The organism is Micromonospora sp. CA-111912 (genome assembly GCF_050948415.1).
Taxonomy (GTDB): domain Bacteria; phylum Actinomycetota; class Actinomycetes; order Mycobacteriales; family Micromonosporaceae; genus Micromonospora.
Map to the genome: position 1 here is coordinate 5389120 of NZ_CP192007.1, position 56232 is coordinate 5445351.

At 73.5% G+C, this 56232-nt stretch carries 55 protein-coding genes and 1 pseudogene (2 of these 56 cut by a window edge); 32 read left to right on the forward strand and 24 right to left on the reverse strand.

All coding sequences use genetic code 11. The features are described from left to right. Positions 1 to 62, forward strand: partial view of an Lrp/AsnC family transcriptional regulator gene (locus tag ACQPZO_RS22200; RefSeq protein ID WP_396670999.1) — the 3' end only. The gene continues 226 nt to the left of window position 1, outside the view; only the last 62 of its 288 coding nucleotides appear in the window; its start codon lies beyond the left edge, outside the window; the stop codon is at positions 60 to 62. Positions 63 to 129: 67 nt separating this feature from the next. Here the strand turns inward: ACQPZO_RS22200 and ACQPZO_RS22205 are convergent, their stop codons facing one another. The 5 genes from ACQPZO_RS22205 to ctaE form a co-directional block, all read right to left on the reverse strand. After that, the gene (locus tag ACQPZO_RS22205; RefSeq protein WP_433343641.1) at positions 130 to 810 is read right to left on the reverse strand and encodes a DUF4142 domain-containing protein; all 681 of its coding nucleotides are present in this window, start codon (positions 808 to 810) and stop codon (positions 130 to 132) included. A 192-nt stretch (positions 811 to 1002) separates the two neighbouring features. Then, the gene (gene qcrB / locus ACQPZO_RS22210; protein ID WP_433343642.1) at positions 1003 to 2628 is read right to left on the reverse strand and encodes a cytochrome bc1 complex cytochrome b subunit; all 1626 of its coding nucleotides are present in this window, start codon (positions 2626 to 2628) and stop codon (positions 1003 to 1005) included. After that, on the reverse strand, positions 2625 to 3719 hold the full coding sequence (qcrA, locus tag ACQPZO_RS22215; RefSeq protein ID WP_433343644.1) for a cytochrome bc1 complex Rieske iron-sulfur subunit: 1095 nt from the start codon (positions 3717 to 3719) through the stop codon (positions 2625 to 2627). Before qcrA ends, qcrB begins: the two co-directional genes overlap by 4 nt. A 67-nt stretch (positions 3720 to 3786) precedes the next feature. After that, the gene (gene qcrC, locus ACQPZO_RS22220; protein WP_433343646.1) at positions 3787 to 4623 is read right to left on the reverse strand and encodes a cytochrome bc1 complex diheme cytochrome c subunit; all 837 of its coding nucleotides are present in this window, start codon (positions 4621 to 4623) and stop codon (positions 3787 to 3789) included. A gap of 72 nt (positions 4624 to 4695) precedes the next feature. After that, complete coding sequence (ctaE, locus tag ACQPZO_RS22225) at positions 4696 to 5295, reverse strand: aa3-type cytochrome oxidase subunit III (RefSeq protein ID WP_387023613.1); 600 nt, start codon at positions 5293 to 5295, stop codon at positions 4696 to 4698. A gap of 108 nt (positions 5296 to 5403) precedes the next feature. Between ctaE and ACQPZO_RS22230 the strand changes: the two genes are divergently transcribed. The 4 genes from ACQPZO_RS22230 (at position 5404) to ACQPZO_RS22245 (ending at position 8428) form a co-directional block, all read left to right on the forward strand. After that, on the forward strand, positions 5404 to 6372 hold the full coding sequence (locus ACQPZO_RS22230) for a cytochrome c oxidase assembly protein (protein WP_433343648.1): 969 nt from the start codon (positions 5404 to 5406) through the stop codon (positions 6370 to 6372). A 105-nt stretch (positions 6373 to 6477) separates the two neighbouring features. Next, a complete protein-coding gene (locus tag ACQPZO_RS22235) occupies positions 6478 to 6873 on the forward strand; it encodes a hypothetical protein (protein ID WP_350882819.1) in 396 nt (131 codons plus the stop codon). Between the two features lie 91 nt (positions 6874 to 6964). After that, the gene (gene trpD, locus ACQPZO_RS22240) at positions 6965 to 8011 is read left to right on the forward strand and encodes an anthranilate phosphoribosyltransferase (protein ID WP_433343650.1); all 1047 of its coding nucleotides are present in this window, start codon (positions 6965 to 6967) and stop codon (positions 8009 to 8011) included. A 213-nt stretch (positions 8012 to 8224) separates the two neighbouring features. Further along, positions 8225 to 8428: a hypothetical protein gene (locus tag ACQPZO_RS22245; RefSeq protein ID WP_433343652.1), complete on the forward strand. Its 204-nt coding sequence runs from the start codon at positions 8225 to 8227 to the stop codon at positions 8426 to 8428. Positions 8429 to 8695: 267 nt separating this feature from the next. Here ACQPZO_RS22245 and ACQPZO_RS22250 read toward each other — a convergent pair whose 3' ends face one another. Further along, positions 8696 to 9124: a cytochrome c oxidase subunit 4 gene (locus ACQPZO_RS22250; RefSeq protein WP_433343654.1), complete on the reverse strand. Its 429-nt coding sequence runs from the start codon at positions 9122 to 9124 to the stop codon at positions 8696 to 8698. Positions 9125 to 9134: 10 nt separating this feature from the next. Then, positions 9135 to 10106, reverse strand: coding sequence for an aa3-type cytochrome oxidase subunit II (ctaC, locus tag ACQPZO_RS22255; RefSeq protein ID WP_433343656.1), 972 nt, complete (start codon positions 10104 to 10106; stop codon positions 9135 to 9137). 169 nt (positions 10107 to 10275) lie between these two features. Here ctaC and ACQPZO_RS22260 point away from each other — a divergent pair, with 169 nt between their 5' ends. Both ACQPZO_RS22260 and ACQPZO_RS22265 read left to right on the forward strand, forming a co-directional pair. Continuing rightward, the gene (locus tag ACQPZO_RS22260) at positions 10276 to 11427 is read left to right on the forward strand and encodes a cysteine desulfurase family protein (RefSeq protein WP_433343658.1); all 1152 of its coding nucleotides are present in this window, start codon (positions 10276 to 10278) and stop codon (positions 11425 to 11427) included. Further along, entirely contained in the window at positions 11424 to 11687 is a 264-nt protein-coding gene (locus tag ACQPZO_RS22265; RefSeq protein WP_433343659.1) for a sulfurtransferase TusA family protein, read from the forward strand. Before ACQPZO_RS22260 ends, ACQPZO_RS22265 begins: the two co-directional genes overlap by 4 nt. 19 nt (positions 11688 to 11706) lie before the next feature. Here ACQPZO_RS22265 and ACQPZO_RS22270 read toward each other — a convergent pair whose 3' ends face one another. Then, positions 11707 to 12009, reverse strand: coding sequence for a hypothetical protein (locus tag ACQPZO_RS22270; RefSeq protein WP_433343661.1), 303 nt, complete (start codon positions 12007 to 12009; stop codon positions 11707 to 11709). Positions 12010 to 12116: 107 nt separating this feature from the next. Between ACQPZO_RS22270 and ACQPZO_RS22275 the strand changes: the two genes are divergently transcribed. From ACQPZO_RS22275 to ACQPZO_RS22290, 4 genes are all read left to right on the forward strand, one after another. After that, a complete protein-coding gene (locus ACQPZO_RS22275; RefSeq protein WP_433343662.1) occupies positions 12117 to 12965 on the forward strand; it encodes a helix-turn-helix domain-containing protein in 849 nt (282 codons plus the stop codon). Between the two features lie 15 nt (positions 12966 to 12980). Further along, positions 12981 to 13193 carry a DUF397 domain-containing protein gene (locus tag ACQPZO_RS22280; protein WP_433343664.1) on the forward strand — a complete coding sequence of 71 codons (213 nt, stop codon included), beginning with the start codon at positions 12981 to 12983 and terminating at the stop codon, positions 13191 to 13193. Between the two features lie 127 nt (positions 13194 to 13320). Then, positions 13321 to 13617: a hypothetical protein gene (locus ACQPZO_RS22285; protein ID WP_433343665.1), complete on the forward strand. Its 297-nt coding sequence runs from the start codon at positions 13321 to 13323 to the stop codon at positions 13615 to 13617. A gap of 12 nt (positions 13618 to 13629) precedes the next feature. Then, the gene (locus ACQPZO_RS22290; protein WP_433343667.1) at positions 13630 to 13845 is read left to right on the forward strand and encodes a hypothetical protein; all 216 of its coding nucleotides are present in this window, start codon (positions 13630 to 13632) and stop codon (positions 13843 to 13845) included. Positions 13846 to 13994: 149 nt separating this feature from the next. On the opposite strand, the gene ACQPZO_RS22295 is transcribed toward ACQPZO_RS22290, so the two are convergent. The 3 genes from ACQPZO_RS22295 to ACQPZO_RS22305 form a co-directional block, all read right to left on the reverse strand. Further along, positions 13995 to 14972, reverse strand: a complete 978-nt coding sequence (locus ACQPZO_RS22295; protein WP_433343669.1) for a carbohydrate kinase family protein — start codon at positions 14970 to 14972, stop codon at positions 13995 to 13997. Positions 14973 to 15243: 271 nt separating this feature from the next. Beyond that, positions 15244 to 15615: an iron-sulfur cluster insertion protein ErpA gene (gene erpA, locus ACQPZO_RS22300; RefSeq protein ID WP_161690397.1), complete on the reverse strand. Its 372-nt coding sequence runs from the start codon at positions 15613 to 15615 to the stop codon at positions 15244 to 15246. A gap of 216 nt (positions 15616 to 15831) precedes the next feature. Beyond that, positions 15832 to 16968, reverse strand: coding sequence for a glycerate kinase family protein (locus ACQPZO_RS22305; RefSeq protein WP_433343671.1), 1137 nt, complete (start codon positions 16966 to 16968; stop codon positions 15832 to 15834). A 91-nt stretch (positions 16969 to 17059) separates the two neighbouring features. Here ACQPZO_RS22305 and nadA point away from each other — a divergent pair, with 91 nt between their 5' ends. From nadA to ACQPZO_RS22320, 3 genes are all read left to right on the forward strand, one after another. After that, positions 17060 to 18256 (forward strand): quinolinate synthase NadA, encoded by a 1197-nt coding sequence (gene nadA, locus ACQPZO_RS22310; RefSeq protein ID WP_433343673.1) that lies wholly within the window; start codon positions 17060 to 17062, stop codon positions 18254 to 18256. Positions 18257 to 18469: 213 nt separating this feature from the next. Next, positions 18470 to 19825, forward strand: a complete 1356-nt coding sequence (gene murA / locus ACQPZO_RS22315; protein WP_433343675.1) for a UDP-N-acetylglucosamine 1-carboxyvinyltransferase — start codon at positions 18470 to 18472, stop codon at positions 19823 to 19825. 101 nt (positions 19826 to 19926) lie between these two features. After that, a complete protein-coding gene (locus ACQPZO_RS22320; RefSeq protein WP_433343677.1) occupies positions 19927 to 20532 on the forward strand; it encodes a DUF3043 domain-containing protein in 606 nt (201 codons plus the stop codon). A 22-nt stretch (positions 20533 to 20554) separates the two neighbouring features. Here the strand turns inward: ACQPZO_RS22320 and ACQPZO_RS22325 are convergent, their stop codons facing one another. The 5 genes from ACQPZO_RS22325 to ACQPZO_RS22345 all read right to left on the reverse strand — a co-directional run bounded on the left by ACQPZO_RS22325 (position 20555) and on the right by ACQPZO_RS22345 (position 27009). After that, complete coding sequence (locus ACQPZO_RS22325) at positions 20555 to 21547, reverse strand: ABC transporter ATP-binding protein (RefSeq protein ID WP_433343679.1); 993 nt, start codon at positions 21545 to 21547, stop codon at positions 20555 to 20557. Beyond that, entirely contained in the window at positions 21544 to 22401 is an 858-nt protein-coding gene (locus tag ACQPZO_RS22330) for an ABC transporter permease (protein WP_433343681.1), read from the reverse strand. Before ACQPZO_RS22330 ends, ACQPZO_RS22325 begins: the two co-directional genes overlap by 4 nt. After that, positions 22394 to 23245, reverse strand: a complete 852-nt coding sequence (locus tag ACQPZO_RS22335; protein ID WP_433343683.1) for an ABC transporter permease — start codon at positions 23243 to 23245, stop codon at positions 22394 to 22396. The genes ACQPZO_RS22330 and ACQPZO_RS22335 overlap by 8 nt, the downstream gene beginning before the upstream one ends. Before the next feature lie 1592 nt (positions 23246 to 24837). Beyond that, on the reverse strand, positions 24838 to 25518 hold the full coding sequence (locus ACQPZO_RS22340) for a hypothetical protein (RefSeq protein WP_433351398.1): 681 nt from the start codon (positions 25516 to 25518) through the stop codon (positions 24838 to 24840). Positions 25519 to 26229: 711 nt separating this feature from the next. Next, positions 26230 to 27009: a hypothetical protein gene (locus ACQPZO_RS22345; RefSeq protein WP_433351400.1), complete on the reverse strand. Its 780-nt coding sequence runs from the start codon at positions 27007 to 27009 to the stop codon at positions 26230 to 26232. 516 nt (positions 27010 to 27525) lie between these two features. Between ACQPZO_RS22345 and ACQPZO_RS22350 the strand changes: the two genes are divergently transcribed. Then, on the forward strand, positions 27526 to 29115 hold the full coding sequence (locus tag ACQPZO_RS22350; RefSeq protein WP_433351159.1) for a WG repeat-containing protein: 1590 nt from the start codon (positions 27526 to 27528) through the stop codon (positions 29113 to 29115). A gap of 61 nt (positions 29116 to 29176) precedes the next feature. Then, positions 29177 to 30175, forward strand: a complete 999-nt coding sequence (locus ACQPZO_RS22355; protein ID WP_433343685.1) for an aldo/keto reductase family protein — start codon at positions 29177 to 29179, stop codon at positions 30173 to 30175. Positions 30176 to 30238: 63 nt separating this feature from the next. On the opposite strand, the gene ACQPZO_RS22360 is transcribed toward ACQPZO_RS22355, so the two are convergent. Both ACQPZO_RS22360 and ACQPZO_RS22365 read right to left on the reverse strand, forming a co-directional pair. Further along, positions 30239 to 31039, reverse strand: a complete 801-nt coding sequence (locus ACQPZO_RS22360) for a site-2 protease family protein (protein WP_433343687.1) — start codon at positions 31037 to 31039, stop codon at positions 30239 to 30241. Further along, entirely contained in the window at positions 31039 to 31239 is a 201-nt protein-coding gene (locus ACQPZO_RS22365; RefSeq protein ID WP_396671022.1) for a hypothetical protein, read from the reverse strand. The genes ACQPZO_RS22360 and ACQPZO_RS22365 overlap by 1 nt, the downstream gene beginning before the upstream one ends. A gap of 341 nt (positions 31240 to 31580) precedes the next feature. Between ACQPZO_RS22365 and ACQPZO_RS22370 the strand changes: the two genes are divergently transcribed. The 3 genes from ACQPZO_RS22370 (at position 31581) to ACQPZO_RS22380 (ending at position 35785) form a co-directional block, all read left to right on the forward strand. Next, entirely contained in the window at positions 31581 to 33632 is a 2052-nt protein-coding gene (locus ACQPZO_RS22370) for a bifunctional adenosylcobinamide kinase/adenosylcobinamide-phosphate guanylyltransferase (RefSeq protein WP_433343689.1), read from the forward strand. Next, positions 33622 to 34431, forward strand: coding sequence for an adenosylcobinamide-GDP ribazoletransferase (locus ACQPZO_RS22375; RefSeq protein ID WP_433343691.1), 810 nt, complete (start codon positions 33622 to 33624; stop codon positions 34429 to 34431). Before ACQPZO_RS22370 ends, ACQPZO_RS22375 begins: the two co-directional genes overlap by 11 nt. A 64-nt stretch (positions 34432 to 34495) precedes the next feature. Beyond that, positions 34496 to 35785, forward strand: a complete 1290-nt coding sequence (locus ACQPZO_RS22380; RefSeq protein ID WP_433343693.1) for a DUF2314 domain-containing protein — start codon at positions 34496 to 34498, stop codon at positions 35783 to 35785. 63 nt (positions 35786 to 35848) lie between these two features. Here the strand turns inward: ACQPZO_RS22380 and gcvT are convergent, their stop codons facing one another. After that, complete coding sequence (gene gcvT / locus ACQPZO_RS22385) at positions 35849 to 36979, reverse strand: glycine cleavage system aminomethyltransferase GcvT (RefSeq protein ID WP_433343694.1); 1131 nt, start codon at positions 36977 to 36979, stop codon at positions 35849 to 35851. 164 nt (positions 36980 to 37143) lie between these two features. Here gcvT and ACQPZO_RS22390 point away from each other — a divergent pair, with 164 nt between their 5' ends. Further along, positions 37144 to 38712, forward strand: coding sequence for a leucyl aminopeptidase (locus ACQPZO_RS22390; protein ID WP_433343696.1), 1569 nt, complete (start codon positions 37144 to 37146; stop codon positions 38710 to 38712). Positions 38713 to 38808: 96 nt separating this feature from the next. On the opposite strand, the gene ACQPZO_RS22395 is transcribed toward ACQPZO_RS22390, so the two are convergent. Next, entirely contained in the window at positions 38809 to 39138 is a 330-nt protein-coding gene (locus ACQPZO_RS22395) for a hypothetical protein (protein ID WP_433343697.1), read from the reverse strand. Positions 39139 to 39315: 177 nt separating this feature from the next. Here ACQPZO_RS22395 and lpdA point away from each other — a divergent pair, with 177 nt between their 5' ends. The 6 genes from lpdA to ACQPZO_RS22425 all read left to right on the forward strand — a co-directional run bounded on the left by lpdA (position 39316) and on the right by ACQPZO_RS22425 (position 46310). Continuing rightward, positions 39316 to 40707, forward strand: a complete 1392-nt coding sequence (gene lpdA, locus ACQPZO_RS22400; protein WP_433343699.1) for a dihydrolipoyl dehydrogenase — start codon at positions 39316 to 39318, stop codon at positions 40705 to 40707. A 73-nt stretch (positions 40708 to 40780) separates the two neighbouring features. Further along, on the forward strand, positions 40781 to 42679 hold the full coding sequence (gene sucB / locus ACQPZO_RS22405) for a 2-oxoglutarate dehydrogenase, E2 component, dihydrolipoamide succinyltransferase (RefSeq protein ID WP_433343700.1): 1899 nt from the start codon (positions 40781 to 40783) through the stop codon (positions 42677 to 42679). Positions 42680 to 42802: 123 nt separating this feature from the next. Further along, positions 42803 to 44140, forward strand: a complete 1338-nt coding sequence (locus ACQPZO_RS22410) for a low temperature requirement protein A (protein WP_433343702.1) — start codon at positions 42803 to 42805, stop codon at positions 44138 to 44140. A 183-nt stretch (positions 44141 to 44323) separates the two neighbouring features. Then, the gene (locus ACQPZO_RS22415; RefSeq protein ID WP_433343704.1) at positions 44324 to 44839 is read left to right on the forward strand and encodes a hemerythrin domain-containing protein; all 516 of its coding nucleotides are present in this window, start codon (positions 44324 to 44326) and stop codon (positions 44837 to 44839) included. A gap of 192 nt (positions 44840 to 45031) precedes the next feature. Continuing rightward, the gene (locus tag ACQPZO_RS22420) at positions 45032 to 45973 is read left to right on the forward strand and encodes an LLM class flavin-dependent oxidoreductase (RefSeq protein ID WP_433343706.1); all 942 of its coding nucleotides are present in this window, start codon (positions 45032 to 45034) and stop codon (positions 45971 to 45973) included. Between the two features lie 91 nt (positions 45974 to 46064). Beyond that, on the forward strand, positions 46065 to 46310 hold the full coding sequence (locus ACQPZO_RS22425) for a type II toxin-antitoxin system Phd/YefM family antitoxin (protein ID WP_433343708.1): 246 nt from the start codon (positions 46065 to 46067) through the stop codon (positions 46308 to 46310). Here ACQPZO_RS22425 and ACQPZO_RS22430 read toward each other — a convergent pair. The 3 genes and pseudogenes from ACQPZO_RS22430 to ACQPZO_RS22440 all read right to left on the reverse strand — a co-directional run bounded on the left by ACQPZO_RS22430 (position 46243) and on the right by ACQPZO_RS22440 (position 48512). Continuing rightward, complete coding sequence (locus ACQPZO_RS22430) at positions 46243 to 46836, reverse strand: RloB family protein (protein WP_433343710.1); 594 nt, start codon at positions 46834 to 46836, stop codon at positions 46243 to 46245. The genes ACQPZO_RS22425 and ACQPZO_RS22430 overlap by 68 nt on opposite strands. A gap of 89 nt (positions 46837 to 46925) precedes the next feature. Further along, complete coding sequence (locus ACQPZO_RS22435) at positions 46926 to 48176, reverse strand: AAA family ATPase (RefSeq protein ID WP_433343712.1); 1251 nt, start codon at positions 48174 to 48176, stop codon at positions 46926 to 46928. Positions 48177 to 48258: 82 nt separating this feature from the next. After that, positions 48259 to 48512: pseudogene (locus ACQPZO_RS22440) on the reverse strand (winged helix-turn-helix domain-containing protein). 326 nt (positions 48513 to 48838) lie between these two features. On the opposite strand from ACQPZO_RS22440, the gene ACQPZO_RS22445 reads away from it, so the two are divergent. The 5 genes from ACQPZO_RS22445 to ACQPZO_RS22465 all read left to right on the forward strand — a co-directional run bounded on the left by ACQPZO_RS22445 (position 48839) and on the right by ACQPZO_RS22465 (position 53639). Next, entirely contained in the window at positions 48839 to 49264 is a 426-nt protein-coding gene (locus ACQPZO_RS22445; RefSeq protein ID WP_433343713.1) for a hypothetical protein, read from the forward strand. 339 nt (positions 49265 to 49603) lie between these two features. Continuing rightward, positions 49604 to 50503, forward strand: a complete 900-nt coding sequence (locus ACQPZO_RS22450; RefSeq protein WP_433343715.1) for a TIGR01777 family oxidoreductase — start codon at positions 49604 to 49606, stop codon at positions 50501 to 50503. A 154-nt stretch (positions 50504 to 50657) separates the two neighbouring features. Beyond that, complete coding sequence (locus ACQPZO_RS22455) at positions 50658 to 52487, forward strand: DUF2079 domain-containing protein (protein WP_433343717.1); 1830 nt, start codon at positions 50658 to 50660, stop codon at positions 52485 to 52487. 69 nt (positions 52488 to 52556) lie between these two features. Next, a complete protein-coding gene (lipB, locus tag ACQPZO_RS22460) occupies positions 52557 to 53195 on the forward strand; it encodes a lipoyl(octanoyl) transferase LipB (RefSeq protein WP_433343719.1) in 639 nt (212 codons plus the stop codon). Between the two features lie 51 nt (positions 53196 to 53246). Continuing rightward, positions 53247 to 53639, forward strand: coding sequence for a VOC family protein (locus ACQPZO_RS22465; RefSeq protein ID WP_433343720.1), 393 nt, complete (start codon positions 53247 to 53249; stop codon positions 53637 to 53639). Positions 53640 to 54087: 448 nt separating this feature from the next. Here the strand turns inward: ACQPZO_RS22465 and aspS are convergent, their stop codons facing one another. Continuing rightward, on the reverse strand, positions 54088 to 55374 hold the full coding sequence (gene aspS / locus ACQPZO_RS22470; RefSeq protein WP_433351161.1) for an aspartate--tRNA(Asn) ligase: 1287 nt from the start codon (positions 55372 to 55374) through the stop codon (positions 54088 to 54090). 461 nt (positions 55375 to 55835) lie between these two features. On the opposite strand from aspS, the gene lipA reads away from it, so the two are divergent. Continuing rightward, on the forward strand, positions 55836 to 56232 hold the 5' portion of the coding sequence (gene lipA / locus ACQPZO_RS22475) for a lipoyl synthase (protein ID WP_396671048.1). The gene runs 611 nt beyond the window's last position; the window shows 397 of its 1008 coding nt (coding positions 1-397); its start codon is at positions 55836 to 55838; its stop codon lies off the right edge, out of view.

Here is a 56232-nt window from a genome sequence, read left to right on the forward strand (position 1 = left end):
GGGCGTACTCCCGGCACGACCTGGAGGAGGCGTTCGCCATCGGCCTGGCCAGCGCGGACTGACCCGCCCCCACGCACGGCGGTGGCCAGCCCACCGGTCGGTGGGCTGGCTACCGGCGGTGCTACGACGTCAGCTCACGCTCGGAACCGGCGTCTCGGTGTTCTCCGGGGCCGGCGACTCGGTGGTGGTGCCGCCCGGGGCCGGGGCCTCGGTGGTGCCGCCCGGGGCCGGCGTCGTGGCGCTGCCACCCGGGCTGGGCGTGCCGCTGGCGCTGGTCTGCGGGACCGGGACGCCCAGGGTCTGGGCCAGGGCCACCAGCGCGTCGTAGTGCGCCTGGAGCACCGGCAGGGCGTTCTGGGCCAGCTGGACCACCGACTGCTCGGAGCCCTGCGAGATCTCGGTCTGGGTGGCCTGGATGGCCTGGACGTGGCCGGCCAGCTCGGCGGTCACCCACGCCTTGTCGAACTCGGCGCCGCTGAGGTTCTTCAGCCTGTCGATGACCTCCTGCTGGTCGGCGGTCGGTGCGTCCGGCAACTGGACGTTGAGCTGCTGCGCGGTGCTCTGCACCGTCTGGTCCAGCTGGGTGTGGTCCGTGACGAACTGCGCACCAAGGTCCTTGACCTGCTGGTTCTGGCCCTTGTCCTGCGCCAGCTTCCCGGTTTCCATCTCCGCCAGGTTCACCTGGTGCAGCGCCTGCAGGTACTGGGTGTCCTGCGTCGACGGCTGCGCCGCGGCCTGCGCCGCCGCCGCGGGTACCAGCCCGGCCACCACCAGGGCGGCGAGCAGTCCGAGGCGTTTGAGACCCAACATGTTTCCCCCCCTTTTTCGTTGGACCGCACGGATACCCGGCTGACCCGGATTAACCCTGCCGGTTCCGCAGCCACCGCTCGTGCGGCGCCGGGGGCACCTCCGGTGGTCGGCGGCCACCCGGAGGGCGAAAAACGGACGTGGCGCCCGCCGGAGGGATCCGGCGGGCGCCACGCTTGCGTTGTCTCGGGCGGGTCAGCGGCGGCTCTCGCCGCTGCCGACCTCCTCCCGCTCCGGCCGGGGCTCGACCGGCGGGTGCCCCGGCGAGACCGGCGCCTCGGCCAGCTTCTCGATCGGGTAAAAGAAGCCCCGGATGGCCGGGCCGAGGGCACCGAGCCGGTTCATCTTCTTGGGCACCACCCAGCCGACGTAGTCCAGTTCGCCGTGGCCGTCGTGGCCCGCCGCGGTGAGCGGCTGGTGGACCTCCTCGAACCGGCCGTCCGGCAGCCGCCGGATGATGCCGGTCTCCACGCCGTGGGCCAGCACCTCCCGGTCGTGCTGCTGCAGGCCCAGGCAGAGCCGGTACGTCACGTAGTACGCCAGCGGCGGGAGGAGCAGCAGGCCGATCCGGCCCGCCCAGGTCATCGCGTTCAGGCTGATCTGGAACTTGTCCGCGATCACGTCGTTGGCACCCGAGAGGGTGAGCACGACGTAGAACGCCACCGCCATCGCGCCGATCGCGGTCCGCTCCGGGGCATCCCGGGGGCGCTGGAGCAGGTTGTGGATGCGGGTGTCCTTGAGCCGGCGGGCCTCCACGAACGGATAGAGCGTGGAGAGGCCGACCAGGATGCCCGGAAGCACGACCGTGGGCCAGAACAGCGGCGGGATGACGTACCCGTCGCCGATCGGGATGTTGATCTCCCACGCCGGCATGAGGCGGGTGGAGCCGTCGAGGAACATGACGTACCAGTCGGGCTGGCTGGCGGCCGAGACCACCCACGCCTCGTACGGACCGAAGTACCAGATCGGGTTGATCTGGAACAGACCACCCATCAGGGCGATCACGCCGAAGACGACCATGAAGAAGCCGCCCTGCTTCAGCGCGTACCGCGGGAACATCCGCTCGCCGACCACGTTGTCGTTGGTCCGGCCGGGGCCGGGCCACTGGGTGTGCTTCTGCTTGAAGACCAGGCCGAGGTGGGCGCTGATCAGCGCCACCAGCAGACCCGGGACGAGCAGCACGTGGGCGATGAAGAACCGGCTCATGATGATCTCGCCCGGGAACTCCCCGCCGAAGACCGACGAGGTGACCCAGGAGCCGATCACCGGGATCGACAACATGATCGCGGAGGCGATCCGCAGGCCGGTGCCGGACAGGCCGTCGTCCGGCAGCGAGTAGCCGGTGAAGCCGGCCAGGAAGCCGACCCAGAACAGCAGCGAGCCGATGATCCAGTTGGTCTCCCGCGGCTTGCGGAACGCGCCGGTGAAGAAGACCCGCAGCATGTGCACGACGATCGCGGCCATGAACAGCAGCGCCGACCAGTGGTGCATCTGCCGCATGATCAGGCCACCGCGGACGTCGAACGAGATGTCCAGGCTGGAGGCGTACGCGGCCGACATCGGCGTGCCCCGCAGGGGGGCGTAGCTGCCGTTGTAGACCACCTCGGTCATCGCCGGCTCGTAGAAGAAGGTGAGGAAGACACCGGTCAGCAGCAGCACGACGAACGAGAACAGCGCGATCTCGCCGAGCAGGAACGACCAGTGGTCCGGGAAGACCTTGTTCAGCAGCTTGCGCAGCGGAGTGGAGACCTGGAGCCGCTCGTCGGCCCCCACCGCAGCCTTGCCCGGCATGGACGCCATGTCCAATTTACGACGCTTCACGGCCGCTCCCAGAAGTCAGGCCCGACGGTCTCGGTGTAGTCCGACCGCGCCACGAAGAAGCCCTCTTCGTCGACCTCGATCGGCAGTTGCGGCAGCCGCCGGCTGGCCGGGCCGAAGATCGGCCGCGCGTTGTCGGTGATCAGGAACTGGGACTGGTGGCACGGGCAGAGCAGGCGGTTGGTCTGCTGCTCGTACAGGCTCGCCGGGCAGCCCGCGTGCGTGCAGATCTTGGAGTACGCCGTGTAGTTGCCCCACATGTAGTCGCTGTGGCTGGGCTTCGTCCGCGCGTTGGCCGCCCGGGACTGCTGGGCGTCCTCCTCGCGCAGGTGGATCAGCAACGTCGGCGAGTCGGCGTGCTTGTTGCTCACCCCGTGCTCGATGCCGGGGAAGACCGTGATCTGGCCACCGACGCTGACGTCGGCCGGGCGGATCGGCCGGCCGTCCTCGCGGACCAGCCGGATCTTCTTGCCCCCGGCCGGCGCGAAGCCGGTGGTGAACATCTGGTTGTTCTTGTGCGGGTTGGAGATCAGGCCACCGACCAGCGGCGCCGCGGCGACCGCGGCGACCGGAGCCAGGCCGGCCAACAGCGAGATGCCCAGCAGCGGGCGGCGCTTCACACCCAACTCGTCGGCGAGGAAGAGCATCGTCTCGCCGGTGATCTTCCGGCTCTCCGGCGCGTCGGGGTCCACCACGTGCCGGTCCTGGATCGACACCTCCTTGGGCAGCAACTTCTTGCCCCAGGTCAGGATGCCGAAGCCGACGGCCAGCAGGGCCACGCCGAGGGTGACGCCGAGCAGCGGGGTGTAGTACTTGTCCCCGCCCGAGCCCGGCTCGTACTTCCAGGGCCACCAGATGTAGATGATCAGGAAGGCGGTCGCGGCCAGGCCGGTCAGCAGGAACATCGAGGCGACCGTGCGGGTCAGCCGCCGCTCCGCCCGGCTGCCGGGGACGACCTGCTCCTCGTAGTGGACGATCTCGATGTCGTCCCGACGCGCGCCCTCCCGGACGATGTCGAACCGGCTCAGCCGCGGATCGTGGACGTCGAGCGGCTCCGGGCCCTGGTGGGCCTGGTGCTCGGTCTTGGTGCTCATGCCGTCACCTCGCTACGGGCGGTGCCGGGCTGCGGCACCACAGCGCTGAATCGAATGATCCGCTCGGTCACGACTTGCCCGCGATCCACAGGCTGGCGAAGACGAGCGCGACGATGCCGACCAGGAAGATCGCCAGGCCCTCGGTGGACGGCCCGTACCGACCGAGGTTGAAGCCACCCTGATCCTGGTCGGACTTCAGGGTGTCCTGGATGTAGGCGATGATGTCCGCCTTCTGCTCCGGGGTGATCTGGTTGTCCCCGAAGACCGGCATGTTCTGCGGGCCGCTCAGCATGGCGGCGTAGATCTGCCGGTCGGTGGCCGGGCTCAGGCTCGGCGCGTACTTGCCGGAGGACAGCGCACCGCCGCCGCCGCCGAAGGCGTGGCACTGCGAGCAGTTGATCCGGAACAACTCACCGCCGGTCGCCAGGTTGGCGCCCTCGCGCAGGTCACCCTCGGGCACCTGCGGGCCGCCGCCGAGCTCCTGGACGAACTGGCCGAGCTGGCGGACCTCCTCGTCGGTGAACACCGGCGGCTTGCGCATGGCCTGCGCCTCCTGGCGGGCCATCGGCATGCGGCCGGAGCTGACCTGGAACTCGACCGAGGCCGCACCGACCCCGACCAGGCTCGGGCCACGACCCTCGACGCCCTGCGCGTTGCGACCGTGGCAGGACACGCAGCTCACGTCGAACAGCGCCTTGCCCTCGGCGGCGGCGCCGGTGATCGGCGGATTTTCCTGCGCCTGCACGCCGGGGGCGAAGACGGTGTAGGCGCCGCCGGCCAGCGTCAGCGCGGCGATCAGCCGGACCGCGGCGCCCAGCCGGCGGCGGCCCCTGCTGCGCCCCGCGGACCGCTCGCCGCGCAACCGCGCGAGCAGACCGCGTCGGCGGTCGTTGTCAGAAGTCATGACCTGTGTCCTTAACCGGTGGGACCTTGTCTCAGGGGACGGGGCAGCGGCGCGGTTCGTGACGCGCCAAGATCACTGAAGCCAGTAGATCATGGCGTAGAGGCCGATCCACACGACATCGACGAAGTGCCAGTAGTACGACACGACGATCGCCGACGTGGCCTGGGCCGGGGTGAACCGGCCCATGGTCGTACGGATCATGAAGATGATGAACGCGATCAGACCGCCGGTCACGTGCAGGCCGTGGAAGCCGGTGGTCAGATAGAACATCGACCCGTACCCGTCCGCGTTGATCTTCACGCCCTCGTGGACCAGGGTCCGGTACTCGTTCACCTGACCGAGCACGAAGATCAGACCCATCACGAAGGTGATGGTGAACCAACGCCGGAGGGCGTGGACGTCACCCTTCTCGGCGGCGAACACACCGAGCTGGCAGGTCACCGAGGACAACACCAGGATCACCGTGAAGGTGGTCGCGTACGGGATGTTGAGGTGCTCGGTGTGCTTCGCCCACTGCTCCGGCGCTGCCGCACGGATGGAGAAGTACATCGCGAACAGCGCCGCGAAGAACATGAGTTCGCTGGAGAGCCACACGATCGTCCCGACGCTGACCATGTTGGGCCGTGTCAGAGAGTGGATCCGGCTCTTGTCAATGGCTGGGGCCGCAGTCACGCGGTCATTATTGCCCCTGACCACGGCCGGCGATCAGCGGGGGGGCAAATCGGTGGCACAGGTGGCCCGATCGTGGAGGTCCGGTTCGCCTGGCCTAGCCTGAAAAGCGTGCTGCACGTCGATTCGATCTTCGCCGCCACCTCGGCGGTCGCCGCGCCGCAGGCCGTCGCGGCCGGCGGCGACCCGATTCCGCCGCCGTTCACCGTGGCCCGGGTGTTCACCGAGACCCGGTTGGACAGCTGGCTGGCCCTCGGGCTGGTGCTCGCCGCCGGACTGTACCTCTACGGAGTGCACCGGCTCCGGCTGCGCGGGGACCGCTGGCCGGTCGCCCGCACGGTGTTCTTCCTCGGCCCGGGGCTCGGCGGGATCGCCGCGGTCACGGTCAGCGGCCTGCACGCGTACGACACCGCGCTGCTGTCGGTGCACATGGTGCAACACATGGTGCTGTCGATGGTCTCGCCCATCTTCCTGGCCCTCGGCGCCCCGATCACCCTGGCCCTGCGCACCCTGCCGGTCCGGCCGCGCAAGCGGCTGCTGGCGATCGTGCACAGCCGGATCGCCCGGATCTACAGCTTCCCGCTGGTGGCGTTCGCCATCTTCGTGGTGAACCCCTTCGCGCTCTACTTCACCGACCTGTACCGCTACACCCTCGAGCACGCCTGGGCGCACGAGGTGGTGCACGCGCACTTCATCATGACCGGCTGCGTGTTCTTCTGGCCGCTGCTCGGGCTGGACCCGCTGCCCGGCCGGTGGCCGTACCCGGGCCGGGCGCTGCTCATGGTGCTGTCGGTGCCGTTCCACACCGTGCTCGGGCTCACGATCATGCAGAGCACCACGCTCTTCGGCGGCGACTGGTACCCGTCGCTAAACCTGACCTGGTCGAACCCCTGGGACGACCAGGTGGTCGCCGGTGGGGTCCTGTGGGCCGGCGGCGAGTTCGTCAGTGTGACGATGCTCGCGGTGCTGGTGGCGCAGTGGATACGCCAGTCCGAGCGGGAGGCCCGCCGGCTCGACCGCGAACTGGACCGCCAGGAGGCCCGCCAGCGCGCCGCGGAGGCGGCGGAAACAACACCCTGACCTGCCCTTTCCGGTACGCCGACCGCGCCGCGTGGGCGCGAGGTCGGCGGGCCGGGGGCGGCGGGTACGATCAGCGCGCAGCTACGAGGTGGGAGCCAGCCAGCGATGAGCGATCGTCTTTGCACCGTCCTGCTCTACAGCGACGACCCGCAGGTCCGTGACCGGATGCGGCTGGCCGTCGGCACCCGGCCCGCCCCCGGGCTGCAGATCGAGTTCGTCGACGCGTCCGACTACGCCGGGTGCATCCGGCTGGTCGACGAGTACGAGATCGACCTGATGCTGCTCGACGGCGAGGCGAGCCCCGGCGGCGGCCTCGGCATCGCCCGGCAGATCAAGGACGACCGGGACGACGCCCCCCCGACCTGCCTGGTGATCGCCCGCGCCGCCGACCGTTGGCTGGCCGCGTACGCCCAGGTCGACGCCACCCTGGTGCACCCGCTCGACCCGGTGACCACCGGCACCACCGTGGCCGAGCTGCTGCGCAGCCACGCCCCGGCCTGAGCCACCGCGGCCCGGCGACGCCCGGCCCGACCCGCGGCCCACACCGGTCGCACCCCGTTTCCGCACCCCACGCCCGATCGGGAGGCCCGTCATGGGCGAACGGACCTGGCCGCACCTGATCTCCGCGCTGCTACGCGGCGAGGAACTCTCCACCGCGGACACCGCCTGGGCGATGGGCGAGATCATGGCCGGCTCGGCGGGTTCGGCGCAGATCGCCGGCTTCGCCGTCGCGCTGCGGGCCAAGGGCGAGACCCCGGCCGAGCTGGCCGGGCTGGTCGAGGCGATGCTCGGCGAGGCGGTGCCCGTCGAGCTGCCGGAGGAGCTGCGGACGTCCGCGCTCGACGTGGTCGGCACCGGCGGTGACCTCGCCCACACCGTGAACATCTCCACCATGGCCGCCCTCGTGGTGGCCGGCACCGGGGTCCGGGTGGTCAAGCACGGCAATCGGGCCGCCTCGTCCCTGTGCGGCACGGCCGACCTGCTGGAGTTCCTGGGCCTGCCGCTGGACCTGTCCCCCGAGGGGGTGGCCCGGTGCGTGGCCGAGGCCGGCATCGGCTTCTGCTTCGCCGGCCGGTTCCACCCGGGCATGCGGCACACCGGCCCGACCCGGCGCGAGCTGGGCGTGCCCACCTTCTTCAACTTCCTCGGCCCGCTGACCAACCCGGCCCGGCCCCGGGCCGGCGCGGTCGGCTGCTTCGACCTGCGGATGGCGCCGGTGATGGCCGCCGTCTTCGCCGGTCGGGGCGACTCGGTGCTGGTGCTGCGGGGCGAGGACGGCCTCGACGAGTTCACCACCGCCGCGCCCACCCGGGTCTGGGCGGCCCAGGCAGGCACCGTCAGGGAGGCCGTGGTGGACGCCACCGACCTCGGGGTGCCCCGGTCCACCCTCGCCGAGCTGCGGGGCGGGGACGCGACGTACAACGCCGGCGTGGCCCGGCGGCTGCTGGCCGGCGAGACCGGCCCGGTGCGGGACGCGGTGCTCGTCAACGCCGCCGCCGCGCTGGCCACCCAGGGCCCGCTCGACGGCGACCTGGTCGAGGCACTGCGCGCCGGGATGGCCCGGGCCGCCGAGTCGATCGACTCCGGCGCCGCCGCCGCCTCGCTGGACCGCTGGATCGAGATCGCCCGCTCCGCCTGACCACCGGCGGCCCGACCGGCCGAGGCACCCGGCGGACGTGTCGGACCCCCATGGGAAACTACATCCGAGTAATTTTCCGCGCCCGTTCCGGCCCCGACCGCCGGGCGGGCCGCGCCGGCCACCCCGCCGGCCGACGTCCCCCGTGGGTCCCCGGTCAGCCGCCCGACGGCACCGCGCGACCACGACGGCGTCCAGCAACGAGAGGAGACGCCCGTGTCGGACCGCGAGCTCTACTGCGACACCTGCGAGGGCGTGCAGCCGTTCGAGGCGCCACCGTGCGCCGACGGCCACGGGGCCGACTGCCCGGATCTGGCCTGCACCCGCTGCGGCGCGGCCGTGGTGACCGGCACGTTCACCCTCCCGGCCAACCAGCCCGCCGGCCGCCGCCACCGCGCGCCGCGGCACCGCGCGGCCTGACCGGCACGATCCCCGGCACCGCACCCCGACACCGCCGCGCCCCGCAATCGCGCGGCCCGACCGGCACGGCCCGGCACCGCGCGGCCCGACCGGCACGGCCCGGCACCGCGCGGCCCGACCGGCACGGCCCTCGGCACCGTGCACCCCGCCATCGCCTCGGCGTGCCACCTAGACCTACGCGCGCCCCCGCCCGCGCCCCCTTCAGACGCACGGAAGCCCGCGACCCCCTCGGGGGTAGCGGGCTTCCGTAAGCGCCGGGATCGCCGGTCAGTGCTCGGCGGTGCGCCGGGTGCCGGTGTAGTACTCGAAGAGCAGGCCGCAGGCGGCGAAGATGACGGACACCAGGCCCAGGCCGATCAGCCAGAACTGCCAGAACGCCAGGCCGAGACCGGCGATCGCGGCGGACAGCGCCAGCCCCAACGGCCAGTAGCTGCCCGGGCTGAAGAAGCCGATCTCGCCCGCGCCGTCGGCGATCTCGCCGTCCGGCCGGTCCTCCGGCCGCAGGTCGATGCGGCGGGAGACGAACCAGAAGAAGCCACCACACATCGCGCACAGCAGGAACGACAGCAGCAGCGCGACGGTGCCGATCCACTCGACATGTCCGCCGGAGTCGCCGTACGTCCAGGCACCGTAGAGGACCGTCACGCCGAAGAGGAACCCGGCGATGACCAGGAAGATACGCCACTCGGTCTTCATGCCCGCTCCCTCAGCTTCCCGCGCCGGCGGCAACGTCGTCCGGGTTGAAGTTGGCCGTGCCGCGCCGCGTGTCGAACGGCCGCGTGGTGGAGGCGTACGGGTCCTCACCGATCGCGGTGAGCGCCTCCTGCGTCGACTTGCCGTCCCGCTTCGCGGCCAGGAACTGGTCGTACTTCTCCGGAGAGACGACCCGCAGCTCGAAGTTCATGAACGCGTGGTAGGTGCCGCACAGCTCGGCGCAGCGACCGACGTACGCGCCCTCGGCGTCGAGGCTGGAGACCTCGAAGACGTTGCGGATGTTGCCCGGCATGACGTCCCGCTTGAACAGCATCTCCGGCACCCAGAACGAGTGGACGACGTCCTTGCTGGTCTCCTCGAACCGGATGGACCGCTCGGTCGGCAGGACCAGGATCGGGATGACCTCGCTGGTGCCGAGCACCGACGCCACGGTGTTCGCGTCCTTGCCCTGGCCGTCGCGGTAGTTGAACTGCCAGTTCCACTTGAAGGCGACGACCTCGACCGTGATGTCCGGGTTCTTCGTCGTCTTCGTCACGTCGGTCTGCACGACCGCCGTGTAGTAGAAGAGCACCGACACGATCAGGATCGGGGCGATCGTGTAGAGGAACTCCATCGGCATGTTGTAGCGGGTCTGCACCGGCAGCTCGTTGCCCCGCTTCCGGTAGCGCACCACGCACCAGAAGATCAGGCCCCAGACGAACACGCCGACCGCGAGCGCCGCGATGCAGGACGCGATCCACAGGTCGTACATCCGGTGCGACTCGGGCGTGATGCCGCCCTGCGGCCAGCCGAAGCCGCCGAACGTCTTGCCGACGTCGCAGCCCGTGAGCAGGACCAGCAGCGCCGCGCCGCCGAGGCCGAGCCCGGCGAGCCGACCAGCACCACGCCGCCGGCCTCCACCGGCTCCCGGAGAAGCGCTGTGCCGTACGGCGGACGGCCGTACCTCCGAACTCCTTGCGACCACCTGGTCCTGCCTCCCTAGCGCGCCGCGGTGGTTGTTGTCCCCGTACCTGCGGCAAAGGCGTCACCGACGGTCGCAGATTACTCGACCATGACGGGCCTGACCGTGTTGGGGTCACTGTCCGCCCCCATCGGGGGGATCTTGGGCATACCGGCGCGATAGCGTCGGAGCCGTGAGTGCACCCCTCGTCTACCTGGACGCGGCCACCGCCGCGCCGCTGCATCCGGTCGCCCGACAGGCCCTGCTGGCCGCCCTCGACGACGGCTGGGCCGACCCGGCCAGGCTCTACACGCAGGCTCGCCGCGCCCGGCAGTTGCTCGACGCCGCCCGCGAGGCCGCCGCGGCCACCCTCGGTGTCCGCGCCGACGAGCTGTCCTTCACCCCCAGCGGTACGACCGCGGCGCACTCGGCCGTGCTCGGCGGCCTGGCCGGGCGGCGCCGGGCGGGCGGAACGCTGGCGCACTCGGCGATCGAGCACTCGGCCGTGCTGCACGCCGCCGAGCGGCACGCCGCCGCGGGCGGCACGGCGATCTCCGTGCCGGTGGACCGGCTCGGCCGGATCGACCCGACCACCTGGTCGGCTGCGGTCGCCGCCCCGGGGGTGGCCCTCGCCGCCCTGATCGGGGCCAGTCACGAGGTGGGCACCGTGCAGCCGGTGGCCGAGGCCGCCGCCGCGTGCGCCGCCGCCGGGGTGCCGCTGTACGTCGACGCGGCCCAGCTCGTCGGGCGGGCCCCGGTGCCGGACGGCTGGTCGTTGCTGACCGCCAGCGCGCACAAGTGGGGCGGCCCGCCCGGCGTCGGGCTGCTGGTGGTGCGCAAGGGCACCCGGTGGGAGTCGCCGTGGCCGGCCGACGAGCGGGAGTCGGGGCGTACCCCCGGGGTGGTGAACCTGCCCGCGGTGGTGGCGGCGGCGGCGAGCCTGCGCGCGGCGGCGGCCGACGCGGCAGCCGAGGCGGCCCGGCTGGCCCCGCTGGTGGACCGGATCCGGGCGCGGGTGGCGGCCGAGGTGCCGGACGTGGAGGTGGTCGGCGACGCGGTCGACCGGCTCCCCCACCTGGTCACCTTCTCCTGCCTGTACGTCGACGGCGAGGCGCTGCTGCACGCGCTGGACCGCCGGGGGTTCGCGGTCTCCTCGGGCTCGTCCTGCACCTCGTCGACGCTGCGCCCCTCGCACGTGCTGGAGGCGATGGGGGTGCTCTCGCACGGCAACGTGCGGGTGTCGCTGCACCGGGAGACGACGGAGCCCGACGTGGAGCGGTTCCTCGCCGAGCTGCCGGGGATCGTCGCGGAGTTGCGCGCCGAGGCCGGGGTGGTGGGGCTGTGACCGGGCCGGACGAGGTGACCGGGCCGGCGGCACCGACCGCCCCGGCCGAGGTGCTGGACTGTCGGGGGCAGCGCTGCCCGCTGCCGGTGATCGGGCTGGCCCGACGGCTGCCGGAACTGCCGGTCGGTGCGGTGCTGCGGGTCCTCGCCGACGACCCGGCGGCGGCCGTCGACATCCCGGCCTGGTGCCGGATGCGCGGCCAGGAGTTCGTCGCCGCGCACTCCGAGGGCCCCGGCTACGACGTCCGCCGCACCCACTGAGCCGCCCACGGCCCGCGCCTCATGGACTCGTGACGCACGGCAGGGCGTCGATCCAGATCAACCGGAGTTGACGGCCGGTGCGGCTGAAGAGCCGCAGTGCGCCCTCGGCGTCCGCGAAGTGCCCGGTCGACGTCCGATCGTCGCTGTGGAGCAGGACGCCGTCCTCGAACGACATGCCCCAGGCGAAGACTCGACCGTCGACGCGGTCGCCGTACTCCTCGCAGATCGCGAACCGCCGGGGCGCGAACTCGTTCACCAGCTCGACAAGCATCAGCTGAAATTCCTCGGGCGTGCCGAGCGGCTCGGTCGTCGGGTCAAGCATGGCCACCTCCAAAGGTTGATTGCTATACGTATAGCCTGTCGCATTGCTTATTGGAAGTGGTGACGGCATGATGTCTTCATCGGTACCCGAACGTGGAGGCGAAGCTGATGGCACCGCGAACAGACCCTTCCGCGCTGCGCTGGCTGATCGGAGCCGAGCTGGGCCGATATCGCCGCGAGTCGCCGATGACGCTGACCGAACTCGCGGCCCGCACCGGCATCGGCAAGCCGAAGCTCGGCCACATGGAGACCGGCCGCTACCAGCAGTTCCCCGAGGACATCGCGAACATCCTGCGGGCCTGCGGGGCCGATCAGCCCGCGATCGACCGGCTCACCGCGCTCGCCACCCGCTCCGACGCCAGGACGTGGTGGGCGCCCTGGGGTGCCGTGATGCCGGACTGGTTCAAGACGTACGTCGGCCTGGAAGGGCTGGCCGACAGCGCGTTCGTGTTCGAGTCCATGGTCATCCCCGGCCTGCTCCAGACCGAGGACTACGCCCAGGCGCTGACCCTCGGCACCGGCTTCGTCCGCCCCGACCACGCCGAGCGTTTCGTGTCCTTCCGGCAGACCCGGGCCAGGCGGCTCGCCGACGACGAGCCGCTCACTCTGCACGCGGTGGTCGGCGAGGCGGCGCTCCGGCTGCGGGTCAACGGCGACGAGACCCGGCGGGCCCAACTCGCGCACCTGGCCGCCATGTCCGAGCTGCCGAACGTCACCGTGCAGGTGCTCCGCCCCGAGGACGGCCCGCACGCCGCTGGCGCGATCGGCAAGTTCGTCCTGCTGGACTTCGCCCACGTCCGGCCGATCGCCTACACCGAGGTGCTCGACGGGGCGATGTACGTGCAGGACCCGGACGGCGTGCGCACCTATAGCATGGTGGCAGCCAACCTGCGCCAGGTCGCCCTCTCGCCCGTCGAATCGCGCGCGTTGATCAGGGAGTTGGCCGGCGCGGCCTAGCCCTCGGAGGCCACCATGTCCACCCCCGATTTCGCCACCGCCCGTTGGTTCACCAGCAGCCGCAGCACCAACAACGGCGACTGCGTGGAGTGCGCCGTCCTGCCCCACGTCATGGCGGTACGCGACAGCAAGGACCGGTCCGGCCCGACGCTCGTCTTCCCGTCCGGCCAGTGGTCCGCGTTCATCGCCGCGACCACCTCCGGCACCGTCGCCCCGCCGCGGCGCTAGGGCCTCTACCGAAGCCGCCCCACCCCGGCTCAACCCTCGAACTGGTAGATCTTGGAAGCAACCAGCCCTTCCAGGGGCCGGAATCTTCCAAGATCTACCCGATCTCCGCTCAGATGACGGGAATGTCATGGGTGTGCGTGCGGGTGTGGTCTGGCACACCGTAGTTAGTGCCAACTACTGCATGTTCGGGTTTCACGATCCGACCTGCGAGGAGTCGGAGAACTTCGCCACGGCGATCTCCGCCGCGAGCCGGGGGGTGGTCGGCTGGGCGGCCAACGCGGTGATGGTGGACGTGGTCACCGACCTGGTCGACATCGACGTGCGGATCGAGGTGTTCGACGAGGCGCCGGCCGCGGACGCTTCGGCTGACCTCTTGCGGGACGGGCAGATCGAGGTGCCCGGCGGGTTGATCAGTGTGCTGTAGTTCCAGCGCGGCGTGGACCTTCCGGGCGGCCCCGGCACCTACGGAGTGCGGGTCTGCGGCTACGGCCGCACTCGGGTACGCCAGCTACGGGAGAAACGCGTGGAGCCGGGCGGTCCGGGTGATACCGGCCCCATCGGTGCGGCCCTGGCGGGCGTGGAGCGTTACCGGATCTGTCTCTGGCAGGTGTCGTCCGAGCCGCACTGGGAGTACGACGACGAAGACAAGTGACAACGGACGCCCCGGCACGGCCGAGGGCAGCCGCTGCCGACATCCCTTGATCGTCTGCGGCTGAGCGGCACGACACGCCGGTACAGCTGCCGCTCAGCCGAAGATGAACAACATGTGCCGGTCGGTTCGACGCGCCGGCCGGGCCGGAGCTAGGGGAGCAGGTGCGGGCGGACGTCGGCGGCGGCGACGTCGCCGTACGACTCGGCGAGCCGCTTGACGAACAGGTCGTGGCGCACCTCGTACTCCTGGGTGCCGACGGTCTCCAGCACCAGGGTGGCCAGCAGGGAGCCGACCTGGGCGGACCGCTCCAGACTCAGGCCCCAGGAGAGCCCGGCGAAGAATCCGGCCCGGAAACCGTCCCCGACGCCAGTGGGGTCGACCGCTTTGGTCTCCCGGGCGATCGGCACATGGATGGTGTCGAAGTCCCGGCCGGCGATCTCCGCGCCGTTGCTACCCAGCGTGGTCACCCGGACCTTCACCCGGTCCAGCAGCTGCGCGTCGGTGAGACCGGCCTTGCTCTGCAGCAGCGCCTTCTCGTACTCGTTGGTCATCAGGTACTCGGCGCCGTCGATCAGGCCCACCACGTCGTCGCCGCCCATCCGGGCAAGCTGCTGGGACGGGTCGGCGACGAAGGCGTACCCGCGCTCGCGGCACTCGGCGGAGTGCCGCAGCATCGCCGCCGGGTCGTTGGCGCCGACCAGCACGAGGTCGAGCCCGTCGAGCCGCTTCGCGACCGGGGCCAGCTCGATGTTGCGTGCCTCGCTCATCGCGCCCGCGTAGAAGGAGGCGATCTGGCACATGTCCGTGTCGGTGGTGCAGACGAACCGGGCGGTGTGTGCCACCTCGCTGACGTGCACCGAGTCGCAGTCGACGCCGTGCCGCTCCAGCCAGGAACGGTAGTCGGCGAAGTCGGCGCCGACCGCGCCGAGCAGGATCGGGCTCAGGCCGAGCTGCGCCATGCCGAAGGCGATGTTGGCGGCCACCCCGCCCCGGCGCAGCACCAGGTCGTCCACGAGGAAGGACAGCGAGACCTTGTCGAGCTGGTCGGCGATGAGCTGGTCGGCGAACCGGCCGGGGAAGCTCATCAGGTGGTCGGTCGCGATCGAGCCGGTCACGGCGATCTTCATGTCAACCCTCGTGGTCGGGAACACAGCGCGGGTCAGCCTACCGGGCCGTTCGGTGTCGCGGCCCTGGGTCGAGAGAGATCGTTCACGTTCCGGTTGACCCCGCGTCGCCGGTCGGCCGGCCGGCGTCCGCCGGGGAGCGGATCCCCACTGGTCGGCCCACCGTGACGGCACCATGGGCGGCTACGGACGGTGAAGCCGTGCCGCAAAAAAGACAGCGGGGCCACCCCCGGGTCGGGGGTGGCCCCGTGCCGTATCGGCCGAGGGTGTCGACTCAGCTGAACGAGTCGCCGCAGGCGCAGGAGCTACCCGCGTTCGGGTTGTCGATGGTGAAGCCCTGGGCGTCGATCCGGTCGGCGAAGTCGATGGTGGCACCGGACAGGTAGGGGGCGCTCATCCGGTCGACGACGACCTCGACACCGTCGTAGTCGGTGACGACGTCACCGTCGAGCGAGCGCTCGTCGAAGAAGAGCTGGTACCGCAGGCCGGAGCAACCGCCCGGCTGCACCGCCACCCGGAGCCGCAGGTCGTCGCGGCCCTCCTGCTCGATCAGGGCCTTGACCTTCTGCGCCGCCACGTCGGTGAGGACGATGGAAGTAGGGGCCTCGGTCGACTCGGTCGACTCGGTCTGCGCTGGCGTGGTCACGTGGAAATCTCCCTGCGCGGTCTGGGTCTGGACGCACTGGCCAACGTCTCGCGTCGTCCAGTGATTCCCGATGTGGTCGCAGACCCGATGGTACGCCGCCCCGGCCGGGGCCACCCGGTCGACGTGACCCGGGACGACACAACCGGCGGGCCGTCCTAGGAGGATAGGTGGAAAGGTGGGGCCGGTCGGGTCGTCAGCCGCCCTCCTCGGCTGCGCTCAGCGGCTCCACTGGCGGGCCAGGCGGGCGCCGAGCTCACGCAGCCCCTCCGCCGGGCGGCTTAGCGCCGCGTCCAGCCCGCCGCGCTCCTCACCGCCGAAGTGGTCCACCAGGCTGTACGCGTCGGTGACCCCGGCCGAGGCGGCCTCGCGCCGCCCGGTGCTCACCTGTCCCGCCAGCACCACGCAGGGCACCCCCCGGTCCCGGGCGGCCCCGGCCACCCCGGCGACGACCTTGCCGCGCAGCGACTGGTGGTCGAAGGAGCCCTCGCCGGTGACCACCAGGTCGACCGCGTCGAGCGCGGCGGACAGCCCGATGGCCTCGGTGACCAGGCCGATGCCGGACTCGCACCGACCGCCGAGCGCCAGGATCGCCGCGCCGAGGCCGCCGGCCGCGCCGCCGCCGGGCAGCGCGCCGAGGCCCGCCGGGCAGCCGGGCAGGTCCCGCTCCAGCACGCCGGCGAAGCGCTCCAGCGCGGCGTCGAGCAGCAGCACGTCGGAGCGGATCGCGCCCTTCTGCGGGCCGTAGACGCTGCTGGCGCCGTGCAGCCCGAGCAGCGGGTTGTCCACGTCGGTGGCGGCGACCAGGGTGACGCCGCGCAGCCGGGGCGCGCCGTCCAGCCCGGCGATCCCGGCCAGTGCCGCCCCGCCGTACGGCAGGGCCCGGCCGGCCTCGTCGAGCGTGGTGACGCCGAGCGCGGTGAGCAGGCCGGCCCCGCCGTCGTTGGTGCCCGAACCGCCGAGCCCGATCACCACCGTCCGGGCGCCGTGCTCCACGGCGGCGGTGACCAGCGCGCCGAGCCCGTACGAGGTGGTGGCCTTCGGGTCGCGCTCGGCGGCGGCGAGCAGGTGCAGGCCGCAAGCCTGGGCACTCTCCAGGTACGCCGTGCCGTCGTCGGTGAGCAGGATCTCACCGTCGGCCGGCCGGCCGAGCGGGTCGACGGTCGGCACCGGCACCCGGCGCCCGCCGAGCGCCTCGGCGAGGACGGCGACGAAGCCGGGCCCGCCGTCGGCGAGCGGGCGGATGAGCAGGTCATCCCCGCCGGCCACCTCCCGCCAGCCCTCGGCCACCGCCGCGGCGACCTCCTGAGCCGGCAGCGTGCCGGCGAACTTGTCGGGACAGAGCAGCACGCGCATGCCGAGCAGTGTGGCAGGGCACTTCGGTGCGAGGCAGTGTGGCAGCCCACACCGCCACGAGCCCCCTTCCCGGCTGTGGAACCATGAGGGCGTGACTTCGATGTGGGCGGAACCCTCCAACACCGCGACGGCCCTGCTGCTGCTCGGCCGTGGGGGTGACCCCGCCACCGAGCGCGGCGTGGAGTGTCCGGGCGACCTGCCGGCGCCCAGCGATCCCGATCTGGTGGCCCGGGCGGCGGCGGCGAAGGCGGCGCTGGGCGACAGCGTCTTCGTGCTGGGCCACCACTACCAGCGCGACGAGGTGATCCAGTTCGCCGATGTGACCGGCGACTCGTTCAAGCTGGCCCGCGAGGCGGCGGCCCGGCCGGACGCGGAGTACATCGTCTTCTGCGGCGTGCACTTCATGGCCGAGAGCGCCGACATCCTCACCACCGGCAGCCAGAAGGTGATCCTGCCCGACCTGGCCGCCGGCTGCTCGATGGCGGACATGGCGGTGCTGTCCCAGGTCGAGACCGCCTGGGACGTGCTGACCGAGCTGGGCGTGGCGCAGGACACCGTTCCGGTGACGTACATGAACTCCTCGGCCGACATCAAGGGCTTCGTCGGCCGCAACGGCGGCGTGGTCTGCACCTCGTCCAACGCCAAGCGGGCGCTGGACTGGGCATACGGGCGGGGGTCGAAGGTGCTGTTCCTGCCCGACCAGCACCTGGGCCGCAACACCGCCGTGCTGGAGATGGGCTTCTCGCTCGACGACTGCGTGCTCTACGACCCGCACAAGCCGAACGGCGGGCTCACCGCCGGGCAGCTCCGCGACGCGAAGATGATCCTGTGGCGCGGGCACTGCTCGGTGCACGGCCGGTTCACCCTGGACAGCGTCGACGACGTCCGCGAGCGGGTGCCGGGGGTGAACGTGCTGGTGCACCCGGAGTGCCGGCACGAGGTGGTCAACGCCGCCGATTTCGTGGGCTCGACGGAGTACATCATCAGGGCCGTCGAGGCCGCCCCGGCCGGCTCGGCGTGGGCGATCGGCACCGAGCTGAACCTGGTGCGCCGGCTGGCGCTGGCCCACCCTGACAAGCAGATCACGTTCCTGGACAAGGCGGTCTGCTACTGCTCGACGATGAACCGGATCGACCTGCCGCACCTGGTGTGGGCGCTGGAGGAGCTGGTGGCCGGCCGGGTGGTGAACCAGATCACGGTGGACCCGGACACCGCGCACCACGCCCGGGTGGCGCTGGACCAGATGCTGGCCCTCCCCGCCACCGATCCCACAGCGCCGACAACCTGATCACCCTGCGTGACATTACGGGTGCGTTTGCGCACGTGACACCCCGTTTCGTGCCCTCCGGGGCGATGTGACCCCATCCAAGCTGGTCACCGAGGGCTATGCTGCCGGGGCGACGACACGCGCGGGCCCGTTTACCGCCGGCCGCACTGCGGGTACCACCGACAACTCCCGCAACATCACAAACACGGCAGCACCGACGCGCTGGAGGTTGCGTTGACCGATGACGTCCTGGTCGTACACGGAGGTACTCCGCTCGAAGGGCGGATCCGCGTGCGCGGCGCGAAGAACCTGGTTTCCAAGGCGATGGTCGCCGCCCTGCTGGGCGACAGCCCCAGCCGCCTGTTCGACGTGCCGCGCATCCGCGACGTCGAGGTGGTCCGCGGCCTGCTCGGCCTGCACGGGGTCAAGGTCACCGACGGCGCGGAGATCGGTGAGCTGGTCTTCGACCCGGCCAACGTCGAGAGCGCCAGCACCGACCAGATCAACGTGCACGCCGGCTCCAGCCGCATCCCGATCCTGTTCTGCGGGCCGCTGCTGCACCGGCTCGGCCACGCGTTCATCCCCGACCTGGGCGGCTGCCACATCGGGCCGCGCCCGATCGACTTCCACCTCCAGGCGCTGCGCGAGTTCGGCGCCACGGTCGAGAAGACCCCGGAGGGGCTGCACCTGTCCGCCCCGAACGGGCTGCACGGCACCAAGTTCGCCCTGCCGTACCCGAGCGTCGGCGCGACCGAGCAGGTGCTGCTCACCGCCGTGATGGCCGAGGGCGTCACCGAGCTGCGCAACGCCGCGGTCGAGCCGGAGATCATCGACCTGATCTGCATCCTGCAGAAAATGGGCGCGATCATCAAGGTGCACACCGACCGGGTGATCGAGATCCAGGGCGTGCCGAAGCTGCACGGCTACACCCACCGGCCGATTCCGGACCGGATCGAGGCGGCGAGCTGGGCGGCGGCGGCGCTGGCCACCCGCGGCCACGTCGAGGTGCTCGGCGCGCAGCAGGCCGACATGATGACCTTCCTGAACGTCTTCCGGTCGGTCGGCGGCGAGTACGAGGTGACCGACTCCCGGCCGCCGAAGCTGGGCGACCCGGGCCAGGAGGGCGGCATCCGGTTCTGGCACCCGGGCGGCGAGCTGCACGCCGTGGCGCTGGAGACCGACGTGCACCCCGGCTTCATGACCGACTGGCAGCAGCCCCTCGTCGTGGCGCTGACCCAGGCCCGGGGCCTGTCGATCGTCCACGAGACGGTGTACGAGCAGCGGCTCGGCTACACCGACGCGCTGAACACGATGGGCGCCAACATCCAGGTCTACCGCGACTGCCTCGGCGGCACCCCGTGCCGGTTCGGCCGGCGCAACTTCAAGCACTCCGCGGTGATCGCCGGCCCGAGCAAGCTGCACGCGGCCGACCTGGTCATCCCGGACCTGCGCGCCGGTTTCAGCCACCTGATCGCCGCGCTCGCCGCCGAGGGCACCTCCCGGGTGTACGGCGTCGACCTGATCAACCGGGGCTACGAGGACTTCGAGGCCAAGCTGGCCGACCTGGGCGCCCACGTCGAGCGGCCGTAACGCCGCTCCGGCGGGGGCCGCCAGTAACCTCGCTCACTGCCTGACCGCGCCCGGTGCACCGCGATGTGCACCGGGCGCGGGCGTTTGGCTACCCTTTCCTCGTGCCGTCGCTGTTTCGCCGCAAGTCCTCCGACCTCGTCGACGAGTCCGTCACCTCGGTGACGCCCGACGAGGCGTCCGCGCCCGCCCGCCGCAGCTACACCCCGAGCAAGAAGGAGCTGGGTCGGGAGACGCCGAAGCGGCCCGTCGCCGGCCGCCGGCCGGCCGGCCCGACCAAGCCGCTGAGCAAGGAGGAGGCCCGGGAGCGGCGGCGGCGGTTGCGCGCCGAGTCGTCGGCCGAGTTCCGCCGCGAGGGCGGACCCCGCGACCGGGGCCCGGTGAAGCTGCTGGCCCGCAACGTGGTCGACTCCCGCCGCACGGTGGGCACCTGGTTCTTCGGCGGGGCGCTGATCGTGCTGCTCGGCTCGAACCAGGCGATGCCGCCGATCGTCCGGCTGATCTCGAACATCCTGTGGGGCGTGCTCGCCCTCGGCGTGGTGATCGACTCGGTCCTGATCAGCCGCAAGATCAAGAAGCTGGTCCAGGCGCGCTTCCCGACCAGCGGCGAGCGGATGGGCTCGCTCTACCTGTACGCGATCATGCGGTCGATCACCTTCCGCCGGATGCGCGCACCGGAGCCCCGGGTCAAGGTCGGCGACCCGGTCTGACCCGCGCCTGCCCGGGCGGCCGTCACGATGCCGCACCGGAGGCCTCGACGAGGGGCCCTTCCCCCCGGCCGTAGAGCCGGGCGACGACCTCCTCGATGTCCGGCTCGACGATCGAGATGTCGCGCAGGGTGGCCAGCCCGGCCAGGGCGGCCACCACCTCGGCGGCACCCGCCGACTCCAGCGCGAAGACCAGCCGGTGCCCGTCCGCCTCGACCCGGCGCAGCGGGGCGCCGGGCAGCTCCGGCGGCTCCGGCAGGGCGGCGTCGAGATCGGCGACGACGAGGCGGCGCGAGCCGTACCGGTCGTGCAGGGCGGCGATCGTGCCGTCGTGCACCACCCGGCCGTGGTCGATCACCACCAGCCGCCGGCACAGCCGCTCGATGTCGGCCAGGTCGTGGGTGGTGAGCACCAGGGTGGTGTCGCCGGCCCGGCCCAGCTCGCCCAGGAAGCCCCGGACGGCCTGCTTGCTCACCACGTCCAGCCCGATGGTCGGCTCGTCGAGGAAGAGCACCTCCGGGCCGTGCAGCAGGGCGGCGGTCAGCTCGCCGCGCATCCGCTGGCCGAGGGAGAGCTGCCGGACCGGGGTGTCCAGGAAGCCGTCCAGGTCGAGCAGGTCGCGGCAGCGGCGCAGCCGGGCGGCGTGCGCGTCGGCCGGCACCCGGTAGACGTGCCGCAGCAGGTCGAACGAGTCACCCAGCGGCAGGTCCCACCAGAGCTGGGAGCGTTGGCCGAAGACCACGCCGATGCGCAACGCCAGCCGGGTGCGCTCGGGCACCGGGCGCAGGCCGCAGACGCGCACCTCGCCGGAGGTGGGGGTGAGCACGCCGGTGAGCATCTTCAGGGTGGTGGACTTGCCGGCGCCGTTCGGGCCGATGTAGCCCAGCATCTCGCCCCGCTCGACGAGCAGGTCGACCCCGTCGACCGCGCCGACGGTGCGCTTCTCGCGGCGCAGCCGCCCCGCCTTCACCCGGACCGTGAACTCCTTGCGCAGGTTGCGTGCCTCGATGACGCTCATGACCCCGTACTCCGGTAGTGGCGGACCCCGACGCGCCAGGCGGCGGCGGCGAGCGCGGCGGCGACCAGCGCGACCGCCGGGGCGGCCCAGCCGGCCCAGGCCGGCAGGCCGAGCGGGTCGGCGCGGCCGAGCAGCGCCAGCGCCGGCTGGTAGCTGACGAAGGCGAACCCCATCCCGTACGCGAAGGCCGCGCGGAACCAGCCGTCGAAGACCGTGACCGGGTACGAGGTGAAGTCCTTGCCGCCGTAGGTGATCGAGTTGGCCAGCTCCCCCGACTCGGTCCAGTAGAACGAGACGGTCGCGGTGGCCACGAAGACCGACCCGAAGAAGACCACCCCGGCGAGCGGGGCGATGATCATCAGCGCCACCCGGCCCGGGGTCCAGTCGATTCCCGCCGAGCCGACCGCCACCGCCAGCACGCCCACGCCGAAGACCACCCGGGACACCTTGCGCAGTGGCAGGTCCATCAGCAGGAGCTGGGGCAGCGCGCCGAGCGGACGCAGCAGCACGGCGTCGAACAGGCCGGTGCGCACGTACCGGGGCAGCCGCTCGACGTTGCCGACAAGCAGGTCGGCGATGGTGAACGCGGCGGTGGAGAGCCCGACCATGACCAGCGCCTCGCGGAGGGTGAACCCACCCAGCTCCCGGGTGACCCCGAAGATCACCAGCACGGTGACCACGTCGAAGACCGTGGCTCCGACGTTGCCGACCAGGTCCACCACGAACGACGTCCGGTACGCGGCCTGCGACCGCGCCTGCGCCCCGAGCAACGCCCGGTACGCGGCCAGCCGGCCGGACGGGCACCGAGGGCTCCCCGGTGGCCGCTGCCGGGGCAGGACGACCGGCTCAGCCACCCTGCACCACCAACCGGCCCTCGGCGCGGCGCTGCACCAGCCGACACAGCGCCAGGACCGCGACCGCCCAGCCGACCTGCACCGCGACCAACCCGACCTGGGTGGCCGCCGGGTCCCGCTCGACCAGCACGTCGAGCGGGATCTGCAACATGCTCGGGAACGGGGTGCCGAACTGCAACGCCAGGTAGAACGCGTCGGGCAGGAAGGGCAGCGGGAAGTAGAGCCCGGCGAGCACGCCCGAGGCGAGGGTCCACAGGATCTGCGGGCCACGGACGTCCTCGAGCCAGTAGGCGGTGGCGTTGACCAGGAAGCGGCAGCCGAAGGAGATCACCACCGCGAGCAGCACGGAGAGCGCGAACAGCGGCACGGTCGGCCAGCGGGCGGGCAGATGGACGTCGAAGAAGAGCGGACCCACCGTCAGCGGCGGCAGCAGCCGGGACACGCAGGCCCAGCCCGCCCGGCCCAGATCGGTGGCGAGGTAGCTGGTCACCGGGTGGACCGGCCGCAGCAGGTCGCTGGCCACCTCGCCGGTGCGGATCCGGTCGGCCAGATCGGTCCAGCTCCAGAACAGGACCACCGCCAGCAGGCCCTGCCCGGCCCAGACGAAGGTGGCGAGCTGCTCCCGGTCGTAGCCGGCGGCGCTGCCGGCCGCGCCGGCGACGGCGAGGAGGACGTAGCAGCGCAGGAACCCGAAGACGGTGTTGGTGACGGCACCGGCCACCGCCGCCTGCCGGTACGTGGCGTATCGTCGGAATCCCGATCCCGCTATGGCACTGAATGTCCGAAACCATAGGATAATGTTTGACTCGGTGGGCGGTGCCGCAGTGGCGGTGACAGAGCCCACGCCGTTACCCTCCTTCCGCAGCCACGCCATGCCGGACCGGGCGACTTTACCGGCGGGCGGGGCGCCCAGCGCGACAATTTCCAACGAGGTGACATCGCCGTGAGCGAGCGACGCGAGCCGGGCGCCAGGGCTCGCCACGCGAGCGGCGACGAGGCGTTGCGATGAGCGGCGACTTCTACGACCGCTGGCGCGACCCGGCCGAACCGTCCTGGGTCTTCGCGCCGACCTCGGAGTGGCGGCCGCAGTTCCCGGGGCAGCGCTACCCCGGCGACATCGGGCTGCGGCATCTGCGGCACCTGCCGCCCCAGCACCGTGGCCGGGCCACCGTCGTCGGCCGGGCCGAGGCGCAGCCGGTCAGCCCCGACGCCGGACCGGTGAGCCCGGCGCCGGGTGGGCGCGACGGGGCGTACCCCTGGGAGGCCCCCGCCCCGGACGGCCACGCCCGGCGCAGTTGGGACGACCGCCGCGCGGGCCCGGCCGAACCGCGCCGGCCCGACGCGCGCCCGGCCTGGGCCGGCCCGGCCCGGGACCGCGACATCCCCGTCGACGACCGCCGGGGCCGCGACGAGCGGGCTCCCGACCGGCACGGCCGCGACGAGCGCGAACAGGCCTGGCGCCCGCGTGGCACCGGGGCCGCAGAACACGACGAGCGCGGGTACGGCCTGCGGGGCGAGGACCGCCGGCCCGAGGCGACGGACCACGACCGGTCCGGCCGCCGGGGCCGCGATGACAGCGGGCGGCGCCTCGACCAGCACCCGGCGGACCGGGGGCCGGTCGAGGCGTACCCGCTGCGGCCCGATCCGGACCTGCCCGCGCGCCACGAGCCGCGCCGGCCCGAGTGGACGGTGGATCGCGGCCCGGCGGCCGGCTGGCACGGTGACCGGTACGACCAGCGGCACCCCGCCGACCCCGGCCGGCGGACTCCCCCGTCCGAGCCGTCGGCGCCGGTGTCCCCCGCGCACCGGCAGGAGCCGGGGTGGCTGCCCGAGCCGGAGGAACGCCGTCACCACTCCTACGACCGGACGACCGGCGACCGAAGCGGTTCCGACCGGCCCGGCCACGACCGGCCCAGACCTGACCAGCCCAGAGCCGACCGGCCCGGACCCGACCGGCCCAGACCTGACCAGCCCAGAGCTGATCGGCCCGGACCCGACCGACCCGGCTGGCCGGAACGTCACCGGCCCACCCCGGACCGCGACGGCCGGCCGAGCCCTGACCACGACGGCCGCCCGAGCCCGGAGCGTGAAAGCCGGACCAGTCCTGACCGCGCCGGCCAGCCGAGCCAGGAGCGCGACGGCCGGCCGGCGCCGGACCGCGGCGGCTGGACGCCGTCGCCCGGAACCGGCCCCGCGCGCCCCGTCGACAGGACGGTGCCCGAGCACGGGCAGCGGGATGCCGGCCGCTCCGGCGTCGGCCAGCCGGACGCCGGCCGACCCGCTGCCGGGGCGCCGCACCGCCCCGTCGATCGGGACGGGCAACCGCACCGGGACGCCAGCCGGGAGGCCGCCTCGTGGGCGGAGCCGTACCGCCACCCGACCGCTCGGCCGGCACCGGCCCGCGACGGCGGTCTGCCCTGGCCGGAACCCGGTCCCCTACGGCCGGACCTGGGCCGGATGCCGGGCCCGGATCGGGGACCCGCGCGCCCCGGCGACGGTTCCCGCCCCGCCGCAAGCCCGACCGACCCGGCTCGCCCCGAGGCGCGGCCGGTCGACGGCACACGGCCGGTCGACGGCACACGGCCGATCGACGGCACGCGGCCGGTCGACCGCGCGGAACGGGTCGACGGCACGCGACAGGACCCCTGGTTCGCGGACGCCGCCCGGGCCGACCTGCGCGGCCCGGACGGACCGGTCGAAGGCCGGCCCGACGCACGGTCCGCCAACGACCGGTACGGGCGCCCCGCGCCGGTCGACCGGGACACCCCATCGGCCCGCGAGAACCGGCCCGTTCCGCCCGCCCGCGACGAACGGCTCGCCCCTGCGCCCCGCGACGAACGGCGCGTCCCGCCACCTCGCGACGAACGGGGCACGCAGCCGCTCCGCGACGACCGGCGGTTCGCCGGGCACCCGCCCGAGGCCCCGGTCCGGCCCGTACCCGACGCCGACCAGCCGGCCGCACGCCGTCCCGGGCCGGATCCGGTCCACCCGGTCCCTCCGGCCGAGCACCCAGGCACCGAGCAGCCGCCCAGCGACGCGCTCCGGTTCGGCCCGCCGCCGCACCGACTGGCTGCACCGCACCGGCCACCGGCCGAGCCGGCCGCCAGCGCACCGCACGACGAGCACCGCACCCCGCTCACGACCGACGCGCCCGTCTCGGCCGCCCCGGTCCCGGGCCCCCCGGTCTCGGGCCCTCCGGTCCCGGACACCCCGGTCCCGGACGCCCCGGTCCCGGACGCCCCGGTCCCGGACGCCCCGGTCCCGGACGCCCCGGTCTCGGGCCCTCCGGTCTCGGACGCCCCGGGTCGGCCGGTCTCGGACCCGCCGGAGCCGGACCGGGCGGTGCTGGGTCCACCCGTGGCCGGACGGTCTGTTCCGGGGCGGCCCGTCTCGGGTCCTCCGAGCTCTGGGCCGCCGCTGGCCGGGCCGTCGGCTCCCGGCGCGTTCGGTCCCGAACGGCCGGCAGGTGGCATGCCGGTTGCGAGTGCCCCCGTGTCCGGCCCGCCGGTCTCCGGGCCACCCGCGCCGCCCGTCCCCGCACAGCCGGTAGCGCCGGTCGCCCCGCCACCCGCCACCCGGGCGGCCACGGACCCGACGTCCGTCGCGCCGGTGTCCGGGCCGCCTGCACCAGCGGTGTCCGGGCCACCCAGCCGGCCCACGCCACCGGTACGGCCCGTCTCGGGGCCGCCCGGGGGCATGGCGTCCGCTGCCCCGGTCGAGCCGGTCTCCGGGCCGCCAACGCCCCGGCTTCGACTGGAGTTCCTGCCGGCCCCCGAGCCGTCCGGGCACGTATCCGCACCCGCACAGCGGGACGAACCGCTGGTGGGGTCAGCCCCGCGCGCCGGCACACCGACAGCGGCGGGCCCGGTGGACGCGGTGGCCGACGAGCCCGTACCGGTGGATGTTGCCGGGCCAGTTCCGCCCACCCCGGCAGATCGCCTTCCGGCCGCCGCCGGGGCACCCGCCGACCCCAGCCCGGCGCCCGAGGCCGCAGAGCCGGACGCCGGTGTGCGGACGCCGGACGCGGGCGAGTTGTCGTCGTCCCTTCGAACCGAGGACGACAGCCCCGCCGAGCGCGCGGAAGCACGGCCGGTTCCGCGCCAGCCGGAGCCAGCCGAGGTGTCGACCGACCCGTTGCCTGCGGTCCCGGAGCCGTTGCCTGCGTTCCCCGAGCCGCTGTCTGCGGTCCAGGCCGCCCCTGAGCCGCCGGTCGAGCCGGATTCGGGCCCAGTCGATCCACGACCCGCCGAGCCGGACGCCAGCCCGATGGACGTCAATGGGGCGGACGACGACCGGCTGGATGCCATCGTCGGCTGCCCGGAGCCGCCGGCCGGTCCGCTGCCCGACGCCGGCGACACCGGCCTCGCCGTGGATCTCGACGATGCCGCCGTCGGCGTGGACGCCGACAACCCCGGGGCGGACGCCGACGGCACGGATACCGACGGCACGGACGTCGACGGTCTCGTCGACGCCGATGGGGCGCATGTCGGAGCCGTTGAGCCGCAGGTCCGGGCGGACGAACCGCGCGTCGTCCCCGACGAGGCGAGTGGCGTCGCCGACGAACCGCGCCTTGTCGCCGACGAGGCGAGTGGCGTCGCCGACGAACACGAAAGTCTCGCCGTCCGGGCCGTTGAGGAGACGTCGGGGAGCGAGCCGACCCCGCAGTCTCGGCAGGAGGCGCGGCCACCGGGCCGGCAGCCGGTCGACGAGCCACTGTCGGCCGTGACCGCCCCCGCGCCACAGGACACTGTGGCCACGGCCGCGCCCGCCGACTCCCCCACGGCGCGGCCCGCACCGCCTCCGGACAGCCCCGACGCTCCGGTGTCGACCGAGCCGTCACGCGCCCCTGCGCCCACCCCGGACCACTCGGACGCCTGGTTCCGACCGAGCAGGCCCGCACCGCCGGCCCCCGAGCAGGTGCCGGCCCCCGAGCCGTCGGCCCCGGAGGCGGCCCGCCCGCCGGCCGCGACGGCCACCTCGGGAACCTCGCCCGTCGCGGTGTCGGCGGAGGAGGGACCGGCATCCGCGCCGAGGGGTGTGGCTGCGGCGGCACCGGTGTCGGCGGCACCGGTGCCGGAGCAGCCGACACGCCCCGTCTCCGCGCCGCCGGCACGGCCCGCCTCCATGCCGCCGACGCGGCCCATCTCGGGACCGCCGGCACGGCCCGCCTCGGGACCACCCGCGCAGCCCGCCGGCACGCCGCCGGCACGGCCCGTCTCGGGACCGCCCGCGCGGTCCGTCTCCGGGTTGCCGGCGTACCCCGTGTCGGGAGTACCGGCGTACCCCGTCTCCGGGCCGCCCGGGCGGCCGGTGTCGCCCGCCGGGTCGGGGTCCGTCCCCGCCATGGACGTGCGGGTCGGGCAGGACCGGCGGGCCGTTGCCCCGGCCGACGGGGCGGTCGGTGTCGCCGACCCGGAGCAGGCGCTCGCGGCGTTGCGGTGGCGCCTGCACCCGGAGACCCTGCGGGAGGAGACCGACGACCCGGGGCGGTTGCGGGCGGTACGGGACGGGCTGACCGCCAAACTGGCCGTCGCCCTGGACAACCGGTCCCGGGCCCGGCTGCTCAGCCTGCGGGCTGTCGCGTCCCGGATCCTCGGCGACCTCGACGACGCGCTCGACGACGCCCGGCTCGCCCTGACGTACGCCGAGACCACCGGCGAGTTGCGGCGGACCGCGCTGACGCGGGCTCGGCTGGCCCACGTGCTGCGCTGGCGGGGCGAGTTCACCGAGGCCGACCGGCTGTTCGCCGAGGCCAACTCGACCGAGCTGCCCGACCGGCTGCGCGCGGCCCTGCACGAGCACGCCGGGCGGAGCAGCTACGACCAGGGCCGGTTGATCGAGGCGTGTCACCACTTCGAGCGGGCGTTGGACCTGCACCGGGCGGCCGACGCCGAGCTGACCGGCCGGACCCGGGTGGCCCTCGACGCCGTCGCCGAGCGGGCCGGCCGGGACGGCTTCGGCCCGTACCCGCGCAGCCGGGACGAGATCCTGCGCACCGGCCGGCCGCCGGTGCCCACGTACGACGAGGACCTGGACCGGTGGGGGTACGCCGACGCCGACGGCAACCTGGTCGTCGGCACCGACCACGCCGAGGTGCAGCCGTTCCGGGAGGGGATGGCCTGGGTACGCCGCCCGGAGGGCGCCCGCTGGGCGCTGATCGACGAGACCGGGCGCACCCTGATCCAGGCGAACAACGGCTACCGCGCGGTCGGCTCGTTCTCCGACGGCCTGGCCTGGGTCTCGATGGACGGCACCGGCGACTGGATGGCGATCGACCCGTCCAACATCGTGGTGATCCCGCCGGGCTTCGACGACGTACGCCCGTTCCGGCGCGGCGTGGCGGCGGTCCGGGCCGACGGCGGCTGGGGAGTCGTCGACCGTTCCGGCGCGGTGGTCGTGCCGACCCGGTACCACGGCCTCACCACGGCGCTCGCCGACGGACGCTATGTCGACGGCTTCACCGACGAGGGCCTGGCCGTGGTGGAGCTGAACGGCCGACGCGGGGTGGTGGACCGCACCGGCCGGATGGTCGTGGCGCCGACGCACCCCGCGCTGGTCGTGCACCCGGTCGCGTTCCTGGTCGGCGACGGCGCCGGCCGCTGGGGCGCGCTCGACCGGCGGGGCGAGCCGTTGCTCGACCCGGTGCACCCGAGCCGGGACCGGGTGGTGGAGCAGATCGACCGGCTCCTGGCCGACACCAGCCCACTGCTGTGACCTGCGCGGCGCGCCGGCCCGCCGACGAGTGACCATGATCCGACCGGGCTAGGGTCGGGGCATGGAATTCCGACACCTGGGCCGCTCGGGCCTGCTGGTCAGCGAGATCTCGTACGGCAACTGGATCACCCACGGCTCGCAGGTCGAGGAGGACGCGGCGACCGCCTGCGTCCGGGCCGCGCTGGAGACGGGCATCACCACCTTCGACACCGCCGACGTGTACGCCGGCACGAAGGCCGAAGAGGTGCTCGGACGGGCCCTCAAGGGCGAGCGCCGCGAGGGTCTGGAGATCTTCACCAAGGTCTACTGGCCGACCGGCCCGGGTCGCAACGACCGCGGCCTGTCCCGCAAGCACATCATGGAGTCGATCAACGGCTCGCTGCGCCGGTTGCAGACCGACTACGTGGACCTCTACCAGGCCCACCGGTACGACCACAGCACGCCGCTGGAGGAGACGATGGAGGCCTTCGCCGACGTCGTGCACTCCGGCAAGGCGCACTACATCGGCGTCTCCGAGTGGCGGGCGTCGGAGATCCGCGAGGCCCACCGGCTCGCCCGCGAGCTGCGCGTGCCGCTGGTCTCCAACCAGCCGCAGTACTCGATCCTGTGGCGGGTCATCGAGACCGAGGTCGTCCCCACCAGCGAGGAGCTGGGCCTCGGGCAGATCGTCTGGTCGCCGATGGCCCAGGGCGCGCTCTCCGGAAAGTACCTGCCGGGCCAGCCGCCGCCGGCCGGCTCCCGAGCCACCGACGAGAAGTCCGGGGCGAGCTTCATCGCCAAGTTCCTCACCGATGACGTGCTGACCCGGGTGCAGCAGCTCAAGCCGCTGGCCGAGCAGGCCGGGCTGACCATGCCACAGCTCGCCATCGCCTGGGTGCTGCAGAACCCGAACGTCTCCTCGGCGATCATCGGCGCGTCCCGCCCTGAGCAGGTCCGCGACAACGTCAAGGCGGCCGGCGTGAAGCTGGACGAGGGCCTGCTGAAGGCGATCGACGACATCTTCGACCCGATCGTCGAGCGCGACCCGGCGAAGACCCAGTCCCCGCCCCAGCGGCCGTGACCCTCGGGTCCGGCCGACGCGAGTGCGCCGGCCGGACCCGGATCAGCCGCGCTCAACCCCTGATCAGCCGCGCCAGAAGCGGATCAGCTCCAGGCCGATCTCGTAGAGCCACGGGGGCAGGCCGAGCAGGTTCGCCACGGCGAAGACCGCGTCGAAGAACCAGCCGCCGATGCGCGGGTTCCACAGCAGCGCGAAGAGCAGGATGAACCCGTACGGGGCGAACAGGTCGTACATCCGCCGCCACTGGGGGTTCAGCCACGGCTGGATCATGTTGCCGCCGTCCAGGCCGGGCACGGGCAGCAGGTTCAGCACGCTGGCGGTGAGCTGGAGGAACGCCAGCAGCGCCAGCCCGGCCCAGAACTCCACCGACCCACCCCCGCCGAACCCGATCCGCAGCACGGCCACCAGCAGCAGGGTGAACAGCACGTTGGTGGCCGGCCCGGCGAGGCTGACCAGGGTGTGCCGCAGCCGCCCCGGGATGGCGTGCCGGTCCACCCACACCGCGCCGCCGGGCAGGCCGATCCCGCCGAGCAGCACCACCACCACCGGCAGCACGATCGACAGCAGGGGGTGGGTGTACTTGAACGGGTTGAGCGTCAGATAACCCCGGTGCGCGACGCTGCGGTCCCCGGCCCGGTACGCGACCACGGCGTGGGCGTACTCGTGCAGGCAGAGCGACACCAGCCAGCCCGAGACGACGAGCAGGAACACGTCGAACCGGACGTTGCCGATCCGGTTCCAGGCCAGGACGGCGCTGGTCACGAACAGCGCGACCAACGCCAGGAACACCGGGCTGGGCCGGAACGCCGCCCGGGGCACGCCGAGCACGAGCGGCTCGCCGCCGTCCGGACGGTCCGACACCATCACTCGGCCGGGGGCTGCAGGCTCATCCGGTAGTCGACCCGGTCGTCCTCGACGAGCACGACCGAGGTGACGCCGGACGCCGCGAGCTCCCGCCAGGCCTGGCCGATCCACGACTCGGCATCCGCCTGGCTCCCGAACGTCTCCGTCGGCCCCTCGGTCGACTCGCCGTTCGCGCCCTCGTACCGCCAGCTCCACGCCATGCCGCGTCTCCCCTCGCCGCTGAAGTCCCTGTGACGAACCCCGCAAGCGTAGTCGGCCGCGGCGCCGGGCGGCCCGACGCTCCACCCGGGGGCCGCGACCGGCCCCGGCGGGCGGTGGGTCGCGACCGGGGGCATGGGGGCCGTCCGGCGGCTCACCGGATCCGCAGCACCGACGGCGGTTCCTTCGCGTACCACGCCGGGCCCGTCCGGGCGGACGCGGACCGGACCTGCGTGCGGTGGGGCGGCGCGGTCGGCGGGGTCGGCTACGGCAGCCCCTTCGAGCACTGCGGGTGAGCCGGGCCGGCGGGCGGCGCGGCGTCCGGCGGCTTTAAGGTACGGACATGTCCGTTGACGGGTGGAACACGGTCCTGGTGCTCGGCGGTATCCGCTCCGGCAAGTCCGAGTTCGCGGAGTCGCTGGTGGCCGACGCGCCCACGGTGCGCTACGTCGCGACGTCGGCGTCCGGCGATCCGGAGGACGCCGAGTGGGCGGCCCGGCTGGAGGCGCACCGGAGCCGCCGCCCGGGGAGCTGGACCACCGAGGAGACCGCCGACGACCCGCGCCGGCTGGCCGACGTCGTCTCCTCGGCCGGGCCGAACGACACGCTGCTCGTCGACGACCTCGGCGGCTGGGTGACGGTGTTGCTCGACCCGGCCCACCAGCCGGCGGACGACACGGCGACCATCGCCGAGCTGGCTGCGGCGCTCCGCGACTGCCCGGCACGGGTGGTCCTGGTCAGCCCCGAGGTGGGGCTGTCGCTGGTGCCCACCACCCCGCTGGGCCGGGCGTTCACCGATGCCCTCGGGGCGGCCAACCGGGCTGTCGCCGACGCGTGCGACGCGGTGGTCCTGGTGGTCGCCGGCCAGGCGTGCTGGTTGAAGCCCTCCGCCGCCCCGCGCGCTACCGCCACCGTCCCGGCGCAGGCCGGGCAGGGGCAGGGCGCGCAGGCCGGGCAGGGCACGCAGGCCGCGCCGGTGACGTGGACCGGGGACGCGTCCGCGCGTTCGGAACCGGCCGCCGCTGCCCGGCCGAACGACGGCGAGCGGGAGGCCCCGCTGCCGGACGTGCTCACCCCGACCGCCCCGCCGGAGCCGGTCGGCGCGCCCTGGTCGGCGCCCACCATGGCGCTGCCGGTGGTCGCCACGGGCCTGGTCATCCAGGCCGGCATGGAACTGCCCATGCCCGACGAGTACGCCGGGCCGCAGGCGACGGAGCGGCTCGCCACCCTGGACGTGCCCGGTGCCGGGCTGGGCGTGCTGGAACGGGTGGTCGGCTTCGCCGCCGCCACCCAGGGCACCGCCACCCCGGCGCCCTGGGGCACCGTACGGGTGCTGCTGCTGCACGGCGACCACGCCGGGGGCGCCGCCGCCGGCTCCGTGCCCGGCGAGTCGGCCCGGCGGGCCGCGCAGGCCCGCGCCGGCCAGGGCGTGCTGGCCCGGCTGGCCGCCGAGAGCGGAGCCAGCCTCCAGGTGGTGGACGCGCCGGCCGCCGAGCCGATGGAGGGCGTTGCGGCGCTGGACCACGAAACGGTGGAGAAGGCCCTGCGGTACGGCTGGCGGCTGGCCGAGGAGGCCGCCGACGCGGGCGTACAGCTGCTGGTGCTGGCGTCGTGCGGGGCCGGGGCCGACGCCGCCGCGGCGGCGGTGCTCGCGGCGACCGCCGGCGCGGAGCCGCCGGCCGTGCTCGGCCGGGTGGTGACGGCGAACGGCGAGATCGACGACGCGGCCTGGATGCGGCGCTGCGCGGCGGTCCGGGACGCGATGCACCGGACCCGGCGCTCCCCCCGAAACGCCAAGGACGTGCTGGCCGAGCTGGGCGGCGGGGACATCACAGTGGCCACCGGCGTGCTGCTCGGCGCGACCGCCCGCCGGGTCCCGGTGCTGCTGGACGGCCCGGTCGGCCTGGCCGCCGGCATGGTCAGCCGGGACCTAGCCGGGCAGGCCCGGCACTGGTGCCTGCTCGCCGACTGCGGCGGCCACCCGGCGGTCCGGCTCGCCGCCGACGTGCTGGGGCTGACCCCGCTGCTGGACCTGCGCCTCGACCTGGGCGAGGGCGCCAACGCGCTGGCCGCGCTGCCGCTGCTGCGCTCGGTGCTGTCGCTGGCCGCCGCGCTGCCCACCCGCCCGGAGCCCGCCCGCCCCGGTCCCGGCGGCGAGGAGCCCGGCCGCGAGGGCGTTGGCGGGGAGGACCCGGGCGACGGGGAGCCCGACTTCCGCGAGCCGGAGCCGGCCGGCCCCGGCCCGGCCACCCCCGAACCGACCGGCCCCGAACCGACCGAACCCCAACCCGCCGGACCCGGACCCGACGGACCCGGAATGGCCACCACCGGAACGGCCACCACCGGACCGGACCAGCCGGCCCAGCCGGACCCGGCCGGCTGGCGTGCCGGCTGAACCCGACGACCGGACCGGGCCCGTCGGGCCGGCCGGACGAAGGTACGCCGACGGCGTTCGGCTCGCGCTCACCACGTTCACCGTCCTGCCGGTACGCCCCGGCCGGGTGGACCGGGCCACGGCGGGCGCCGCGATGGCGCTGGCCCCGGCGGTCGGCGCGCTGCTCGGGGCGATGCTGGCCGGTACTCTGCTGCTCCTCGCCGTCGCCGCCGCACCGCTGGTCGCGGCGGGGGTGACGGTCGCGGTGGGCGCCCTGCTCACCCGAGGGCTGCACCTGGACGGGCTGGCCGACACCGTGGACGCGCTCGGGTCGTACCGGCGTGGGGCGGCGGCGCTGGAGATCATGAAGAAGCCGGACGTCGGCCCGTTCGGGGTGGCCGCGCTGGTGGTCGTACTGCTGGTGCAGGCGGCGGCGCTCGCGGAGCTGGCGGGCCGGTCGTGGCCGGCGACGCTCGCGGCGGTGGTGACGGCGACGGCGGCCGGCCGGCTCGGGGTCACCCTGGCCTGCCGGCGCGGGGTGCCGGCGGCCCGGCCGGACGGGCTGGGCGCGCTGGTCGCCGGCACCGTCGGCCCGGTCGCGGCGGCGCTCGGCACGGCCGCCGTCGCGGTCGTCGCGGTCGCCGCCGTCCCGGGCCGCCCGTGGCAGGGGCCGCTCGTCGTGCTCGCCGCCGTCGCCGTCGCGGCCCCGCTGCTGCGCCACGTGGTACGCCGCCTCGGCGGGATCACCGGCGACGTGCTCGGCGCCGCCGTGGAGCTGGTCACCACGCTGGTCTACCTGGGTCTGGTGCTGACCCGCTGATCCGGGCCCGCCGGGCCGGGTAGCGTTCGGGCGACAGGCCGGCGCGGGGAGACGGGGGATCCACATGCTCATCACCGACGACTTCCTGCCCGTCCCGGTCCCCGAGTCACTCAGCGCCACCTACCTGGTGCCGATGGCGGGGCTGCCGAGGGTCAGCGCGAAGACCGCCGTGCGGGCGCTGGCCGGCCGGCTCGCCGAGCCGGTGCACGGGCTCGCCACCCAGATGCTGGACAGCCCGCTGATGAGCGTGGACACCCGGCCGATCTCCGAGTTCCCCGCGCTGCCGCCGGACCTGCTCACCGCGTTCGGGGCGACCGGGGCGCAGCTCGACCGGCTCGCCGCGGCCACCCACCTGGTGGTGGTGCAGGCGGAGTACCGGCCGGGCTGGCCGCCCGCGCACGAGTGGGCGGCCCGGGCGGTGGCCGCCGCGGTCGCCGAGACCGTCGGCGGCGACGTGGTGGACGTCTTCGGCCTCCAGTTCCTCGACCCGGCGGCGGCGCTTCGTTCGCTGCCGGACGAGCAGGGCCGGATCCGGCTGGTCGACTGGGTGCTGGTGCCGTACTCCTCGGACGCCGACGGTCTGTGGTTCACCACCAAGGGGCTGCGCCGGTTCGGGCTGCTGGAGTTGCAGACCCAGGGGGTGCCCGACCACCTCACCAGGGCCTGGGGCGCGGTGATGACCGGGGCGGCCCGGCGGCTGCTGCGGGACTGGACCGACGGGCTGGCCGGCGAGGAGGTGCCCGCGTTCGTGCAGCTTCCGGTGCTCGCCACGATCACCGGGCACGACATCGCGGTGGCGTACGGCAATCCGGAGCAGCACGGGGCGACCGCGCCGGTGCTGCTGCGGCTGGAGCTGGACCCGGCCACGGACCCGGAGGCCGACTCGTTCCTGAGCCTGTGCCCGCCGCCGGGGCACCCGGGGCCGGCGGGAAGGTACTTCGCGGCGGCCTGCGCCACCCTGTTCAACGGCATCCAGCCGGACAAGCGCTACGCCCGCCGGGGCGACGCGATGAGCACGGCGATCGCCACCGCCCGGGCCGGCCTGGACGACATCCGGGCCCGGTTCCTGGCCGATGGGCTGCCCGGCGAGTCACAGCTCGTGGTCAAGTACGGCCTGCCGGCCGACGAGGGCCCCGAGTACGTCTGGGCGGGGGTGACCTCGTGGCAGTCCCCGGAGCGGATCGTCGGGGCCAGCGTCACCGACGCCGACACCGACCCCACGGTCCGCATCGGCTCCCCCGTGACGATCGAGGCAACGGACGTGGTCGACTGGGCGGTCCTCGACGGGACCGGCGTGACCGAGGGCGGCTGGACCCAGGCAGTCCTGGACGCCGACGACAACCGCCCCGCCTGACCCCACCCCCTTGGACGTCGGGGGCGGGGCCGGGCGGGGCGGGTCAGCGTGGGCTGCGGTGGGTCAGCGGACCGAGGGGGTTACGAAAGGCGGGCGGGTGAGGCGCATGGGGGCGCGGCGGCCGCGGATGTCGACCTCGACCGTGTCGCCGTCGGCGAGGGCGGCGGACGTGTCGAGCAGGGCCAGGGCGATGCCCTGCTTGCGGGTCGGCGAGAAGGTGCCACTGGTCACCGTGCCGACCTGCGTGCCGCCGGCGTACACCGGCATGCCGGGGCGCGGAATCGCCCGGTCGACCGCCTCCAGGCCGCGCAGCGTACGCGCCGGACCGGCGGCCTTCTCGGCGCGCAGCGCGTCGCGGCCCCAGAACGCCGGCTTGTCCCAGCCGACCGCCCAGCCCGAGCGCGCCTGCACCGGGGTGATCTCCGGCGACAGGTCCTGCCCGTGCAGCGGGTACCCCATCTCGGTGCGCAGGGTGTCCCGCGCCGCCAGCCCGCAGGCCCGCGGCTCGTACGCCTCGCCCGCGGCGAAGATCGCGTCCCAGACCGCGACGGCGTGCTCGGCCGGCACCACCAGCTCGTAGCCCAGCTCGCCCGTGTAGCCGGTGCGGCACACCACCATGTCCGCGCCGGCCAGGGTGGCGGCGCGGAAGCTCATGTAGCCGTGGTCGGTGGGCAGGCCCAGCGCGCCGAGCAGCTCCGCCGAGCGCGGCCCCTGCACGGCCAGCACCGCGTACGCCTCGTGCTCGTCGGTGACGACCAGCCCCTGCGGCGCGGCGGCCCGCAGGCGGCGCACCACCTCGGCCGTGTTCGCGGCGTTCGGGATCAGGAAGACGTGGTCCTCGGCGTGCAGGTAGGCGATGATGTCGTCGACCACGCCGCCCGTCGCGTCGTCGCAGCAGAGCGTGTACTGCGCCTGGCCGGGGCCGATCCGGCCGAGGTCGTTGCTGAGGGAGGCGTTGACGAAGTCCGCCGCCCCGGGCCCGACCACCCGGGCCTTGCCCAGGTGCGACACGTCGAACACCCCGACCCCGGTACGGACCGCCGTGTGTTCCTTGAGGACTCCGCCGCCGGCGTACTCCAGCGGCATCTCCCAGCCACCGAACAGGGCGAACTTGGCACCGAGGGCGGTATGCCGCTCGTGCAGCGGGGAACGGCGCGGCCGGGTCGCGGCGGCGTCGGAGGTCACGTCGGTCATGGGTGGCAACTTACCGGTGCCTTAACGGCTGGTTAGCATCGGCGGGAGCCCGCCGGAGCAGTTCGGTGGGACAGCCCCAATCGTCCGGCGGTACGTTACCGCCGGAGACCTTCATCGCCGGTACGCGACGACGCGGCCGGCCCGGCCCGCCCGGAGTAGCTTCAGTGACATCGCCCAGCACCACCATCAGCCTGGTCGACACCGACCCCGCCGAGCTCGCCGTCGACGCGATCGTGATCGGCCTGCACAGCCAGACCGGAGAGCAGGACATCGCCGGTCCGGCCGGTGCGCTGCTGCTCGCCAGCGGTGCCGAGAGCATCGCCGCCGCCTTCGACGGCAAGCTGACCGAGACGCTGGCGCTGCTCGGCGCGACCGGCGCCCCGGGCGAGGTGATCAAGCTGGCCACCCTGGGCACCATCACCGCCCCGGTCGTCGCCGCGGTCGGGCTCGGCGCGGAGCCGACCGGCGCCGCCCCGGCGCCGGAGACGCTGCGCCGGGCGGCCGGCTCGGTGGTCCGGGCCCTGGCCGGGGCGCGCCGGGTGGCGCTGACCCTGCCGCTGCCCGACGACGCCGACGCCCCCGCCGCGCTGCGCGCGGTCGCCGAGGGCGCGCTGCTCGGCTCGTACCGCTTCGCCGGGTACAAGACCCGGCCGCAGCCGGCCCGGCGAGAGCCGGTGGCCGAGGTGCTGATCGCCGTCCCGGAGGCCGGCGACGCGACCGCCCGGGCGGAGGTCGAGCGGGCGCAGGCGGTGGCCGGCGCGGTCCGGCTGACCCGGGACTGGGTGAACACCGCCCCGAACATGCTGCGTCCGCCGGCGTTCGCCGACGTGGTGGCCGAGGCCGCGCGGGCTGCCGGGCTCGGCGTCGAGGTGCTCGACGAGAAGGCCCTGGCGGCCGGCGGCTACGGCGGCATCATCGCCGTCGGCCAGGGCTCCGAGGCCCCGCCGCGCCTGGTCAAGCTGACCTACACGCCGGAGGGTGGCGGCACCGGCAAGCGGGTGGCGCTGGTCGGCAAGGGCATCACCTTCGACACCGGCGGCATCTCGATCAAGCCGGCCCAGGGCATGTGGGAGATGAAGTCCGACATGGGCGGCGCGGCTGCGGTCGGCGCGGCCATGCTGGCGATCGCCGCGCTCAAGCCGGCGGTCGCGGTGACCGGGTACCTGCCGATGGCCGAGAACATGCCGTCGGGCACGAGCTACCGGCCGGGCGACGTGATCACCATGTACAACGGCAAGAAGGTGGAGGTGCTCAACACCGACGCCGAGGGCCGGATGGTCCTGGGCGACGCCCTCGCCCGGGCCTGCGAGGACGGCGCCGACTACCTGTTCGAGACCTCCACCCTGACCGGCGGTCAGGTGATCTCGCTGGGCAAGCGGATCGCCGGGGTGATGGGCAGCCCGGAGCTGTGCGAGCGGGTCCGGGTGGCCGGCGACGCGGTCGGCGAGCCGGCCTGGCCGATGCCGCTGCCGGACGACGTGCGTAAGGGCATGGACTCCGACGTCGCCGACATCTCGCAGGTCAACGCCGGGATGGACCGGGCGGGTCACATGCTCCAGGGCGGGGTGTTCCTGCGCGAGTTCGTCACCGACGAGGTGGCCTGGGCGCACATCGACATCGCCGGCCCGAGCTACCACTCGGGCGAGCCGGTCGGCTACTGGACCAAGGGCGGCACCGGCGTCCCGGTTCGCACCCTGATCCACCTGGTCGAGGACGTCGCCACCAACGGCTGACCTCCCGCGTACACGTAAAGACGCGCACTTTCACGGAAAGAGTGGCCATTCCGCGCGGAATGGCCACTCTTTCCGTGAATAAGGGGTCCGCGGGGGTCAGGGGAGGTGGGGGCGGCGCTTGCGGCGTTCGTTGTAGTCACGCATGCGCTGTGGGTAGCCCATCAGGCGGACGTCGTAGACGGGGATGGCCAGCTTGTGGGCGAAGCGGCGGGCGCCCTCGGGACTGTCGACGCGGCGGCGGGTCCACTCCCCGTCGTCGGCGATGAGGATCACCGTGGTCTCGGTGACGGTGGTCCGCGGCTCGATGAACGCCTCGACGCCCCGCCGGGTTCGGACGAAGTTCTCCAGGTGTTCGAGATCGGCGCGGTCGGACGCGCGATCGCGGCCCTCCGGGCGCGCCTGCTTACGTCGTCGGAACAGCGCCACCGACCGTCTCCCCCGTGTCCGTCATCGAAACCGGTGCCAAGCGTACGTGTCGGTGACGTGTCGTTGGGCACCTCACTACGCGGCCGATGGGCGGTGGTGACAAGATGACCGAGGTGGGGACTGTCCGTGCCACCCCGCCGTGACCCCCGATGCAGTGACGCGAACTGGGAGTTGGACGTGAGCGAGCCGAACGACGCAACCTTCGACATCGTCATCCTCGGAGGTGGCAGCGGCGGCTACGCGGCGGCGCTGCGCGCCGCCCAACTGGACCTGTCGGTCGCACTGGTCGAGAAGGGCAAGCTCGGCGGGACCTGCCTGCACAACGGCTGCATCCCGACGAAGGCCCTGCTGCACGCCGCCGAGATCGCCGACCAGACCCGTGAGTCCGAGCAGTTCGGCGTGAAGGCCGAGCTGGTGGGCGTCGACATGGCGGGCGTCAACTCGTACAAGGACGGCGTGATCTCCCGGCTGTACAAGGGCCTCCAGGGCCTGGTGGGCAGCTCCAAGAACATCACCTTCGTCGCGGGTGCCGGCAAGCTGGTCGCCCCGAACGCCGTCGAGGTCGACGGCAAGCGCTACACCGGCCGCAACGTCGTGCTGGCCTCCGGCTCGTACGCGAAGAGCCTGCCCGGCCTGGAGGTCGACGGCGAGAAGATCATCACCAGCGACCACGCGCTGAACCTCGACCGGGTCCCCTCCTCGGCGATCGTGCTGGGCGGTGGCGTGATCGGTGTCGAGTTCGCCAGCGTGTGGAAATCCTTCGGCGTGGACGTGACGATCATCGAGGCGCTGCCCCGGCTGGTCGCCGCCGAGGACGAGGAGTCGTCGAAGGCGCTGGAGCGGGCCTTCCGCAAGCGGAAGATCAACTTCAAGGTCGGCAAGCCGTTCGAGAAGGTCGAGAAGACCGACAAGGGCGTCAAGGTCACCATCGCCGGCGGCGAGACCGTCGAGGCCGAGCTGCTGCTGGTCGCCGTCGGCCGCGGCCCGAACACCGCCGACCTCGGGTACGAGGAACAGGGCGTCAAGACCGACCGCGGCTATGTGCTGACCGACGAGCGGCTGCGCACCGGCGTGCCGAACGTGTACGCCGTCGGCGACATCGTGCCCGGCCTCCAGCTCGCCCACCGCGGCTTCCAGCAGGGCATCTTCGTCGCCGAGGAGATCGCCGGCCAGAACCCGGCCGTGATCGACGAGGCCGGCATCCCGCGGGTCACCTACTGCGACCCGGAGCTGGCGTCGGTCGGCCTCACCGAGGCGAAGGCCAAGGAGCAGTACGGCGCCGACAAGGTCAAGACGTACAACTACAACCTGGGCGGCAACGGCAAGAGCCAGATCCTCAAGACCGCCGGCTTCGTGAAGCTGGTACGGGTCGAGGACGGCCCCGTCGTCGGCGTACACATGGTCGGCGCCCGGGTCGGCGAGCTGGTCGGCGAGGCGCAGCTCATCTACAACTGGGAGGCCTACCCGGCCGAGGTGGCGCAGCTCGTGCACGCCCACCCGACCCAGGGCGAGGCCCTGGGCGAGGCGCACCTCGCCCTCGCCGGCAAGCCGCTGCACGCGCACGCCTGATCGAGAACTGATTCCGCGGCGTCCGGCGGCAGACGGGCGAAATCGCACCAGGGGAATAAAGGAGTTTTAGAACATGCCGGTATCGGTCACCATGCCTCGGCTCGGCGAGAGCGTCACCGAGGGCACCGTCACCCGCTGGCTCAAGCAGGAGGGCGACACCGTCGAGGTCGACGAGCCGCTGCTCGAGGTCTCGACCGACAAGGTCGACACCGAGATCCCGTCCCCGGCGGCGGGTGTGCTGAGCCGGATCGTGGTGGGCGAGGACGAGACCGCCGAGGTGGGCAGCGAGCTGGCCGTCATCGCCGGCGAGGGCGAGTCGGCAGGCGGCGAGGCGGCAGGCGGCGAGGCCGCCGCGCCGCAGCAGGAGGAGCCGGCCGAGGAGGCCGCCGAGGCCGCCGCCGAGCCGCAGGCCGAGGCGGAGCAGCCGGCCGTCGAGGAGCCGGCGGCCCAGGACGCCCCGGCCCCGTCGGGCGAGGGCACCCCGGTCAAGATGCCGGCCCTGGGTGAGAGCGTCACCGAGGGTACGGTGACCCGCTGGCTCAAGCAGGTCGGCGACGCCGTCGAGGTGGACGAGCCGCTGCTGGAGGTCTCGACCGACAAGGTCGACACGGAGATCCCGTCGCCGGTCGCCGGCACCCTCCTGGAGATCAAGGTCGCCGAGGACGAGACCGCTGCCGTCGGTGCCGACCTGGCGATCATCGGCGCGGCCGGTGCCGCCCCGGCCGAGGCGAAGCCCGAGCCGAAGGCGGAGGCCAAGCCGAAGGCAGAGGCCAAGCCCGAGCCGAAGGCAGAGGCCAAGCCCGAGCCGAAGGCAGAGACCAAGCCCGAGCCGAAGCCGGAGCCGAAGGCAGAGGCCAAGCCCGAGCCGAAGGTGCAGGAGCCGACCCCGGGTCAGTCGTACAACGAGCCGGCGGCGGAGGCCGAGACCGCGGCCAAGCCGGTGCAGGCCGAGCAGCAGGCCCAGCCCGCGGCACCGACCGCCACCCCGCAGCGCCCGTCGGCACCCGCCGAGGGCGGCGGCGAGGAGGCTGCCGGGTACGTGACCCCGCTGGTACGCAAGCTGGCCGGCGAGCACGGGGTGGACCTGTCCTCGATCAGCGGCACCGGTGTGGGTGGCCGGATCCGCAAGCAGGACGTGCTGGAGGCTGCGGAGAAGGCCAAGGCGGCGAAGGCCGCCCCGGCCCCGGCGGCACAGCCGGCCGCCCCGGCGGCCCCAACCAAGCCGGCCGCGAAGCCGCAGCCGAGCGCGAAGCGCGGCACCACCGAGAAGCTGCCCCGGATCCGGGCGACCATCGCCAAGCGGATGCAGCAGTCGCTGCACGAGATGGCGCAGCTCACCACGGTGGTCGAGGTGGACGTCACCAAGGTCGCCAAGCTGCGGGCCCGGGCCAAGGACTCGTTCCAGCAGCGGCACGGGGTGAAGCTGTCGTTCCTGCCGTTCTTCGCCCTCGCGGCGGTCGAGGCGCTCCAGGCGTACCCGATCGTGAACGCCAGCATGGACCTCGACGCCGGGACGATCACCTACCCGGCGGCCGAGCACCTCGGCATCGCGGTGGACACCGAGCGCGGCCTGATGGTGCCGGTGATCCACGGCGTCGGTGACCTGAACCTGGGCGGGATCGCCAAGCGGATCGCCGACCTGGCGGAGCGCACCCGGACCAACAAGATCAGCCCGGACGAGATCGCCGGGGCGACGTTCACGCTGACCAACACCGGCAGCCGGGGCGCGCTGTTCGACACCCCGATCGTGCCGTCGCCGCAGTCGGCGATGCTCGGCACGGGCGCCGTGGTGAAGCGCCCGGTCGTGGTGAGCGACCCAGAGCTGGGCGAGGTCGTCGCGGTCCGCTCGATGGTGTACCTGGCCCTGTCGTACGACCACCGGCTGATCGACGGCGCGGACGCGGCCCGCTTCCTGGTCGCGGTCAAGGAGCGGCTGGAGGCCGGCAACTTCGAGGCCGAACTCGGCCTGTAACTTTCGCTGTCCCACGCGACGGGCGCCCCGGTCACACCGACCGGGGCGCCCGTCGCCGGTACTCCTCGAAGTACCCTGAGCCGAATCGACCCCGGGCCCACCGCGCGCTGCGAGAGTGGACGGGTGGGCGGCAACCGGCGGCGGAGGCTCGGCCCGGCCGTGGCGATCGCCCCGGGCGCCCGGGTCGACCGGTTCGAGGTCTTCTTCGACCTGGTCTTCGTCTTCTCGTTCTTCATCATCACCCGGGCGACCGCCGCCGAGATCACCGGCACGTCCCTGCTGCACGCCATGCTGGTGCTCGCCGTGCTCTGGTGGGCCTGGGTGGTGCACAGCGTGGTGGCCACCCGGATCCGGCTCGGCCAGGGCTTCGTCCCGGTGCTGATGGTCGTCGGGATGGCCGCGCTCTTCTGCTTCGCGTTGGCGCTGCCCCAGGCCTTCAGCGATCCGGGCGAGGGCTCAGCCGGACCGGTGGTCGTCGCGGTCAGCTACGTGGTCCTCCGCGGCGTGCACCTGTTCCTCCTCTACCTGTACGCCGGGCGGGAGAGCCCGGAGGAGCGCCGGCAGCTTCTCCGGTTCGCCCCGGAGGTGCTGCTCAGCACGTTCCTGCTGCTCGCCGCAGCGCTGGTCCCCTCCCTGATCGACGATTTGGGCTGGGCGACCCTGGCCCGGGACGGGCTCTGGGTGGCCGTGGTGCTGCTCCAGTACGGCACGGGACTCTTCGGCACCGAGGGGTGGGCGGTGCCGTCGGCGGAGCACTGGACGGAACGCTACGACCTCATCCTGATCATCGCGCTGGGCGAGTCGGTCATCTCGGTCGGCGTCGGCAGCGACCTGCTCGGCCAGCCGCCCACCTGGCCGGCTATCGCCGCGGCCGTCCTCGGCATCTTCTTCACCGCGGCGCTGTGGTGGGCCCACTACGACGTCATCGGGCCGGCCGCCCGGATCGCGCTGCACACCGCGAAGGGCCGCCCCCGGGCGACGATGGCCCGCGACGCCTTCGCCTACCTCTACCTGCCGATGATCGCCGGAATCATCCTGTTCGCCCTGGGCGCCGAGGAGATCGTGCGCGGGATCACCAGCCCCGGAGTGCCCGTCGGCGAGGCGGCGCACGGCCCGGCCGTGCCCCTGCTCTTCGGCGGGGTGGCCTGCTACCTGTTCGGGAACATGCTGTTCCAGTTCCGCACGCTGCGCACGCTGTCCTGGACCCGGGTCGCCGCCGTCGTGGTGCTCGCCGCCTGCATCCCGGTCGGCGTGCGCCTGCCCGGGCTGGCCGCCATGGCGCTGTTGACCGCGATCTGCGTGGGCCTGGTCGCGGCCGAGGTGATCATCATGGCGGAGGGCCGGCTCGCCCTCCACGAGGAGGTCATCCGCGAGCGCGACAGCCACGAGGCGAGCGAGGCCGCCTGGCGGGCCCGGTGGCGCAAGAACGCCTCCGGGGGGCAGCCGCCCGGCCAGCCGTGATCGGCTCGCCTGCCGCCACGCCGGGCACGGGCCGGCAAGGGCCGGCACCCGGCGGCCACTCTGTGGGTGCGGGCCCTCAGGGCCGGCGCGGCGGCCACAGTGGGTAGGATCATCGTCAGCGTCGCGGTGCACCCGGCAAGGAGACCGCCGAGGGCATGGAGGCGCGGAACGTACGGGACTGACGTGCACCCTTCCCCCCGGCCGGGCGACCGCCTCACGGCGCTCGGCACCCAGTTGATCGAGATCCACCACTGGCTCCGCGAGGAGCTGGCCCGGTTGCGGGCGAGCCTCGAACCCGGCGCGGCGACACCGACCGGCGACGACCGGCTGCGCAGCCTGCGGGCCCACTGCCTCAGCTTCTGTTCCGCCCTCACGGCGCACCACACCGGCGAGGACGCCGGCGCGTTCCGGGTGCTCGCCAAGGAGGAACCACGGCTGCGCCCGGTGCTGGAGAAGCTCGCCCAGGACCACCGGATGATCGACGGCATCGTGCGCCGGGTCGAGGAACTGGCCGCCGGCCCGCCTGCTGCCGACCCGGCCATCGCCGCCCGGGTGCTCGCCGAGCTGGACGGCCTCACCGCGATCATCGAGTCGCACTTCGGCTTCGAGGAGCGGACGATCATCGCCGCGCTCGACGCGCTGCGCGCCGACGCCGGCACCGCCGAGGAACTGTTCGGCCTCGCCCCGCCTGCCTGGTGACACCGCCCCCGCCCCCGCCGCGCCCCGGCCCGACCACGGCCGGGGCGGATCCCGGCGATCGGACCCGGCCCGGCCCCGGTTGGGTCGGATCCCGGCGGCCGGTCCCGGGTTCAGCGGTCGGCTGATTCGCCGGTCGGCAGAATCCGGCCCGGTGCGCTGGCCCGACGTGCGTGGACGCCGCACCCTGGGGCGATGGCGACCTTCTCCCTCCAGGCCACCCCCACCGACGCGGCGAGCTGGCTCGACCTGGCCCGCCGGGTCGAGGCCGCCGGCTTCGACGCGCTGCTCGCCGCCGACCACCCGGGCTCCTGCGGGAACCCGTTCGTCGCGTTGGCCGCTGCCGCGTCGGTGACCTCGACGATCGGGCTCGGCTCGTACGTGTCGAACCTCGGCGTCCGCGAGCCGATGCTGCTCGCCACCGACGTGGCCACCCTCGACGTGCTCTCCGGCGGGCGGGCCCGCCTCGGCGTCGGCGCCGGCCACACCCCGGCCGAGTGGCGGGCGGTCGGCCGGGAACGCCCCGACGTGGCCGGCCGGGTCCGCCGCTGCGTCGCCGTCACCGAGGCGGTCCGCGCCCTGCTCGACGGGGAGGAGGTCACCGTGGACTCCCCCGAGCTGACCGTGCACGCCGCCCGGCTGACCTCGCCCCGGCCGGTGCGGGAGCGCATCCCGCTGACCGTCGGGACGTCCAACTCGACGCTGCTGCGCTGGGCCGGCGCGCACGCCGACGTGGTCGGGCTGGCCGGCTTCGGCCGTACCCTCGAAGACGGCCACCAGCACGAGGCCCGGTGGCGGGCCGACCAGATCGAGGCGCAGCTCGCCTGCGTCGCCGAGGGGGCGGCGGGCCGGGACGTACCGCCGGCCCTGGAGGCGCTGGTGCAGACCGTGCTGGTGACCGACGACGCGGAGGCCGCCGCCGCCGAGCAGGCCGCCCGGACCGGCCTCACCGTCGCCGAACTGCTGGCCACGCCGTTCGTGCTGATCGGCACGGAGGACGAGATCGTCGCGGCGGTAGCCGGGCACGAGCGCCGCTGGGGCGTCACCCGCTTCGTGGTACGCGCCAACGCCCTCGACCCGCTACTTCCGCGCCTCGCGCCACTGGTCGAGGCCACGCCGCAGGAGCGATCTGCGTAGCACCTTGTAGCACAATTTCGTTAGACCGCCCCCGTGGCTGAGCACGCTTCTCGCGAGATCACCCAACGCGAGCAACGACTCCGGCGCGATCATGCGCGGGGTGGAACGCGGAGAATCCTTCACGATCACCCGTGACGGCACCCCGATCGGCAGGCTCATCCCGATCCGCCGCCGCACCTTCGTACCGCGCGCCGAGGTCGTCGCCGCCTTCGCCACCGCGCCTGTCCTCGACCCCGCCACCTTCCGGGCCGACCTCGAGAGCGCCGAAGCTAGTACTCGGTCACTCCGAGGTCCTCGACGAACTTCCAGACGTCCGTGTACGGATCGCGTCGGCTGAAGGGCACGTGACTGGCGTACTGCCGTTCGAGCTGCACGGCACGTTTTCTCGCGTCGGCGAAACCGCCCTGGATCTGGCCGAAGGTGATGGCTTTACGCTCCTGCGCCGTCGACGAAGCAACGCCCGGTAGCCGGCGGGCGACCTCTTCGCAGTTCCCGCTGGCCCGGGCGGTGTACGGCTGGTGGTGCAGCAGCCGCCACAACTCGAAGCAGGGATGGGAGAACGCCACCCGCACGCCGGCCCGGGTGGCGCGGGCAATTGCCTGGTCGACGTCCTCGTGCTGGTCCCGGTCGAAGATGCACCAGACGACCGGCATGAGTTCTTCCGGCAGCCCGCGCACCTGCTCCCGTAGCCTGACGAGCCGGTCGATCGCGTCCTCGACCAGATCCATGGGCTTGCGGCCCGAACCACCCGTGCCGCGTCCCCGCTGGCCCCGTGAACGGCGTGTGTCGTTGGCGATGTGGACCTCGTTGCGCCGGACGGGTTGGAGGTCCTTCACCAGGTCGACGTACTGAGGCTCCGTCAACTCCCCCTCGGTGAAGACCCACACGTCCCGCCGACGCGCGGTCCCTCGGGGCAGCCTCTCGTACGATTCGCGGCCACGCCTGCGCACGGTCACGCGGCCCCCTCCGCGCCACGCAGCGTACGCAGCCGCCGTCCGATCTGCCCCTCACTGAGGGCGGGGACCCCGCCGAAACGGCCGGCCAGGTATGAGACGAGTAGGTCCTCGCCGGGGCGAGGCTGCGCATCGGTCAGCGGGAACAACGAGCTCGCCCCGCTCTTGTCCTTCTCCACCAGCCACACCTGGCCCGGGTCGAGCAGGCGGTCGCCGGGCTGGGCGCCGAGGACGGTCACGTCGTGCGATGTGAAGATCAGTTGGCCGCCCTGGGTGTTCACCTCCGGGTCCTGGAAGAGCCGGATCACCTCGGCTGCGAACCGTGGGTGGAGGCTGGCGTCCAGTTCGTCGATGAGGAGCACCCTTCCCTCGTCGAGGGCGATCAGCGCCGGCCCCAGGAGCGCGAACCACGAACGGGTGCCGAACGACTCGTCCTCCCAGGCCACCGGGTAGCTGTCGCCGTGGGACCCGGCGTGCCAGAGCCGGACCTCCTGCTCCGCCGAGGCGTCATGCGGGTCGACGAGTTCGATGCGTTGGATGCCGAGGTCGGCGACGCGGAGCAGGGCCTCGATCCGGTCACGCTTCACGCCACGCAACTCCTTGCGGGTGAAGTCCTCCCGGATTCGCAGGTTCTTGTCGGGGCTGGCCCAGAGCAGGTTACGTCTGAACCAGGCGAACAACGGGCCGAGCTGCGGGTGGTTGCTCGCACCCGCGACCGAGAGGAACAAGGCATCGGGGCGGGTCAACCGGACGAGTTGCGCCCGGTCCCTCAGCCGCTCGCTGGGGAACTCGAACTGTCTCGCGCGGCTGGCGTCCCGGTCGAACCAGACCTGCCGGTGGCCACGGGGATAGGCGTGCAGCCACTCCCCCTCCACGCGCTCGGCGCTCAACTCAAAGCCGTACGTGTACCGGATGTCCGAGTCGATGAAGTCGATCTCGAAGAACGACACCCGCGAGGCCGCCTCCGGGTCGAGGTTGAAGACCTCTCGCGGTACGCCGGGCTTGGACGCCCAGTCGGCGTAGGAGCGGAGGACTGCCTGACGCATCTCGAAGAGGGCGATCAACAGGTTCGACTTGCCGGAGGCGTTGGCTCCGAAGACGCCGATGAGCGGGTAAACCGCCAACTCCTGTCCTGCCTCAAGCCGGACGTCGCGTACCCATCGGGTGTCGTCCGCCGCCTGAGCGACGAGCAGCACCTCCTGCTCGTCGCGGAAGGACCGCACGTTGGCGACCCGAAAGCTCAGCAGCATGCCGCCTCCTCATCGCGGCCAGCGTAACGAGGTGGCGGCGTCGGTCCACTCGGACACGACGCGCCAGTCACGGACGCATCAGTCAGCCCGCCGGCCGCTCGGCGACGAACACCCCGAGCCCGTGAACGCCCTCGACCAAGCCCTCGGTCTTGAGCACGATCATGGCGTGGTTCACCACGCCGGCCGACACGCCGTGCTCTTTGCACAACTGGGACGTGGACGGCAACTTGTCACCGGGGACGAGTTCTCCGGACGCGATCTGCCCGCGGATGAGATCCGCGAGCTGCGCCCACTTCGGTTTGGCGGGCATGTGCTCTCCCTGGTCTGCACCGCCATTTGATCACGGCTCCCCTTCTACAGACAAGTAAGTGGTAGCCGGTGGTTGACCTATGAGCAGTAGTAAGTATAAGTTCGTGACGGCTGGCTCCCTGGTCTGCAAACCCGGAGCCGGTGGTCCTGCGCAGGACGCGCCCGGTCGACCATTCCCCCGGTCGGCCGGGTGCCACCCCACCGATCCGGCGAGGAAAGGCGGGAAGGCGTGCACTCGACGATTGGCAAGGAGCGATTCCGCGTACCCGAGGGGTGGCGGTGATGTGGCCGGGCCTGCAGCGCGGCGCGGAGCCGATTCCCCTCGGCCCGCGCCACCGGCGAACCTGGCGCGGATGGCAGCGCTGGTGCTCGTGCGGCCTGCGCTGGACGGCCTGCCCGGACCGGCACGCGACCCCGCCCACCGAGCCGCCGGCCCCGCCGCCGCGCAACACCCGCTGGCGGGACGGGCCCGCCGGATCGGGCGCGCGGACCCGGCGGAACAACGGCGGTCGCTGGTGACGGGGGCCGGTCGGCACCTGCCGCTACGCCCGCTCTGGCTCTGCCGGGCCTGCGCCGCCCCCTGGCCGTGCGCCACGGCCCGGCTCACCCTGCTCCGGGAGTACGCCGACGACCGGATCGCGCTGCTGATCTACCTCGCCGGGCTGCTGCACGAGGCGACCGGCCACCTGTACACCCTCAACCCGCACGACGCCCCGCAGCCGGGGCAGCTCTTCGACCGGTTCCTGGCGTGGGCACGCGTCCGCCGCCAGCGGGGCTAGCCTGACCCGGTCCCGCAGAAACATGGAATTAGTGGCCACTCACCGGCGACGATCCCACTAGTTCCACGAACGAGCGTGATCATGCCGGATCCGGTTCCGTCCGGCGGGCCGACGGGACGCCGAGCCGGCCGTCGGCCGACTCGGCCAGCACCACCCACCGGTTCCGGGCAGCATCGACCCGCCGGGCAGCATCGACTGGCCGGGCAGCGTCGACTGGCCGGGCAGCGTCGGCCGGCGGGGCCCGGGCCCTGGCCGGTCGGCCCCGTATCTCGGCCCCCGCATCGTGATCGAGATCCGCTCGCCGCATCCGATCAGGGCCGCGTGCCCGAAGATATGGGTATGCGCATCCTCATGGCCGGCGCGTCCGGCTTCCTGGGCACCCGGCTGGTCGACCGCCTGAAAGCCGACGGGCACCAGGTCACCCGCCTGGTCCGGCGGTCGGCGCGTACCCCCGACGAGCGGCGGTGGAATCCGTCCGGCGCGCAGCTCGACCCGGCGGTGGTCGCCGACGCCGACGCCGTGATCAACCTGGCCGGCGCGGGCGTCGGCGACAAGCGGTGGAACGACGCGTACAAGCGGCTGATCCGGTCCAGCCGGGTCGACACCACCACCACGCTGGCCATCACGATCGCCGGCATGCCGGCCGCCGACCGCCCGGCGGTGCTGCTGAACGCCTCGGCCGTCGGCTGGTACGGCAACACGGGCGACCGGGTGGTCGAGGAGGACGCCCCGGCGGGCGAGGGCTTCCTCGCCGACGTCTGCCGGGTCTGGGAGGCGGCTACCCGGCCGGCCGAGGACGCCGGGGTACGGGTGGTCCGGCTGCGCACCGGGCTGCCGCTGCACCGCGACGGCGGGCTGCTCAAGCCGCAGCTCCTGCCGTTCAAGCTGGGCGTCGCGGGGCGGCTCGGCAGCGGCCGGCAGTGGCTGCCGTGGATCTCGATGGTCGACTGGCTGCGCGTGGTGCAGTTCCTGCTGGACCGCGACGACGTGGCCGGCCCGGTCAACGGGGTCGGCCCGGCCCCGGTCACCAACGCCGAGTTCACCAGGGAGTTGGCCCGCCAGCTGCACCGCCCGGCGGTCGTGCCGATCCCGGCGCTGGCCCTCAAGGTGGCCCTCGGCGGTTTCGCCCAGGAGGCGCTGACCAGCACCCGGGTCCTCCCGGGGGCGCTGACCCGGGCGGGCTTCACCTACCGCCATCCCGACCTGCCGGGCGCCCTGCGCGCCGCCCTGCACGACTGAGCGCGGGGGCCTCGGCGCCGAGGGGACCCGCGCGCAACCTCGGCCGAGGGGCCCGCGCGCAACCCCGTCGGCAGTCGCGCAGCTCCGGGACTGCAAGCGGTCAAGCCTCCGTGTCTGACCGGCGTGTCCAGGTCCGGTTGGTAACGTCCGCTGCGTGCCGTCCTCTCCGTCCCCGGCCACCGGACCGACGCCCGCCCCCGCCGCCACCCCGGCACGCAGCCGCGACCGGCGGGCCGACCTGGCCGTCGTCCTCGTCGCGCTGGCGCTCGCGGTCTGGGTGACCAGCGGGCTGTGGCGGGACCCGGACCAGCGGGCGATCACCGTGAACTCCAGCGACCAGGCGCTGTTCGAGTGGCTGCTCGCCTTCGGCGGGCACGCGCTCACCCACGGCGAGAACCCGCTGTTCACGTACCTGGTCAACGTCCCCGACGGGGTGAACCTCGCGGTCAACACCTCGATCACCGTGTACGCCGCGGTCTTCGCCCCGCTGACGTACCTGGTCGGGCCGCCGGCAACGTTCCTGGTGATCCTCACCCTCAACCTGGCCGCCACGGCGGTGGCCTGGTACCTGCTGCTGTCCCGGCAGTTCGTCCACAGCCGGCTCGCGGCGGCGATCGGCGCGCTGTTCGTCGCGTACTCCCCCGGCATGGTGTCGCACGCCAACGCCCACCTGAACTGGACGGCCGGCTGGCTGGTGCCGCTGCTGGTCTGGCGGCTGTTCGCGCTGCGCCGCACCGCGCACTGGCTGCGCGACGGGATCGTGCTCGGCGTCGCCGTCGCGGTGGCCTTCTCCATCGCCGCTGAGGGGCTGTTCTTCACCGCCCTGGCGCTCGGCGTCTTCCTGCCCGTCTGGGCGCTGCACCCGAGCCGGCGGGCCGCCGCCCGGGCCGCGCTGCCCACCTTCCTGCGCGGGCTGGGCGTCACCGCGCTGACCGCCGGGGTGCTGCTGGCGTACCCGCTGTGGCTGCACTTCGCCGGGCCGCAGCGGTTCCACGGCACCGGCTTCGACTCGATCGTCCACTCCGAGGACGTCGCCGCGTACGGGGCGTACCCGAGCCGGTCGCTGGCCGGCGAGGCCGGGCTGGGCACCTCGCTCGCGCCCAACCCGACCGAGGAGAACTCGTTCTTCGGGGTGCCGCTGCTGCTGCTCGCCGTCGTCTGCCTCGGCTACCTGTGGCGGCGGGACCGGGCCCGCCGGGCCACCGTGTGGGCGCTGGGCGTCACCGGCGTGGTCTTCGCCGTGCTGTCCTGGGGTCCCCGGGCCAAGTGGAACGGCGAGCGTACCGACCGGCCGCTGCCGTTCCTGCTATTGGACAACCTGCCGGTGGTCAACGCCGCCCTGCCGTCCCGGCTGGCCCTGGTGGTGGCCCCGGTGATCGGGCTGCTGCTGGCGTACACCGTCGACCGGTTGCGGGCCGACCCGCCCCGGCGCCGCGCCGCGTCCGCCGCCTGGGGCCTCGGCTTCGCGGCGGCGCTGCTGCCGCTGCTGCCCACCCCGCTGCTGACCAGCGCCCGCGAGCCGGTGCCTGCGTTCGTCACGGCCGGCACCTGGCGACAGTACGTCTCCCCGGGCGGGGTGCTCACCCCGCTGCCGCTGACCCTCGACGTGACCCCGGACGGGCAGCGCTGGCAGGCGTACGCGCTGGCCCACCGGCAGGGCGAGTTCCGCATCCCGGCCGGGTTCTTCCTCGGCCCGGGCGGCCCGGACGGCCGGGGCCGGATCGGCCCGCCGCCGCGCACCTTCGACACCCTGATGGACCAGGCCGGCAGCACCGGGCTGGTGCCGATCATCACCGAGGGCAGCGTCGAGGAGTCCCTGGCCGACCTGCGGTACTGGGACGTCGAGGTGGTGGTGCTCGCCGACCGGGTGCACGGCGCCAAGTACGACCTCGACGAGGAGGCCCTGCGCCGCACCGCCACCGCCCTGCTCGGCCCCCCACAGCGCGTCGACGACGTCTGGCTGTGGAAAGTCCCCCCGGCCTGACCCCCGACACGTCGGTGGTGAGCCGGCTCACCGCAGGTGACCGGCCGGTACGGGACTAGGCTGGTGGGCGTGACCGCGACGATTCCGGGGCTGACCGCCGTACGTGCAGGGGTGCTCGACTACCAGGCCGCGTGGGACGAGCAGCGGCGGCTGCACGAGTCGGTGGTGGCCGGCGAGCGCGGCGACACGGTGCTGCTGCTGGAGCACCCGAGCGTCTACACCGCGGGCAAGCGCACCGAGCCGTGGGACCGGCCGATGGACGGCACCCCGGTCGTCGACGTCGACCGGGGCGGCAAGATCACCTGGCACGGCCCGGGGCAGCTCGTCGGGTACCCGATCGTGCGGCTGCCCGACCCGGTGGACGTGGTCGCGTACGTGCGCCGCACCGAGCAGTTGCTGATCGACGTCTGCGCCGAGTTCGGGCTGGCCGCCGGCCAGGTCGAGGGGCGCAGCGGCGTCTGGGTGCCCGAGGACGCGAGGGGCCCGGCCCGCAAGGTGGCCGCCATCGGCATCCGGGTCGCCCGGGGAGTCACCCTGCACGGCTTCTCGATCAACTGCGACTGCGACCTGACGTACTTCGACCGGATCGTGCCGTGCGGCATCCGCGACGCCGGGGTCACCTCGCTCACCGCGGAACTGGGCCGCCCGATCACCGTCGCCGACGTGCTGCCGGTGGTCGAGCGCCACCTGCCCACCCTGGCCGCCTGAGCCGCCCAGGTTCGGCGGCCTCCAGGTTCGGCGGCCTTCTAGGCTCGGCGGATGCAGATCGACCTCGTCACCCTCGTCGTCGCCGAGTACGACCCGGCCATCGCCTTCTTCACCGAACTGCTCGGCTTCGAGCTGGTCGAGGACAGTCCCTCGCTGACCAACGACGGCCGCCCGAAGCGCTGGGTGGTGGTCCGCCCGCCGGGCGCGCGCACCGGCCTGCTGCTGGCCCGCGCCGACGGGGAGCGGCAGGAGGCTGCGGTCGGCAACCAGACCGCGGGCCGAGTCGGCTTCTTCCTCCGGGTCGACGACTTCGAGTCCACCCACCGCCGCCTCGTCGACGCGGGCGTCGAGTTCGTCAAGCCCCCGCGCACCGAGCCGTACGGCCGGGTGGCCGTCTTCCGCGACATCGCCGGCAACCCCTGGGACCTCCTCGGCCCGGCCTGACCGGCCCGGTCTGACCCGGCGCGACCTGCCCGGGCGCGGTGCAATCCGCCCCCAGCTCCACCGGCTCCCCTGCGCTCCCTCCGGAGTCCCCGCGCCCTCCCCGGCCGGACGCGCCCGGCACACTGCCCGTCGGTGCTCGACAACGCGACCGACAACTCCGTTGACGCACCGTCACCACCCGTCCCCAGCACCCACCCCTCCCCCACTCCCTTTGCTCTGCACCAACCCACGCAACAGTTACTGCCCGTGCCTGTTGCGTGGGTTGGTGCAGAGCAAAGGGGCGGAGTGGGGGGTTGAGGTGGGCGGGGTCGACACAGGTCAGGGGTAGTCGTGGCGGGGTGGCCTGAGGCAGCCACCCCGCCATCCAGGCATGCCTAACGGTGGGTGACGGGGACGCGCGACCGGCCGGGCCGTGACGCCGCGTAGGCGTCGAGCAGGGATCGGCCGCTCAGGGGGTGAGCCGGTGCAGGTCTCGGGGGAACGCGGTGACCTCGCGGACGTTGGCCGCGCCGACCAGGCGGGCGACGAAGCGTTCCAGGCCGATCGCGAAGCCGCCGTGCGGCGGCATGCCGTGCCGGAACGCGTCGAGGTAGCCCGCGTACGGTCCGACCGGCTCGCCGCGCGCCGCGAGGGCGGCCAGGTAGTCGTCGTACCGGTGCAGGCGCTGCCCGCCGGTGACCAGCTCCAGCCCTCGGAACAGCAAGTCGAACCCGTTGGAGTACGCCGGCCGAGCCGGGTCGGGGTGGGTGTAGAACGGCCGCTTCGCCATCGGGTACCCGGTGACGAAGACGAACTCCGAGGAGTGCTCGGCGCGGGCCCACTTCCCCAGCGCCCGCTCGTGGGCGGGGGCGAGGTCCGGCTCGTCGGCCGGGGCGCCGGCGATCCGCAGGGCCTCGGTGAAGTGCACCTCCGGGATCCGCGCCGGCAACTCCGGCGGGGTCACGCCCAGCGTGGCCAGGGCGTCGCCGGCCCGGTCCGCCACGGTCGCCAGCATCCCGGCGAGGGTGTCCCGCAGCACGGCCATGACGTCGCGGTGGTCGGCCACGAAGCCCAGCTCGGCGTCGAGCGAGGTGTACTGGGCCAGGTGCCGGACGGTGTCGTGCGGCTCGGCCCGGAACACCGGCCCGACCTCGTACACCCGCTCGAAGACGCCCACCATCAGCTGCTTGTAGAACTGCGGCGACTGGGCCAGGTACGCGGGCCGGCCGAACCAGTCCAGCGCGAAGACGTTCGCGCCCGACTCGGTCGACGAGCCGACCACCTTCGGCGTGTGGATCTCCACGAAGTCGCGGGCGTCCAGGGCGGCCCGGAAGCCGGCCACCGCCGCCGCCGAGATCCGCAGCGCCGCCGAGCGGGTCGGGTGGCGCAGCGCGACGGGCGCGTGGTCGAGCTGGGTGGGCAGGCTCGCGGTCAGCGCCGGCCGGTACAGGTCGAACGGGGGCGGGACGGCGGGCGGGCCGAACGGTCGTACCGTCGGGTCGGTCAGCTCGACCCCGGCGGGGGCCGCCGGGTTCGCGGTGGCCGTGCCGACCACCTCCACGACGGTCTCCTCGGTGAGCGCCTCGACGGCGGCGCGGACGGCCGGGTCGGTGACCACGACCTGGGTCAGGCCGGCGGCGTCCCGCACGATCAGGAACGTCACCGACTTGAGCAGCCGGCGGCGGTGCACCCAACCGGCGACCCGGACGGTCGCGCCGGCGTGGGCGGGGAGCTGGGTGGACAGGATGCGTTGCATGGTGGGCTGCTCCTCGATCGATCGCAACGCCTTCGCCGCCGCAGGGCGGCGAAGCATCGCCTCAGCCCCGGGAGGTGTGGGCGAGCGGGTCCTCGCGGTGCCACCACACCTTCGCCCCCGCTCGCGCGGGGGCCTCGTTCGTCGCCTGATGACCGGGGCCAGCCGGGCGGGATCTACTGGACGGGCGTCGACAGGGCTGCCACGCGCACGCCGTTCTTCCCGCAGCTCGGGAGGGTCTTCGCGCACCGACGCCAGACCGCCTCGCAGCGAACGGCGGCTCTCTCGACTGGCGGGGCGGCGCGCTACTCGGCTCCGTCACAGCTCTGCCGCAAGCTAGCACCCCTGGCGGGGGCGGGTAACGGGATTTTCGGCGGTGGCGGTGGGCGGCGTCACAGGAATCAGGGGGTGACGGCCGTCGCCTCACGTCCATCGACAGCGACCGTCCGGCGTAGGCTCGATTCGTGACGATCGAGCACTTCGCGCCGACGACGCCCCCGACCGAGCAGCCGACGACCAGCCCCGCTGCGCGTACCGCCACGGTCGCCCCCGAGGGGCGGCGCATGCTGCGGATCGAGGCGCGCAACGCCGAGACACCGATCGAACGCAAGCCGCCGTGGATCAAGGTCAAGGCCAAGATGGGGCCGGAGTACACCCAGCTGCGCGGGCTCGTCTCGCGCGAAGGGCTGCACACCGTCTGCCAGGAGGCCGGCTGCCCCAACATCTACGAGTGCTGGGAGGACCGGGAGGCCACCTTCCTCATCGGTGGCGACCAGTGCACCCGGCGCTGCGACTTCTGCCAGATCGACACGGGCAAGCCGGCCGAGTTCGACGCCGACGAGCCGCGCCGGGTGGCCGAGT

Bases quoted from the DNA above. Each gene is read 5' to 3' on its own strand.
- ACQPZO_RS22465 (WP_433343720.1), top strand. From the start codon at position 53,247: ATGCAGATCGACCTCGTCACCCTCGTCGTCGCCGAGTACGACCCGGCC.
- ACQPZO_RS22250 (WP_433343654.1), bottom strand. From the start codon at position 9,124: ATGAAGACCGAGTGGCGTATCTTCCTGGTCATCGCCGGGTTCCTCTTC.
- ACQPZO_RS22380 (WP_433343693.1), top strand. From the start codon at position 34,496: ATGCTCATCACCGACGACTTCCTGCCCGTCCCGGTCCCCGAGTCACTC.
- ACQPZO_RS22350 (WP_433351159.1), top strand. From the start codon at position 27,526: ATGCCGCCGACGCGGCCCATCTCGGGACCGCCGGCACGGCCCGCCTCG.
- ACQPZO_RS22365 (WP_396671022.1), bottom strand. From the start codon at position 31,239: ATGGCGTGGAGCTGGCGGTACGAGGGCGCGAACGGCGAGTCGACCGAG.
- ACQPZO_RS22355 (WP_433343685.1), top strand. From the start codon at position 29,177: ATGGAATTCCGACACCTGGGCCGCTCGGGCCTGCTGGTCAGCGAGATC.
- gcvT (WP_433343694.1), bottom strand. From the start codon at position 36,979: ATGACCGACGTGACCTCCGACGCCGCCGCGACCCGGCCGCGCCGTTCC.
- trpD (WP_433343650.1), top strand. From the start codon at position 6,965: ATGGGCGAACGGACCTGGCCGCACCTGATCTCCGCGCTGCTACGCGGC.
- qcrA (WP_433343644.1), bottom strand. From the start codon at position 3,719: ATGAGCACCAAGACCGAGCACCAGGCCCACCAGGGCCCGGAGCCGCTC.
- ACQPZO_RS22435 (WP_433343712.1), bottom strand. From the start codon at position 48,176: ATGCTGCTGAGCTTTCGGGTCGCCAACGTGCGGTCCTTCCGCGACGAG.
- sucB (WP_433343700.1), top strand. From the start codon at position 40,781: ATGCCGGTATCGGTCACCATGCCTCGGCTCGGCGAGAGCGTCACCGAG.
- ACQPZO_RS22295 (WP_433343669.1), bottom strand. From the start codon at position 14,972: ATGAAGATCGCCGTGACCGGCTCGATCGCGACCGACCACCTGATGAGC.
- ACQPZO_RS22285 (WP_433343665.1), top strand. From the start codon at position 13,321: ATGGGTGTGCGTGCGGGTGTGGTCTGGCACACCGTAGTTAGTGCCAAC.
- ACQPZO_RS22450 (WP_433343715.1), top strand. From the start codon at position 49,604: ATGCGCATCCTCATGGCCGGCGCGTCCGGCTTCCTGGGCACCCGGCTG.
- ACQPZO_RS22325 (WP_433343679.1), bottom strand. From the start codon at position 21,547: ATGAGCGTCATCGAGGCACGCAACCTGCGCAAGGAGTTCACGGTCCGG.
- ACQPZO_RS22305 (WP_433343671.1), bottom strand. From the start codon at position 16,968: ATGCGCGTGCTGCTCTGTCCCGACAAGTTCGCCGGCACGCTGCCGGCT.
- ACQPZO_RS22275 (WP_433343662.1), top strand. From the start codon at position 12,117: ATGGCACCGCGAACAGACCCTTCCGCGCTGCGCTGGCTGATCGGAGCC.
- ACQPZO_RS22280 (WP_433343664.1), top strand. From the start codon at position 12,981: ATGTCCACCCCCGATTTCGCCACCGCCCGTTGGTTCACCAGCAGCCGC.
- qcrC (WP_433343646.1), bottom strand. From the start codon at position 4,623: ATGACTTCTGACAACGACCGCCGACGCGGTCTGCTCGCGCGGTTGCGC.
- ACQPZO_RS22360 (WP_433343687.1), bottom strand. From the start codon at position 31,039: ATGGTGTCGGACCGTCCGGACGGCGGCGAGCCGCTCGTGCTCGGCGTG.
- aspS (WP_433351161.1), bottom strand. From the start codon at position 55,374: ATGCAACGCATCCTGTCCACCCAGCTCCCCGCCCACGCCGGCGCGACC.
- ACQPZO_RS22235 (WP_350882819.1), top strand. From the start codon at position 6,478: ATGAGCGATCGTCTTTGCACCGTCCTGCTCTACAGCGACGACCCGCAG.
- ACQPZO_RS22205 (WP_433343641.1), bottom strand. From the start codon at position 810: ATGTTGGGTCTCAAACGCCTCGGACTGCTCGCCGCCCTGGTGGTGGCC.
- ACQPZO_RS22445 (WP_433343713.1), top strand. From the start codon at position 48,839: ATGGCAGCGCTGGTGCTCGTGCGGCCTGCGCTGGACGGCCTGCCCGGA.
- ACQPZO_RS22420 (WP_433343706.1), top strand. From the start codon at position 45,032: ATGGCGACCTTCTCCCTCCAGGCCACCCCCACCGACGCGGCGAGCTGG.
- ACQPZO_RS22270 (WP_433343661.1), bottom strand. From the start codon at position 12,009: ATGCTTGACCCGACGACCGAGCCGCTCGGCACGCCCGAGGAATTTCAG.
- ACQPZO_RS22425 (WP_433343708.1), top strand. From the start codon at position 46,065: ATGCGCGGGGTGGAACGCGGAGAATCCTTCACGATCACCCGTGACGGC.
- ACQPZO_RS22370 (WP_433343689.1), top strand. From the start codon at position 31,581: ATGTCCGTTGACGGGTGGAACACGGTCCTGGTGCTCGGCGGTATCCGC.